General features: G+C 59.9%; 54 protein-coding genes and 2 pseudogenes (1 of these 56 only partly in view). 18 read left to right on the forward strand and 38 right to left on the reverse strand.

The annotated features are described in order from the left end of the window. A pseudogene (locus tag AC1DVE_RS04360) lies at nt 1-159 on the forward strand (group II intron reverse transcriptase/maturase); the annotation flags it as partial. A 142-nt stretch (nt 160-301) separates the two neighbouring features. Here the strand turns inward: AC1DVE_RS04360 and AC1DVE_RS04365 are convergent. Next, nucleotides 302-2,134 (reverse strand): sigma-54-dependent Fis family transcriptional regulator, encoded by a 1,833-nt coding sequence (locus AC1DVE_RS04365; protein WP_223453934.1) that lies wholly within the window; start codon nt 2,132-2,134, stop codon nt 302-304. Between the two features lie 383 nt (nt 2,135-2,517). Here AC1DVE_RS04365 and AC1DVE_RS04370 point away from each other — a divergent pair, with 383 nt between their 5' ends. The 8 genes from AC1DVE_RS04370 to AC1DVE_RS04405 all read left to right on the forward strand — a co-directional run bounded on the left by AC1DVE_RS04370 (nt 2,518) and on the right by AC1DVE_RS04405 (nt 9,443). Further along, nucleotides 2,518-3,612 (forward strand): ABC transporter ATP-binding protein, encoded by a 1,095-nt coding sequence (locus tag AC1DVE_RS04370; RefSeq protein ID WP_223453936.1) that lies wholly within the window; start codon nt 2,518-2,520, stop codon nt 3,610-3,612. Next, nucleotides 3,612-4,727, forward strand: a complete 1,116-nt coding sequence (locus AC1DVE_RS04375; RefSeq protein ID WP_223453938.1) for an ABC transporter ATP-binding protein — start codon at nt 3,612-3,614, stop codon at nt 4,725-4,727. The genes AC1DVE_RS04370 and AC1DVE_RS04375 overlap by 1 nt, the downstream gene beginning before the upstream one ends. Then, nucleotides 4,724-5,590 carry a carbohydrate ABC transporter permease gene (locus AC1DVE_RS04380; protein WP_008046507.1) on the forward strand — a complete coding sequence of 289 codons (867 nt, stop codon included), beginning with the start codon at nt 4,724-4,726 and terminating at the stop codon, nt 5,588-5,590. Before AC1DVE_RS04375 ends, AC1DVE_RS04380 begins: the two co-directional genes overlap by 4 nt. 8 nt (nt 5,591-5,598) lie before the next feature. Further along, the gene (locus tag AC1DVE_RS04385; protein WP_477783787.1) at nt 5,599-6,399 is read left to right on the forward strand and encodes a carbohydrate ABC transporter permease; all 801 of its coding nucleotides are present in this window, start codon (nt 5,599-5,601) and stop codon (nt 6,397-6,399) included. A 10-nt stretch (nt 6,400-6,409) separates the two neighbouring features. After that, entirely contained in the window at nt 6,410-6,682 is a 273-nt protein-coding gene (locus AC1DVE_RS04390) for a DUF2160 domain-containing protein (protein ID WP_095943787.1), read from the forward strand. 47 nt (nt 6,683-6,729) lie between these two features. Next, a complete protein-coding gene (locus tag AC1DVE_RS04395; protein ID WP_223453942.1) occupies nt 6,730-8,472 on the forward strand; it encodes an ABC transporter substrate-binding protein in 1,743 nt (580 codons plus the stop codon). Nucleotides 8,473-8,836: 364 nt separating this feature from the next. After that, nucleotides 8,837-9,037, forward strand: coding sequence for a co-regulatory protein PtrA N-terminal domain-containing protein (locus tag AC1DVE_RS04400; protein WP_477783788.1), 201 nt, complete (start codon nt 8,837-8,839; stop codon nt 9,035-9,037). Nucleotides 9,038-9,110: 73 nt separating this feature from the next. Continuing rightward, nucleotides 9,111-9,443 (forward strand): DUF2790 domain-containing protein, encoded by a 333-nt coding sequence (locus AC1DVE_RS04405; protein WP_223453946.1) that lies wholly within the window; start codon nt 9,111-9,113, stop codon nt 9,441-9,443. A gap of 118 nt (nt 9,444-9,561) precedes the next feature. Here AC1DVE_RS04405 and AC1DVE_RS04410 read toward each other — a convergent pair whose 3' ends face one another. The 25 genes from AC1DVE_RS04410 to AC1DVE_RS04530 form a co-directional block, all read right to left on the reverse strand. After that, a complete protein-coding gene (locus AC1DVE_RS04410; protein WP_223453948.1) occupies nt 9,562-9,939 on the reverse strand; it encodes a type II toxin-antitoxin system VapC family toxin in 378 nt (125 codons plus the stop codon). Then, nucleotides 9,936-10,319: a type II toxin-antitoxin system Phd/YefM family antitoxin gene (locus tag AC1DVE_RS04415; protein WP_223453950.1), complete on the reverse strand. Its 384-nt coding sequence runs from the start codon at nt 10,317-10,319 to the stop codon at nt 9,936-9,938. Before AC1DVE_RS04415 ends, AC1DVE_RS04410 begins: the two co-directional genes overlap by 4 nt. A gap of 266 nt (nt 10,320-10,585) precedes the next feature. Beyond that, nucleotides 10,586-12,049: an NADH-quinone oxidoreductase subunit NuoN gene (gene nuoN / locus AC1DVE_RS04420; RefSeq protein ID WP_046037832.1), complete on the reverse strand. Its 1,464-nt coding sequence runs from the start codon at nt 12,047-12,049 to the stop codon at nt 10,586-10,588. A gap of 7 nt (nt 12,050-12,056) precedes the next feature. Continuing rightward, a complete protein-coding gene (nuoM, locus tag AC1DVE_RS04425; protein ID WP_223453951.1) occupies nt 12,057-13,589 on the reverse strand; it encodes an NADH-quinone oxidoreductase subunit M in 1,533 nt (510 codons plus the stop codon). 39 nt (nt 13,590-13,628) lie between these two features. Next, nucleotides 13,629-15,482, reverse strand: coding sequence for an NADH-quinone oxidoreductase subunit L (nuoL, locus tag AC1DVE_RS04430; protein WP_223453953.1), 1,854 nt, complete (start codon nt 15,480-15,482; stop codon nt 13,629-13,631). Further along, nucleotides 15,479-15,787: an NADH-quinone oxidoreductase subunit NuoK gene (gene nuoK, locus AC1DVE_RS04435; protein ID WP_007946416.1), complete on the reverse strand. Its 309-nt coding sequence runs from the start codon at nt 15,785-15,787 to the stop codon at nt 15,479-15,481. Before nuoK ends, nuoL begins: the two co-directional genes overlap by 4 nt. Before the next feature lie 2 nt (nt 15,788-15,789). Continuing rightward, a complete protein-coding gene (gene nuoJ, locus AC1DVE_RS04440) occupies nt 15,790-16,293 on the reverse strand; it encodes an NADH-quinone oxidoreductase subunit J (RefSeq protein WP_223453955.1) in 504 nt (167 codons plus the stop codon). Between the two features lie 9 nt (nt 16,294-16,302). Then, nucleotides 16,303-16,848 carry an NADH-quinone oxidoreductase subunit NuoI gene (nuoI, locus tag AC1DVE_RS04445; RefSeq protein ID WP_223453956.1) on the reverse strand — a complete coding sequence of 182 codons (546 nt, stop codon included), beginning with the start codon at nt 16,846-16,848 and terminating at the stop codon, nt 16,303-16,305. A gap of 12 nt (nt 16,849-16,860) precedes the next feature. Continuing rightward, nucleotides 16,861-17,868: an NADH-quinone oxidoreductase subunit NuoH gene (gene nuoH, locus AC1DVE_RS04450; protein ID WP_046037838.1), complete on the reverse strand. Its 1,008-nt coding sequence runs from the start codon at nt 17,866-17,868 to the stop codon at nt 16,861-16,863. Then, the gene (gene nuoG / locus AC1DVE_RS04455) at nt 17,865-20,579 is read right to left on the reverse strand and encodes an NADH-quinone oxidoreductase subunit NuoG (protein ID WP_223453958.1); all 2,715 of its coding nucleotides are present in this window, start codon (nt 20,577-20,579) and stop codon (nt 17,865-17,867) included. The genes nuoH and nuoG overlap by 4 nt, the downstream gene beginning before the upstream one ends. 137 nt (nt 20,580-20,716) lie before the next feature. After that, nucleotides 20,717-22,072, reverse strand: a complete 1,356-nt coding sequence (gene nuoF, locus AC1DVE_RS04460; protein WP_223453960.1) for an NADH-quinone oxidoreductase subunit NuoF — start codon at nt 22,070-22,072, stop codon at nt 20,717-20,719. Beyond that, entirely contained in the window at nt 22,069-22,566 is a 498-nt protein-coding gene (gene nuoE / locus AC1DVE_RS04465; RefSeq protein ID WP_008020715.1) for an NADH-quinone oxidoreductase subunit NuoE, read from the reverse strand. Before nuoE ends, nuoF begins: the two co-directional genes overlap by 4 nt. Nucleotides 22,567-22,568: 2 nt before the next feature. After that, nucleotides 22,569-24,353, reverse strand: coding sequence for an NADH-quinone oxidoreductase subunit C/D (nuoC, locus tag AC1DVE_RS04470; RefSeq protein ID WP_223453962.1), 1,785 nt, complete (start codon nt 24,351-24,353; stop codon nt 22,569-22,571). 73 nt (nt 24,354-24,426) lie between these two features. After that, nucleotides 24,427-25,101, reverse strand: a complete 675-nt coding sequence (locus tag AC1DVE_RS04475) for a NuoB/complex I 20 kDa subunit family protein (protein ID WP_007970441.1) — start codon at nt 25,099-25,101, stop codon at nt 24,427-24,429. Between the two features lie 10 nt (nt 25,102-25,111). After that, the gene (locus AC1DVE_RS04480; protein ID WP_003223812.1) at nt 25,112-25,525 is read right to left on the reverse strand and encodes an NADH-quinone oxidoreductase subunit A; all 414 of its coding nucleotides are present in this window, start codon (nt 25,523-25,525) and stop codon (nt 25,112-25,114) included. Between the two features lie 555 nt (nt 25,526-26,080). Next, nucleotides 26,081-27,406: an isocitrate lyase gene (gene aceA / locus AC1DVE_RS04485; RefSeq protein ID WP_007970439.1), complete on the reverse strand. Its 1,326-nt coding sequence runs from the start codon at nt 27,404-27,406 to the stop codon at nt 26,081-26,083. Between the two features lie 473 nt (nt 27,407-27,879). After that, nucleotides 27,880-28,641, reverse strand: coding sequence for a secretin N-terminal domain-containing protein (locus tag AC1DVE_RS04490; protein ID WP_477783789.1), 762 nt, complete (start codon nt 28,639-28,641; stop codon nt 27,880-27,882). Nucleotides 28,642-28,813: 172 nt separating this feature from the next. Next, nucleotides 28,814-29,239 (reverse strand): GNAT family N-acetyltransferase, encoded by a 426-nt coding sequence (locus AC1DVE_RS04495; RefSeq protein WP_223453966.1) that lies wholly within the window; start codon nt 29,237-29,239, stop codon nt 28,814-28,816. Then, nucleotides 29,232-30,401: a ribosomal protein uL16 3-hydroxylase gene (locus tag AC1DVE_RS04500; protein WP_223453967.1), complete on the reverse strand. Its 1,170-nt coding sequence runs from the start codon at nt 30,399-30,401 to the stop codon at nt 29,232-29,234. The genes AC1DVE_RS04495 and AC1DVE_RS04500 overlap by 8 nt, the downstream gene beginning before the upstream one ends. A gap of 86 nt (nt 30,402-30,487) precedes the next feature. Beyond that, a complete protein-coding gene (gene purB, locus AC1DVE_RS04505) occupies nt 30,488-31,858 on the reverse strand; it encodes an adenylosuccinate lyase (protein WP_223444758.1) in 1,371 nt (456 codons plus the stop codon). Between the two features lie 124 nt (nt 31,859-31,982). Next, a complete protein-coding gene (gene hflD, locus AC1DVE_RS04510; RefSeq protein WP_223531879.1) occupies nt 31,983-32,606 on the reverse strand; it encodes a high frequency lysogenization protein HflD in 624 nt (207 codons plus the stop codon). After that, complete coding sequence (mnmA, locus tag AC1DVE_RS04515; RefSeq protein WP_223531877.1) at nt 32,603-33,736, reverse strand: tRNA 2-thiouridine(34) synthase MnmA; 1,134 nt, start codon at nt 33,734-33,736, stop codon at nt 32,603-32,605. Before mnmA ends, hflD begins: the two co-directional genes overlap by 4 nt. 59 nt (nt 33,737-33,795) lie before the next feature. After that, nucleotides 33,796-34,242, reverse strand: coding sequence for an NUDIX hydrolase (locus tag AC1DVE_RS04520; RefSeq protein ID WP_223453970.1), 447 nt, complete (start codon nt 34,240-34,242; stop codon nt 33,796-33,798). Between the two features lie 175 nt (nt 34,243-34,417). Next, nucleotides 34,418-36,643, reverse strand: coding sequence for an NADP-dependent isocitrate dehydrogenase (locus tag AC1DVE_RS04525; protein ID WP_223453972.1), 2,226 nt, complete (start codon nt 36,641-36,643; stop codon nt 34,418-34,420). 326 nt (nt 36,644-36,969) lie between these two features. After that, nucleotides 36,970-37,137 (reverse strand): hypothetical protein, encoded by a 168-nt coding sequence (locus tag AC1DVE_RS04530; RefSeq protein ID WP_185754733.1) that lies wholly within the window; start codon nt 37,135-37,137, stop codon nt 36,970-36,972. On the opposite strand from AC1DVE_RS04530, the gene icd reads away from it, so the two are divergent. Then, the gene (icd, locus tag AC1DVE_RS04535; RefSeq protein WP_007972065.1) at nt 37,136-38,392 is read left to right on the forward strand and encodes an NADP-dependent isocitrate dehydrogenase; all 1,257 of its coding nucleotides are present in this window, start codon (nt 37,136-37,138) and stop codon (nt 38,390-38,392) included. The genes AC1DVE_RS04530 and icd overlap by 2 nt on opposite strands. Before the next feature lie 80 nt (nt 38,393-38,472). Here the strand turns inward: icd and cspD are convergent, their stop codons facing one another. Next, on the reverse strand, nt 38,473-38,739 hold the full coding sequence (gene cspD, locus AC1DVE_RS04540) for a cold shock domain-containing protein CspD (protein ID WP_223453974.1): 267 nt from the start codon (nt 38,737-38,739) through the stop codon (nt 38,473-38,475). 224 nt (nt 38,740-38,963) lie between these two features. On the opposite strand from cspD, the gene clpS reads away from it, so the two are divergent. Continuing rightward, the gene (gene clpS / locus AC1DVE_RS04545) at nt 38,964-39,326 is read left to right on the forward strand and encodes an ATP-dependent Clp protease adapter ClpS (protein WP_015094394.1); all 363 of its coding nucleotides are present in this window, start codon (nt 38,964-38,966) and stop codon (nt 39,324-39,326) included. Nucleotides 39,327-39,356: 30 nt separating this feature from the next. Further along, a complete protein-coding gene (gene clpA, locus AC1DVE_RS04550; RefSeq protein ID WP_056723817.1) occupies nt 39,357-41,627 on the forward strand; it encodes an ATP-dependent Clp protease ATP-binding subunit ClpA in 2,271 nt (756 codons plus the stop codon). Between the two features lie 307 nt (nt 41,628-41,934). On the opposite strand, the gene AC1DVE_RS04555 is transcribed toward clpA, so the two are convergent. The 3 genes from AC1DVE_RS04555 to trxB form a co-directional block, all read right to left on the reverse strand. Further along, the gene (locus tag AC1DVE_RS04555; protein WP_223453976.1) at nt 41,935-42,642 is read right to left on the reverse strand and encodes an arginyltransferase; all 708 of its coding nucleotides are present in this window, start codon (nt 42,640-42,642) and stop codon (nt 41,935-41,937) included. A 57-nt stretch (nt 42,643-42,699) separates the two neighbouring features. Further along, nucleotides 42,700-43,380: a leucyl/phenylalanyl-tRNA--protein transferase gene (gene aat / locus AC1DVE_RS04560; RefSeq protein WP_223453977.1), complete on the reverse strand. Its 681-nt coding sequence runs from the start codon at nt 43,378-43,380 to the stop codon at nt 42,700-42,702. A 62-nt stretch (nt 43,381-43,442) separates the two neighbouring features. Then, complete coding sequence (gene trxB, locus AC1DVE_RS04565) at nt 43,443-44,402, reverse strand: thioredoxin-disulfide reductase (RefSeq protein ID WP_223453979.1); 960 nt, start codon at nt 44,400-44,402, stop codon at nt 43,443-43,445. A 306-nt stretch (nt 44,403-44,708) separates the two neighbouring features. Here trxB and AC1DVE_RS04570 point away from each other — a divergent pair, with 306 nt between their 5' ends. From AC1DVE_RS04570 to cysG, 6 genes and pseudogenes are all read left to right on the forward strand, one after another. Then, on the forward strand, nt 44,709-47,120 hold the full coding sequence (locus AC1DVE_RS04570; protein WP_223453981.1) for a DNA translocase FtsK: 2,412 nt from the start codon (nt 44,709-44,711) through the stop codon (nt 47,118-47,120). Nucleotides 47,121-47,186: 66 nt separating this feature from the next. Next, a complete protein-coding gene (lolA, locus tag AC1DVE_RS04575; RefSeq protein ID WP_223453983.1) occupies nt 47,187-47,810 on the forward strand; it encodes an outer membrane lipoprotein periplasmic chaperone LolA in 624 nt (207 codons plus the stop codon). A 95-nt stretch (nt 47,811-47,905) separates the two neighbouring features. Further along, nucleotides 47,906-49,171, forward strand: a pseudogene (locus AC1DVE_RS04580) (replication-associated recombination protein A); the annotation flags it as partial. Beyond that, nucleotides 49,171-49,545 carry a fluoride efflux transporter CrcB gene (crcB, locus tag AC1DVE_RS04585; protein ID WP_008049383.1) on the forward strand — a complete coding sequence of 125 codons (375 nt, stop codon included), beginning with the start codon at nt 49,171-49,173 and terminating at the stop codon, nt 49,543-49,545. The pseudogene AC1DVE_RS04580 and the gene crcB, both read left to right, overlap by 1 nt. Nucleotides 49,546-49,561: 16 nt before the next feature. Then, nucleotides 49,562-50,842, forward strand: coding sequence for a serine--tRNA ligase (serS, locus tag AC1DVE_RS04590; RefSeq protein ID WP_223453987.1), 1,281 nt, complete (start codon nt 49,562-49,564; stop codon nt 50,840-50,842). Further along, nucleotides 50,843-52,237, forward strand: a complete 1,395-nt coding sequence (gene cysG / locus AC1DVE_RS04595) for a siroheme synthase CysG (RefSeq protein ID WP_223453989.1) — start codon at nt 50,843-50,845, stop codon at nt 52,235-52,237. A gap of 128 nt (nt 52,238-52,365) precedes the next feature. Here the strand turns inward: cysG and AC1DVE_RS04600 are convergent, their stop codons facing one another. The 8 genes from AC1DVE_RS04600 to AC1DVE_RS04635 all read right to left on the reverse strand — a co-directional run. Further along, nucleotides 52,366-53,367, reverse strand: coding sequence for a glutathione S-transferase family protein (locus AC1DVE_RS04600; protein WP_477783790.1), 1,002 nt, complete (start codon nt 53,365-53,367; stop codon nt 52,366-52,368). 91 nt (nt 53,368-53,458) lie between these two features. After that, nucleotides 53,459-54,460 (reverse strand): glycosyl transferase family protein, encoded by a 1,002-nt coding sequence (locus AC1DVE_RS04605; protein ID WP_223453993.1) that lies wholly within the window; start codon nt 54,458-54,460, stop codon nt 53,459-53,461. After that, nucleotides 54,457-54,792, reverse strand: a complete 336-nt coding sequence (locus AC1DVE_RS04610) for a TusE/DsrC/DsvC family sulfur relay protein (protein ID WP_223447804.1) — start codon at nt 54,790-54,792, stop codon at nt 54,457-54,459. The genes AC1DVE_RS04605 and AC1DVE_RS04610 overlap by 4 nt, the downstream gene beginning before the upstream one ends. Next, nucleotides 54,789-55,082 carry a sulfurtransferase complex subunit TusB gene (gene tusB / locus AC1DVE_RS04615; protein ID WP_223453995.1) on the reverse strand — a complete coding sequence of 98 codons (294 nt, stop codon included), beginning with the start codon at nt 55,080-55,082 and terminating at the stop codon, nt 54,789-54,791. The genes AC1DVE_RS04610 and tusB overlap by 4 nt, the downstream gene beginning before the upstream one ends. Further along, nucleotides 55,082-55,444 (reverse strand): sulfurtransferase complex subunit TusC, encoded by a 363-nt coding sequence (gene tusC, locus AC1DVE_RS04620; protein ID WP_477783791.1) that lies wholly within the window; start codon nt 55,442-55,444, stop codon nt 55,082-55,084. The genes tusB and tusC overlap by 1 nt, the downstream gene beginning before the upstream one ends. Before the next feature lies 1 nt (nt 55,445). Then, complete coding sequence (tusD, locus tag AC1DVE_RS04625; protein ID WP_223454093.1) at nt 55,446-55,838, reverse strand: sulfurtransferase complex subunit TusD; 393 nt, start codon at nt 55,836-55,838, stop codon at nt 55,446-55,448. Between the two features lie 203 nt (nt 55,839-56,041). Next, nucleotides 56,042-56,677, reverse strand: a complete 636-nt coding sequence (locus AC1DVE_RS04630) for a YoaK family protein (protein WP_411741603.1) — start codon at nt 56,675-56,677, stop codon at nt 56,042-56,044. 94 nt (nt 56,678-56,771) lie between these two features. Further along, nucleotides 56,772-56,778: the end of a DUF6388 family protein gene (locus AC1DVE_RS04635; protein ID WP_223453998.1), read on the reverse strand. 323 nt of this gene lie beyond the right edge of the window; 7 of the gene's 330 nt are visible here — the last part of the coding sequence; its start codon lies beyond the right edge, outside the window — the gene reads right to left on this strand; it ends in the stop codon at nt 56,772-56,774.

Genomic DNA, 56,778 nt, shown 5'->3' on the forward strand with positions numbered 1-56,778 from the left:
ACGACTTATCGTGAATTACGGGCTTTGGGTGCGAGTAAAGAAGTCGCCCAGAAAGTGGCATGTAACACCCGTCGTTGGTGGGACAACAGTCGATGGGCCTTGAATTGGGTGCTTAATCTCGCGTGGTTTGATCGCTTGGGACTTCCACGTCTCTCCTGACCTCAATCCCTCGAACCGCCCGGTGCGGACCCGCATGCCGGGTGGTGTGGCAGGGGTACGGTCTATGAAGGCCGTCCCCTATGCCGATTGGGGGTTGGCAGTTCATTTTGAAGTGACAGGGCTGGCCCCTTCGGGCAACTTGTCATTCAGTCTGCCGCAACCGCTTGTAAAGCGTATTGCGACTAACCCCAAGGCGCCGCGCCAGATACGAAATATTCCCCCCCGCCGCCTGCAACTGCCGGTTCAAATCCTCTGCATCATTCAGATCCACGGCCAACGGCTCCGGCGTATCGACCGGCTCCATCTCCAGATCAACAAAAAAATCATCCGGCAAATGCTCCGGCCTTATCGGTTGTTCCTCGGCCATCGCCAACGCCACCTGCATCACACTGCTGACCTGACGCAAATTCCCCGGCCACGGATGGCGGTCGAACAACTCCAATACCTCGCGGCTCAGTCCAGCCCATTGGCTTGGTTCGCGATGCTGTTCCCACAGGCGTTTGAACAGCGCTTCTTTATCGCTGCGCTCTCTCAGCGGAGGCAGTTCCAGGGTCAGGCCGCCAATGCGGTAATACAGGTCTTCACGAAACCGCCCCAGTTGTACCTGTTCGCGCAACGAGCGATTGGTCGCTGAAATGATGCGCAAGTCCACGGGGAACAACTCGCTGCTGCCCACCGGTTGCACGCAACGCTCCTGCAACACCCGCAACAGGCGCGCCTGGGTCGGCAGCGGCATGTCGCCGATTTCATCGAGGAACAGCGTGCCTTTGTCAGCCTTGCGGATCAGCCCGATGCTGCCTTTCTGGTTGGCCCCGGTGAACGCGCCTTTTTCGTAGCCGAACAACTCGGACTCCACCAGTTCGGCGGGAATCGCTGCACAGTTGACGGCGATGAACGCTTGTTTGCTGCGCGAGCCGGCCTGATGCAGGGCTTTGACGAACACTTCCTTGCCGACCCCGGTTTCACCATGGATCAGCAGTGGAATGTCTTTTTCCAGCAAGCGCTCGGCCTGGCGCACGGCTTTTTCCACGCGACTGTCGCCGAAATGCAGGGTGTTGAGGCTGATGGCCGCGGGTGCAGTTACAACCGGCTCGGTGAATACTCGGGGTTGAATTGATGCCTGTTTCGGCCGCTTCAACAGGCACTGGAAGCGGTTTCGCCCCGAGGTTTGCAGGGCGAAGGGCAGGCCTTCTGGCTGGTTCAGCAACTCCAGCAGCGAGACCTTGAACAGGCTTTCGACACTGACCCGCGACAGGCTGATGCCCAGCAGATTGTCGGCCCGGCGGTTGGCCGACAGCACCTGGCCGGTTTCATCGAAGATCAGCAAGCCGGCCCATTGGCTGTCGAGGTTGTTCAGCCCGGTATTGAATATCAGCTGGAAATGCTGGCCATGGAACAGGTTGAGGATCAGCCGGTTTTCCACGGTCTGGCTCATCATCTTGACCATGCCCAGGGTGTGGGAGGGCGGCAGGTAGCTGTCACTGGATACGTCCAGTACGGCGATCACCTTGCGCTCGGCATCGAAAATCGGCGCGGCGGAACCGGTCATGAAGCGGTTGGCCTTGAGGAAATGTTCGTCGTGCTCGATGTGCACGGCTTGTTCGCAGGCCAGGGCGGTGCCAATGGCGTTGGTGCCGGTGCAGCGCTCCATCCAGCTGGCGCCGGCGCTGAAACCCCGGGCCAGTTTCGGTTCGATAAAGCGCTGAGTGCCCCAGGACGTGAGTACCTGGCCCTGATGGTCGGCGAGCATGATCAGGCAATTGGAATTGCTCAGGATGTTCTCGTAGTAGGGCAGCACTTCCTGATGGGTGGTTTGCACCAGTGAATGCTGACTCTCCAGCAGTTGCGCGATGCCCGCGGCCGGCAATTGGTCGAATGCCGGCGTGCTCTGATGACTGAGGCCGAACGCGCGGCAACGGGACCAAGAGTCCTGGATGATGGCGTCGTGGGACAACGGCGATGCGGGTGCGGCCATGGCAGTCGATCTCTGAGCAAGCTTTTATTGTTTTTATGGTGGCTTCAACTACACACGGTCACTGTAGGAGCGAGCTTGCTCGCGATGGACGTTAACGGTGATGAGGGCTGCCTGAATAAACGAGGCGCTCTCAAGTGCATCGCGAGCAAGCTCGCTCCTACAGGGGGGCGTGAGCAGTCCGTAGAGTGTTGTTCACTATTGTTCACTGTCAATGGGTGAACTGTTCAATTGTTCATTTCCGATTGTTCATTTGTGTTCAGCAACGAACGCGTTTTTGCCGTCTTGTTCTGGAATTTCAAGCTGAATCAAAGGCTTGGGTTTTTTGGCATGGATGTCGCTATGTAGCTCCGGTCGCTTGACTCCAATAATAAAAAGGCCGAGCCATGTCACTCACCCTGGAGCACGTCAGCCGCACCGTCGAGGGCCAGACCTGGATCGACGATGCCAACCTGAGTTTTGAACCCGGTTCCTTCAACGTTTTGCTGGGGCGCACCTTGTCCGGCAAAACCAGCCTGATGCGCCTGATGGCCGGTCTGGACAAGCCCGACAGCGGCCGCGTCCTGATGAACGGCGTCGACGTCACCCAACGTCCCGTGCGCTTGCGCAATGTGTCGATGGTCTATCAGCAGTTCATCAACTACCCGACCATGACGGTGTTCGACAACATCGCCTCGCCGCTGCGTCAGGCAGGTGTATCCAGCGAAGTGATCCAGAGCAAGGTGCTGGAAACCGCGAAGATGCTGCGCATCGAGAAGTTTCTCAAGCGCTATCCGCTGGAGCTTTCCGGTGGTCAGCAACAACGCACGGCCATGGCCCGGGCGCTGGTCAAGGACGCCGAACTGATCCTGTTCGATGAGCCGCTGGTCAACCTCGACTACAAGTTGCGCGAAGAGCTGCGCCAGGAAATGCGCGAGCTGTTCAAGGCGCGCCACACCATCGCGATCTACGCCACCACCGAACCCAACGAGGCCCTGGCCCTGGGCGGCACCACGACCATTCTTCACGAAGGCCGGGTGATCCAGAGCGGCCAGTCGGCTTCGGTCTATCACCAGCCGCAAACGGTGCTGGCGGCGGAGCTGTTCTCCGAGCCACCGATCAACCTGATGCCGGGGCGCATTGCCGGCAACGAGGTGAGTTTCGCCAACTTCGTGCACTTCCCGTTGAACGTCGATTTGCGCCCGGTGGGCGAGGGCGAGTTCCGCTTCGGCGTGCGGCCCAGCCATATCTCGCTGGTGCCGAGCAACGACGATGACCTCGAATTGGCGGTGACCGTCGAAGTCGCGGAAATCAGCGGCTCGGAAACCTTCCTGCACGTGCGCAACGAGCATTTCCTGCTGGTGCTGCACTTGCCGGGTGTCCACGAATACGACGTCGATGCGCCGATCCGCATCTACATCCCGACCCATAAACTGTTTGTGTTCGATACGCAGGGGCGGCTGATCCAGGCGCCGGGCCGGCGTGTCACGAGGGTTGCCTGATGGCCGAAATCCGTTTGCAGAACCTCGCCCACAGTTACACCAAAACCCCGGCCGGACCGGAAGACTACGCGATCCGCGAGATGGACCACATCTGGGAGCAGGGCGGCGCCTATGCCTTGCTCGGTCCCTCGGGCTGCGGCAAATCAACCTTGCTCAACATCATTTCCGGGCTGCTCAGCCCGTCCCAGGGCCATGTGCTGTTCGACGGCAAAGCGGTCAACAATCTGACCCCGGAGAAGCGCAACATCGCCCAGGTTTTCCAGTTTCCGGTGGTCTACGACACCATGACGGTGTTCGAAAACCTGGCCTTTCCGCTGCGTAATCAGGGCTTGGCCGAGGCCAGGGTTCATAGCAAGGTGCAGGAAATCGCCGAAGTCCTCGACCTGCAGAACCTGCTGAGCAAAAAGGCCCGCAACCTCACCGCCGACGAAAAACAGAAAGTCTCCATGGGCCGCGGGCTGGTGCGCGATGACGTATCGGCGATCCTGTTCGACGAGCCGCTGACGGTGATCGACCCGCACCTGAAGTGGAAACTGCGGCGCAAGCTCAAGCAGATCCACGAGCAGTTCAACATCACCATGGTCTACGTCACCCACGACCAACTGGAGGCTTCGACCTTCGCCGACAAGATCGCGGTGATGTACGGCGGGCAGATCGTGCAGTTCGGCACGCCAAGGGAGTTGTTCGAGCGCCCGAGCCACACCTTTGTCGGCTACTTCATTGGCAGCCCCGGGATGAACCTGATCGACGTGCAGCCGCAAGCGGGTGGCGTCGGGTTCGCCTCGACTCACCTGCCGCTGTCCGAGGCCATGCAGCAGCGTATTGCTGAATCCGAGTGGAAAACCCTGAAGGTCGGCATTCGTCCGGAGTTCGTCCATGTGTGGGACGAAGCCTTTGATGACGCGCTGCGGGCACAGGTCGTACACGTCGAAGACCTGGGCACCTACAAGATCATGAGCCTTGACCTCAATGGCGCGCCCCTGAAAGTGCGCCTGGCCGAAGACAAACCGGTGCCGCAAGGCACGGCGTACATCAGTTTTCCGGCGCAGTGGCTGATGGTCTACGCCGATGAATTCCTGCTCGAAGCCAATGCCAACCAAGAGGCGCGGCCATGAACAAGGTGCAGAACAACAAGGCCTGGTGGCTGGTGCTGCCGGTGTTCCTACTGGTGGCGTTCAGTGCGGTGATCCCGATGATGACCGTGGTCAACTATTCGGTGCAGGACATCTTCGACCAGTCCAGCCGCTATTTCGTCGGCGCCGACTGGTACAAGCAGGTGCTGCTCGACCCGAGGCTGCACGACTCGCTGCTGCGTCAGTTCATTTACTCGGCATGTGTGCTGCTGATCGAAATTCCCCTGGGCATCGCCATCGCCCTGACCATGCCGACCAAGGGCCGCTGGTCGTCGGTGGTGCTGATCATCCTGGCGATTCCGTTGCTGATTCCGTGGAACGTGGTCGGCACCATCTGGCAGATCTTCGGCCGGGCCGACATCGGTCTGCTGGGGGCGAGCCTCAAGGCCATGGGTATCAGCTACAACTATGCGGCGAACACCATGGACGCCTGGGTCACCGTGCTGGTGATGGACGTCTGGCACTGGACCTCGCTGGTGGCGCTGTTGTGCTTCTCCGGATTGCGGGCGATTCCGGATGTGTATTACCAGGCGGCGCGGATCGACCGGGCCTCGGCCTGGGCGGTGTTCCGGCATATCCAGTTGCCCAAGCTCAAGAGTGTGCTGCTGATCGCCGTGATGCTGCGCTTCATGGACAGTTTCATGATCTACACCGAGCCGTTCGTGCTCACGGGCGGCGGTCCGGGCAATTCCACGACCTTCTTGAGCCAGACCCTGACGCAAATGGCGATCGGGCAGTTCGACCTGGGGCCGGCCGCCGCATTCTCGCTGGTGTACTTCCTGATCATCCTGTTGGTGTCCTGGCTGTTCTACACCGCCATGACTCACTCCGACGCCAACCGCTGAGGCCCGCCATGAGCAAGAGAAAGCTGATTCCACTGCTGCTCTACATCCTGTTTCTGCTGGTGCCGATCTACTGGCTGCTGAACATGTCCTTCAAGAGCAACAGCGAAATACTTGGCGGCCTGACGTTGTTTCCCCAGGACTTCACCTTCCACAACTACAAGGTGATCTTCACCGACCCGAGCTGGTACACCGGTTACCTCAACTCGGCGTACTACGTGAGCCTGAACACGATCATTTCCCTGACCGTGGCCTTGCCGGCGGCCTATGCGTTTTCGCGCTACCGATTCCTCGGCGACAAGCACCTGTTCTTCTGGCTGCTGACCAACCGCATGGCGCCACCGGCGGTGTTCCTGCTGCCGTTCTTCCAGCTGTATTCCTCGATCGGCTTGTTCGATACCCACATCGCCGTGGCCCTGGCCCACTGCCTGTTCAACGTGCCGCTGGCGGTGTGGATTCTCGAAGGCTTCATGTCCGGCGTGCCCAAGGAAATCGACGAAACCGCCTACATCGATGGCTACAGCTTTCCCAAGTTCTTCGTGAAGATTTTCATCCCGCTGATCGGCTCCGGCATCGGCGTGACGGCGTTCTTCTGCTTCATGTTTTCCTGGGTCGAGCTGCTGCTGGCGCGAACCCTCACCTCGGTGAACRCCAAACCGATCGCAGCGGTGATGACCCGCACTGTCTCGGCATCCGGTATCGACTGGGGGGTACTGGCGGCGGCGGGGGTGTTGACCATCCTGCCGGGCATGCTGGTGATCTGGTTTGTTCGCAATCACGTGGCCAAGGGCTTTGCCCTGGGCCGGGTATGAGGAACTGATGATGGAATGGATGAGTTGGACCGTCCCCACGGCGGCATTCTTCAGCGTGATTGCCCTGATCCTGGTGGTCATGACCACCTGGGAATTGCGTTCGCCGAGCATCCTTCGGCGTGGTTTTTTACCGATTGCCACCACCCGTGGCGATCGCTTGTTCATCGGTCTTCTCGGCAGCGCCTACCTGCATTTGCTGGTAATCGGCGTCACCGACTGGAGCATCTGGGTCGCCTTCGCGATGTCCCTGGTGTGGCTGTTGGCTGTGATGCGTTGGGGCTAGTCGAATCGCTCGGCAATGTTGCTCCGAAACTTAAACAGGAGGTCTCTATGTTCGACAAAAACAATAAGCTGCGACATAGCATTTCATTGGCAGCCATGCTGGCACTCAGCGGTTTGAGCGTGTCTGCCTGGGCCGATGCCTATGAAGACGCCGCGAAGAAATGGATCGGCGCTGAATTCAAACCGTCCACCCTGACGGCCGATCAGCAACTCGAAGAGCTGAAGTGGTTCATCAAGGCGGCTGAGCCGTTTCGCGGGATGAGCATCAAAGTGGTGTCCGAAACCATCGCCACCCACGAGTATGAGTCCAAGGTGCTGGCCAAGGCCTTCACCGAGATCACCGGGATCAAGCTGACTCACGACTTGCTGCAGGAAGGCGACGTGGTGGAAAAACTGCAGACCCAGATGCAGTCGGACAAGAACATCTATGACGGCTGGGTCAACGACTCGGACCTGATCGGTACGCACTTCCGCTACGGCAAGACCGAATCGATCACCGACCTGATGGCCAACGAGGGCAAGAACTTCACCTCGCCGACTCTCGATATCAAGGACTTCATCGGCATCTCCTTCACCACCGCACCGGACGGAAAGATCTATCAATTGCCTGACCAGCAGTTCGCCAACCTGTACTGGTTCCGCGCCGACTGGTTCGAGCGTGCGGACCTGAAGGCCAAGTTCAAGGAAAAGTACGGCTACGAGTTGGGTGTACCGGTGAACTGGTCGGCCTATGAAGACATCGCCAAATTCTTCACCGAAGACGTCAAGGAGATCGACGGCAAACGCGTCTACGGGCACATGGACTACGGCAAGAAAGACCCGTCCCTGGGCTGGCGCTTCACCGATGCCTGGTTCTCCATGGCCGGTGGCGGCGACAAGGGGATTCCCAACGGCTTGCCGGTGGACGAGTGGGGGATCCGCGTCGAGGACTGCCATCCGGTGGGTTCCAGCGTGACCCGCGGCGGCGACACCAACGGCCCGGCGGCGGTGTTCGCCACCACCAAGTATGTGGACTGGATGAAGAAGTACGCGCCGCCGGAAGCGGCGGGCATGACCTTCTCCGAGTCTGGGCCGGTGCCATCCCAGGGCAACATCGCCCAGCAGATCTTCTGGTACACCGCGTTCACTGCCGACATGACCAAACCGGGCCTGCCGGTGATGAATGCCGATGGCACGCCGAAATGGCGCATGGCGCCTTCGCCAAAAGGTCCGTATTGGGAGGAGGGCATGAAACTCGGTTATCAGGACGCCGGCTCCTGGACGTTCATGAAGTCCACGCCTGAGAAGCAGAAACTGGCGGCCTGGCTGTACGCGCAGTTCGTGACCTCGAAAACCGTGTCGCTGAAGAAAACCATCGTCGGCCTGACGCCAATCCGCGAGTCGGACATCAATTCGCAAGCCATGACCGACCTGGCGCCGAAACTCGGTGGCCTGGTGGAGTTCTACCGCAGCCCGGCCCGCGTGCAATGGACCCCGACCGGGACCAACGTGCCTGATTATCCTCGCCTGGCGCAGTTGTGGTGGAGCCACATCGCCGAAGCCGCCAGCGGCGAGAAAACCCCGCAAGAGGCGTTGGACGGCCTGGCCAAGGATCAGGACGCAATCATGAGCCGTCTGGAACGCTCGAAGGCACAAGCCACCTGCGCCCCGAAAATGAACCCTGAGCGCGACGCGCAATACTGGTTCGACCAGCCGGGCGCACCGAAACCGAAACTGGCGAACGAGAAGCCTAAGGGCGAGACCGTGAGCTATGCCGAACTGCTGAAATCGTGGGAGGCGGCGCGTAAATAATCGTCTGTAATGTGAAACGCTAACGGCACCGAAAGGTGCCGTTTTTTGTTTGTGTCTGTTCCACCGCCTTCGCGAGCAAGTCGAATCGTCGCACCGCTGCTCCCACAGGTTTTGTGTCATACACAAAATCTGCGGGCACCCTCGGACACTGTGGGAGCGAGCTTGCTCGCGAAGAGGCCGTGTCAGTCAACAAATGCTTTGAATGACACACCGCCTTCGCGAGCAAGCCCGCTCCCACATTAGTTATTTACCCTGATTCAACAGAGTGGCAGCTACATAACGGATATGTAATCTCCACGCCACCGTCATGAAAGGTTCGGATTGTTACTTTGGCCTCGTTAGTTAATTAAACGAGGAATCAAACATGAAACTTGCACTACTGAGTGCGTTTGCAGCGGCGTTGGTGATGTCTACTGTTGTTTTGGCTGAAGGTGGCGGCGACAGAGCCTTTGAAAAAATGATGGCGGCCAATGACCGTTCGGTGGAGAAGTTTGTCGCGAAGCAACAGGCGCGTGACCCCGTTGTCGTGAATGAAAAGAAGGACGACAAGACCAAAGACTTGTAAGCGTGTCGCACTTGAACTAGCCCGTCATCGAATGCCGATGATGGGCTTTTTTTATGAGCTGAAGGTACAGAATATGACGTTGATTAAGTTGCTTGCGTTCGCCGGGGTGATGGCGATGTCCATGAATGTGCTCGCTGAAGGTGGCGGTGACAGGACGTTCGAAAAGATGCTGAGCGCCAACACCCAAGCCATGGAAGAGTACGCCGCCAGCCAGGGCAAACCCGCACCGGTGGTGAAAGACTACCAATACGGAATGAAGCTAGATGTGGTGAAAGTAGTGAGTGTCGTGCGGCCACAAGTTACCTGCGCCGTAGTACCCACCGCAATGACCTATGAAGATTCTCAGGGCCGACTCAACACCATCAAATACACAGTGGCAGGCGATTGCCGCAACCGCGGCGGATAACACGGCTCCTGCACAGTGCCTGTTCCATTGCTATCGCGAGCAGGCCATCTCATTCATCCGGTTTCTCCAACCGAATAAACATTTCCTGAACAAATGATCACTTGTGGTGGTGGGCCGATCAGACCAAAACAGCCAGATCCGTGTACCTGGCAACCAATGGATCGGCGGTGAGAAGTTTCATGGGTTCTGTCATGGCCGTTGCAACAATGAGGCGGTCAAACGGGTCCCGATGGTGATGTTCGAGGTCCTTCACGGCAATGGCGTGTTCTGAGGTCACAGGCAGCTCGATGAACCCGCTGTCGAGGCAGTACTGGCGGATTTCTTCCAGGTCAACGTTCAGCTTTCCCAGCCCGACCTTGATCGCCATCTCCCAGAATGTCGCTGCGCTGATGTAAATGTCGGCAGCACTCTCAATGAGCTTTCTGGCTTTGCCGGATAGCCTGGGGTCATCGCTGAGCGTCCAGAGCAAAATATGCGTGTCGAGCAGAAGCCTCATTCTTGAGTGCCTTCAAAAGCATCGAGCATGTCGTCCGGCAGTGAGGCGTCAAAGTCTTCGGGAAGCACCAGTTTGCCTTTCATCGCTCCGATACGCTGTCCGCGGGGTTTTCCCACCGGAACCAGACGCGCAAGGGCCCGACCATGTTTGGCAATCGTGATGATCTGTCCGGCGGCCGCGTCATCGACGAGTTTGGACAGATTGTTTTTTGCTTCGGCCAGCGGAACGACGATCATGGTTTTTCTCCCATATTCTGGACAAATATAGCCAGAATTCAGAGCGCCGACAAAGGCAAGCTGACGATAGGTCAAATCGTCATGTGTCAAATTGGGTGAGTAATCAAAACTGCTGTCCCGCAACGTATAGGTTTCCCGTTTCATGGAGTGCTCCGAATGGTTTTTCACGCACCATAGCGCTCGGTAGCGATGATCGGATGTCAGCTATTGCATACCGTCGTGCAAGCATCTTCCTGAAAGGGGTAGGGTAAGAAGCTCAAAAGATCGCAGCCTGCGGCAGCTCCTACAGGGTGTAGGCCATCCTGTTGTAGGAGCTGCCGCAGGCTGCGATCTTTGCTTTTGAATTCCTAAACGCAAAAACGGCACCCGAAGGTGCCGTTTCCGTTTTCTACCAAGTGTCGCTCAAGCGATCAACCCGCTAGCCCCGACTGTTGAACCAGGTTCAGCAGCGGTTGTGGGTACAGGCCGAGGAAGAAGGCCAGTACCGCGATGGCCAGCAGCATCACGCCGCCCGCACGTTGTTCCCAGTGCAGCTGGGCGTCGACGCGACGCAGGTTCGGTTCGATCAGGAACAGGGTGACCATCACACGCAGGTAGTAGAACACGCCGATGGCGCTGCCCAGTACCAGGGAGCCGACCAGCCACCATTGGTGCGACTCGACACCGGTGGCGATGATGTAGAACTTGCCGATGAAGCCCGCGGTCAGCGGGATACCGGCCAGGGACAGCATCATCACGGTCAGTACGGCGGTCAGGTACGGACGGCGCCAGAACAGGCCGCGGTATTCGTACAGGGCGTCTGCGTCACGGCCTTTGTACGGCGAGGACATCAGGGTAATCACGCCGAAAGCACCGAGGCTGGTGATCACGTAGGTGACCAGGTACACGCCGATCGCTTCCACGGCCAGACCCTTGCTCGCCACCAGGGCGATCAGCAGGTAGCCGAAGTGGGCGATGGACGAGTAACCCAGCAGACGCTTGAGGTTGCTCTGGGTCAGGGCCAGCAGGTTACCGAACAGGATCGACGCGATGGCGATGATGGTCAGCACGTTGCTCAGCACGCCGCTGCTCGCCGCTGGCGAGATCTGGAACAGACGCACCATCACCGCAAACACAGCCACTTTGGAAGCGGTAGCCAGGAACGCTGCAACCGGTGCCGGAGCACCTTCGTAGACGTCCGGAGTCCAGAGGTGGAAGGGTACCAGCGACAGCTTGAACGCCAGGCCGATGAGCATCATGCCCAGGCCCAATTGAGCCAGCGAGCTTGGCAGACCAGTAGCCGCCAGCGCTTGGCCGATGCCGACGAAGCTCAGGGAACCGGCGTCAGCGTAGAGCAGGGCCATACCGAACAACAGGAACGCGGAACCGGCCGCCGACAGCACCATGTACTTGATGCCGGCTTCCAGCGAACGCTTGTTGAAGAAGGCATAGGCCACCAGACCGTAGACCGGTACCGAGAGCAGTTCCAGACCGACGAACAACCCGGCCAGGTGCTGCGCGCTGACCAGCACCAGGCCACCGGCAGCGGCCATCAGGATCAGCAGGTACAGTTCTTCACGGTTGCCCGGGTAACCCGTGCCGCCATCGCCGAGGTAGGCGTGGGCGAGGGTCACACAGGCGAGGGTGGCGACCAGGATCAGCGCCATGTACAGGCAGGCGAAGCTGTCAATCTGCAACAATGGAGTCACGGCCAGGGGCGCGACTTTCAAGGCAGGCAGGATCGACAGCAGTGCCAGGTTCAGACCCGCCACCGACAGCAGGAAGGTCTGGGAGTGGTTGCGGCGCCAGGCGATCGCCAGCATCACCACGATGATCGTGGCGCTGGTGATCAACAACGGCGCAAGCGCGATAAAGTGTTGAGTCGTGAATTCCATAGCGCTCTTACCGGGCCGAAGCGAGTTGAGTGAAGGCGGTGCCGATCCACTGCTGCACGCCATGCATCGTAGCGGCAGAGGTATCGAGGAACGGCTGCGGGTACACGCCGATGTAAATCAGCAGTGCAGCCAGACCGACCACCATGATCATTTCGCGACCATCCATGCCATGCAGCACCGCGTCCGATTTCGACGGGCCGAAGAAGGCACGGTGGACCATGATCAGCGAGTACACCGAACCGAACACCAGGCCGGATGTCGCGATCACGGTGACCCATGGAGCGCTGGCGAAGGTGCCGATCAGGATCAGGAACTCACCGACAAAGTTACCGGTCGCCGGCAAGCCCAGGGACGCTGCTGCGAAGAACAGGCTTAAGGCTGGCAGGTAAGCGATCTTCGACCACAGGCCACCCATCTCGCGCATGTCGCGGGTGTGGGTGCGCTCGTACAACTGACCGGAGAGGATAAAGAGTGCTGCCGCCGACAGACCGTGGGCCAGCATCTGCATCACCGCACCCTGCAGCGCCAGTTGGCTGCCGGAGTAGATGCCGATCAGTACGAAGCCCATGTGGGAAACGGACGAGAAGGCAATCAGACGCTTGATGTCGGTTTGCGCGAACGCCAGGAACGCACCGTAGAAAATCCCGATCAGACCCAGGGTCATGGCGAACGGCGCGAACTCGGCCGAGGCATTCGGGAACAGCGGCAGGGCGAAACGCAGCAGGCCGTAAGCCGCGGTTTTCAGCAAGATACCGGCGAGGTCGACGGAACCTGCGGTCGGCGCCTGGGCGTGAGCGTCAGGCAACCAGGAGTGGAACGGCACGACCGGCAGCTTGACCGCGAAGGCGATGAAGAAGCCGAGCATCAGGATGTACTCGGTGGTCATCGACATCTTGGTTTTCAACAGGTCGGCGTAGTTGAAGGTAATCACGCCGGTGTCGTTGAAGTTGACCAGTACCAGGCCCAGGATCGCCACCAGCATGATCAGGCCGGAAGCCTGAGTGAAGATGAAGAACTTGGTCGCCGCGTAGATCCGGGTTTTCTTGCCGTCCGAAGAACTGTGACCCCAGAGCGCGATGAGGAAGTACATCGGCACCAGCATCATTTCCCAGAAGAAGAAGAACATGAACAGGTCGAGGGCGAGGAACACGCCGACGACACCGCCCAGGATCCACATCAGGTTCAGGTGGAAGAAGCCAACGTGACGCTGGATCTCTTTCCACGAGCAGAGTACCGAGAGGACACCCAGCAAGCCGGTCAGCAGGATCATCAACAGCGACAGGCCGTCGAGGGCCAGGTGCACGTTGATGCCGAAGCGCTGGATCCAGACGTGCTTGAACTCAAGCGCCCAGGTCGGATCGGCGCCAGGCGCCGGGGCAAATGAATAGTCACCGTTGGCCCACAGCCAGAGGCCGAGGGAGAGCAGCAGGGACATGGTGATCAGCGCAATCCAGCGCGGGAGGGTGGCGCCGAAGCGCTCACCCATCCAGCACAGCAGGCCGCCGATGAAGGGGATCAGGATTAGCCAAGGCAGAATCATGACGGGTTCGTTTCCTTTCGCAAATTCGCAAGGTTCATATCAGACCGCTACCAGCACGACGGCGCCAATGACCAGCACGGCACCAGCAGCCATCGAGGCGGCGTACCAACGCAGTTGACCGGTCTCGGTACGGCTCAGGGCGGTGTGACCGCCTTTGGCCATGCGCGGGATCAGACCGATGGTCTGGTCGAGCGGGTCTTTGCGCAGGATATGGTTGATCGCCAGGTAAGGCTTGACGAACAGTTTGTCGTAGATCCAGTCGAAGCCCCAGGCAGCGAACCACCAGGCCGAAAGGATACGGCCGATGCCGCTGTTGGCGATGGCGGTGACGAAGCGGCGCTTGCCGAGGAACAGCAGCGCGGCCAGCAGGATACCGGCCAGGGCGATGGCGCCCGAGGCGATTTCCAGACTGTGCTTGGCTTCGCCGCCAGCATGGCCGACGCTTTCCGGCAGCACGCCGTGCAGCGGTGGAACGATCATCGCGCCGATGGCGGTGGACAATACGATCAGCACCGACAGTGGCAGCCAGTGAGCAATGCCGTGACCGGCGTGGGCTTCGGTCTTCGCTTCACCGTGGAACGCGATGAAGATCAGGCGGAAGGTGTACAGCGAGGTCATGAACGCGCCGACCAGACCTGCGTAGAGCAGACCGTGGTTGCCGCTGGCGAACGCTTCCCAGAGGATTTCGTCCTTGGAGTAGAAGCCTGCGGTTACCAGTGGCAGGGCCGCCAGGGCCGCACCGCCGACAATGAAGCTGGCGTAGGCCAGTGGCAGCTTCTTCCACAGGCCACCCATCTTGAAGATGTTCTGCTCGTGGTGGCAGGCAACGATCACCGAACCGGACGCAAGGAACAGCAGGGCCTTGAAGAAGGCGTGGGTCATCAGGTGGAAGATCGCGCCGTCCCAGGCACCAACGCCCAGGGCCAGGAACATGTAGCCGATCTGGCTCATGGTCGAGTAGGCGAGGATACGCTTGATATCAGTCTGAACCAGAGCCGCGAAGCCAGCCAGAACCAGGGTCACACCACCGACGATTCCTACTAGATGCAGGATTTCCGGCGCCAGGGTGAACAGGCCGTGGGTACGGGCAATCAGGTAGACGCCAGCGGTCACCATGGTTGCGGCGTGGATCAGTGCCGAAACTGGAGTAGGACCGGCCATCGCATCCGCCAGCCAGGTTTGCAGTGGCAGTTGCGCGGATTTACCGACAGCGCCGCCCAGCAGCATCAGGGTAGCCATGACCATCCAGAAGTCGCCGGATTGGAATTTCTGTGGAGCCAGCACCAGCAGCTCCTGAATGTTCAGCGTGCCCAGTTGGGCAAACAGAATGAACAGGCCGATGGCCATGAACACGTCACCGATACGGGTCACGATGAAGGCCTTGAGTGCGGCGTTACCGTTGTTGCGGTTGCTGTAGTAGAAACCGATCAACAGGTACGAGCACAGGCCCACGCCTTCCCAGCCGAAGTACACGAACAGCAGGTTATCGGCCAGGACCAGGAACAGCATGCTGGCGATAAACAGGTTGGTGTAGGCGAAAAAGCGCGAGTAGCCGTCTTCACCGCGCATGTACCAGGACGCGAACAGGTGGATCAGGAAGCCCACGCCAACGACCACACCGAGCATGGTCACGGACAGGCCATCCAGGTGCAGGGCGAAGTTCGGCGTGAAGCCTTCCACCGCCATCCATTGCCACAGCACCTGGGTGTAGTGACCACCTTCCGGCGGGGCGACGTTGAATTGCCAGATCACATAGGACGCGACGATCGCCGACAGGCCAATGGAGCCGACGCCGATCAGCGCCGAGAGGTTTTCCGAGAGGCGTCCCCGGGAAAACGCCAGCAGAACAAAACCGATCAGGGGGAACAGGAAAGTCAGATAGAGAAGGTTCATCCGCGCATCTCACTGGCAGCGTCGATATCGAGCGTGTGGAAGCGGCGATACAGTTGCAGCAGGATCGCCAGGCCAATACTGGCCTCGGCGGCTGCCAGGCTGATCACCAGGATGAACATGATCTGTCCATCCGGCTGCGCCCAGCGGCTACCGGCAACGATGAACGCCAAGGCGGAGGCATTCATCATGACCTCCAGGCTCATCAGCACGAAGAGGATGTTGCGGCGGACCATCAGGCCGACCAGACCGAGGCAGAACAGGATGCCGGCGACCGCCAGACCATGCTCCATAGGGATAGCAGGCATCGTCATTGCTCCTTGGCTTCGTTACGGCCCAAATGGAACGCCGTGACGGCTGCGGCGAGCAGCAGCATCGAGGCGAGTTCGACCACCAGCAGGTAAGGACCGAACAGGCTGATGCCCACGGCCTTGGCGTCTACGGTGGTGTGGCCGACGGCCTGGCCGCTCTCGTGGGAGAGCAGCACATACAGCAGTTCCACCAGCAGCAAGGCTGCGAGGGCGACCGGGCCGCCCCAGATACCGGGCTTGAGCCAGGCGCGCTCTTGCTGAGCCGAGGCAGGCCCCAGGTTCAGCATCATCACCACGAACACGAACAGCACCATGATGGCGCCAGCGTAGGCGATCACTTCCAGTACACCGGCAAACGGCGCGCCGAGGGCGAAGAACGTCATGGCCACGGCGATCAGCGAAATGATCAGGTAGAGCAGGGCGTGCACAGGGTTGGTGTTGGTGATCACGCGAAGCGTGGACACCACAGCGATACCCGATGCGAAATAGAAAGCGAATTCCATCTTTCTTCCTTAAGGCAGCAAGCTCTTCACGTTGATCGGTTCGGCTTCATTCTGCGCGGAGCCTTTGGGCTTACCGGCAATCGCCATACCTGCAACACGATAGAAGTTGTAATCAGGGTTTTTGCCGGGGCCGGAGATCAGCAGATCTTCTTTCTCGTAAACCAGGTCCTGACGTTTGAACTCGGCCATTTCGAAATCCGGCGTCAGCTGGATCGCGGTGGTCGGGCAGGCTTCCTCGCAGAGGCCGCAAAAGATGCAGCGCGAGAAGTTGATGCGGAAGAACTCCGGGTACCAGCGACCGTCTTCGGTTTCAGCTTTCTGCAGCGAGATGCAACCGACCGGGCACGCCACGGCGCACAGGTTGCACGCTACACAACGCTCTTCGCCGTCGGGGTCGCGGGTCAGGACGATACGTCCACGGTAGCGCGGCGGCAGGTAGACCGGTTCTTCCGGGTACTGCAGCGTGTCGCGCTTGCGGAAGGCGTGGCTGAAGATCATCACCAGGCTGCGAAGCTGGGTGTAGAAGCCATGCACGATGTCAAAAATGTACTTCATGATTCTCTATCCTCACTGAGCCGCGACGGCGGGCGTGTTGAGCAACACGATCGCAGCGGTCACCAGCATGTTGACGAGGGTCAGCGGCAGGCAGAACTTCCAGCTGAAATCCATCACTTGGTCATACCGTGGGCGCGGAATCGAGGCGCGCAGCAGGATGAAGAACATGATGAAGAACGCGGTTTTCAACGCGAACCAGATGAACGGGATCTGCGGCAGAATGCCGAACGGACCGTGCCAGCCACCGAAGAACAAGGTCACCAGCAGCGCCGAAATCAACACGATGCCGATGTACTCGCCGACGAAGAACATGCCCCATTTCATGCCGGCGTATTCAATGTGGTAACCGTCGGCCAGTTCCTGCTCCGCTTCCGGCTGGTCGAACGGGTGACGGTGAGTCACGGCCACGCCAGCGATGAAGAAGGTCAGGAAACCGAAGATCTGCGGAATGACGAACCACAGGTTCTGCGCCTGGTATTCGACGATGTCGCGCATGTTGAACGAGCCGACCTGGATCACGATGCCCATCAGCGACAGGCCCATGAACACTTCGTACGACACAGTCTGCGCCGAAGCACGCAAGCTGCCCAGCAGGGCGAACTTGTTGTTGCTCGACCAGCCGGCGAACAGCACCGCGTAGACCGACAGGCCAGCCATGGCGAAGAAGAACAGGATGCCGATGTTGATGTCCGCGACACCCCAGGTCGGGGTGATCGGGATGATTGCGAAGGCAATCAGCAAGGCGCTCATGGCCACGACCGGCGCCAAAGTGAAGATCACTTTGTCGGCGAACGGCGGCGTCCAGTCTTCCTTGAAGAACATCTTGATCATGTCGGCCGCGATCTGGAACGCGCCGAACGGACCGACTCGGTTCGGACCGTAACGGTCCTGCCAGAGGGCGAGCAGACGACGCTCGACCCAGCTGAGCAGGGCGCCACAGACCACCACGGCGAGCAGAATCACCACGGCCTTGAGGACCGCGATGATGATGTCGATCACTTCAGGAGTGAACAAGGTCATTGAGCTGCCTCCTGCAGACCGTCAACGGATTTGCCAAAGATCGCTGGCGGAATGCCGGCGATGCCCGCAGGCAGTGCCACCAGACCAGCGCCCAGCTCTTCGTTGATGCGCAGCGGCAGACGCAGGGTCTGGCCAGCGACGTTCAAGCTCAGCATGGCGCCGTCATTGACACCCAGACGGTCGGCTTCGGACTTGGCCAGTGCAACATAAGCAGCCGGGATGCGTTCCTGAACCGGAGCGGCTTTCGAAGAGTTCTCTTCGCTGCCGAACAGGTGGAAGAACGGCACAACCTGCCAGGTGCCCTGGGCCGGGTTGAACGCGCGCGGAACACTGGCGAACCAGTTCAGCGAATCACCGGCGCTTTCGATCAGGCGGGTGCCCGGGTCGCCAGCGCGGATGTGACCACCGACTTCGTCCTGGAACTTGTTCCAGGCTTGCGGCGAGTTCCAGCCCGGAGACCAGGCGAATGGTACTTGCTGACGCGGTTCGACCGAGCCCGAGTAACCTTCCATGGAGAAGGCGAACGCGGTGTCCTTGTCCTGCGGGGTACGCGGTTCGTGCACGCTGATGTCGGCACGCATGGCGGTACGGCCGGAGTAACGCAGCGGTTCGCGGGCCAGTTTCATGCCCTTGATGCGGAACGCGGCGGACGGTGCGGCATCGACGATGCGATTTAGAATCGAAGTGCTGGAAGCGACAGCGGCGGTGGCGTGGTCCAGTTGGGTCCAGTCAATCGGCTGGTTCAACAGGGTTGCGCGCAGGGCATGCAGCCAGCGCCAGCCTTCGTGAACCAGGATGCTCGCGTCCATGTATTTCGGATCGAAGACCTGGAAGAAGCGCTGGGCGCGGCCTTCCTGGCTGACCAGGGTACCGTCGCCTTCAGCGAAGCTGGCGGCTGGCAGAACCAGGTGCGCGCGATCGCTGGTGGCGGTTTTCTGATGGTCGGCAACGATCACCACTTTCGCGGCGGTCAGGGCAGCATCAACCTTGGCTTTGTCGGTGCGGGTGTACAGATCGTTTTCCAGCACGACGATGGCGTCGGCACGGCCGTCGATCACGGCTTGCAGCGCGGCGTCGACCGAGTCACCACCGAGCATGGCCAGGCCGAGGCTGTTGGCCTCAGGCACGATCAGGCTGATGGAACCGTTCTTCTCGCGCAGCTTCAGGGCTTTGGCGATGTTTGCAGCCGCTTCGATCAGCGCCTTGGAACCCAACGAGGTACCGGCAATGATCAATGGACGCTTGGCCGCGAGCAGGGCGTCAGCGATGCGCTTGGCCAGTTCGAGGGCTTCAGCATCGAGGCCTTCAACTGCTGGGGCGCTGGCGTCGAGTGTGTGAGCAACGGCGAAACCGATGCGGGCGAGGTCGTCGGGAGCGGCATGAACGCATTCTTCAGCGATGTCGTCGAGCTTGGTTTCAGCCAGGCTGGCGATAAACAGCGGGTTCAGAGCGTTCTGACCGATGTTCTTCACCGCAGCGTCGAGCCAAGGCTGAACGCGCATGGCGTCGGCCATGTCTTCGGCTTTGCCTTTGACCGATTGGCGCAGGGACAGGGCCATGCGCGCAGCGGTCTGGGTCAGGTCTTCACCGAGGACGAAGATTGCATCGTGGTCTTCGATGTCGCGCATGTTCGGGATTGGCAGCGGGCTGTCTTTCAACACCTGCATGACCAGACGAATGCGTTCCAGCTCAGCGGCTTCGATACCCGAGTAGAAGTGCTCGGCGCCCACCAGTTCGCGCAACGCGTAGTTGCTTTCGAGGCTGGCGCGGGGCGAACCGATACCGACGATGTTGCGACCGCGCAGCAGGTCGGCGGCTTTATCCAGCGCTTCGTCGAGGCCCAGCTTGGTGCCGTTGGCCAGCAATGGCTGACGTGGACGGTCTTCGCGGTTGACGTAGCCATAGCCGAAACGGCCACGGTCGCACAGGAAATACTGGTTCACCGAACCGTTGAAACGGTTTTCGATGCGACGCAGTTCGCCGTAACGCTCGCCCGGGGAGATGTTGCAACCGCTGGAGCAGCCATGGCAGATGCTCGGCGAGAACTGCATGTCCCACTTGCGGTTGTAGCGCTCGGAGTGAGTCTTGTCGGTGAACACACCGGTCGGGCAGACCTCGGTGAGGTTGCCGGAGAACTCGCTTTCCAGGGTGCCGTCTTCAACGCGACCGAAGTACACGTTGTCGTGGGCGCCATACACACCGAGGTCGGTGCCGCCAGCGTAGTCTTTATAGAAGCGCACGCAGCGGTAGCAAGCGATGCAGCGGTTCATCTCGTGGGAAATGAACGGGCCCAGTTGCTGGTTCTGGTGGGTACGCTTGGTGAAGCGGTAACGGCGCTCGTTGTGGCCGGTCATTACCGTCATGTCTTGCAGGTGGCAGTGACCGCCTTCTTCACAGACCGGGCAGTCGTGAGGGTGGTTGGTCATCAGCCATTCGACAACACTGGCGCGGAAGGCCTTGGATTCTTCATCTTCGATGGAGATCCAGGTGCCGTCGGTGGCAGGCGTCATGCAGGACATCACGATACGACCACGGGTGTCGTTCTCGTCGGTGTACTGCTTGACCGCGCACTGGCGGCAAGCGCCAACGCTGCCTAGGGCAGGGTGCCAGCAGAAATAAGGGATATCGAGGCCTAGCGACAGACATGCCTGTAACAGGTTGTCTGCCCCATCGACTTCGAGCTCTTTGCCGTCTACGTGGATAGTGGCCATGGTTCAAAGTTCTTCGTTGGCCCGGTGTCAGCGGGCGTGGCTAATGGAATCTTGTTATCCGCGTGAATCAACACAGCCGTTAAAGGCGTCATCACACGAAAAGCGAAGGGCACGGACCCTTCGCCTTTTTTAAGCGTTTACGCGCCGACCAGGATCGGCCTTGCCAGAGGCGGGACGGCGGCGCTGACAGGCGCGATACCGGCTTCGAACTCTGGACGGAAGTATTTGATTGCGCTGCCCAACGGCTCCACGGCGCCCGGTGCGTGAGCACAGAAGGTCTTGCCAGGGCCGAGGAAACCGACCAGACCCAGCAGGGTCTCGATGTCGCCTGGCTGGCCTTCACCGTTCTCGATGGCCATCAGGAGCTTGACGCTCCATGGCAAGCCATCACGGCACGGGGTGCAGAAGCCACAGGATTCGCGGGCGAAGAACTGCTCCATGTTGCGCAGCAGGGACACCATGTTGACGCTGTCGTCCACCGCCATGGCCAGGCCGGTACCCATACGGGTGCCCACTTTGGCGATGCCGCCGGCGTACATTTGTGCGTCCAGGTGTTCCGGCAACAGGAAGCCGGTACCGGCGCCGCCAGGCTGCCAGGCTTTGAGCTTGTAACCGTCGCGCATGCCACCGGCGTAGTCTTCGAACAGCTCGCGAGCGGTAACGCCGAACGGCAGTTCCCACAGGCCAGGGTTCTTCACCTTGCCGGAGAAGCCCATGAGCTTGGTGCCCATGTCTTCGCTGCCTTCGCGGGCCAACGATTTGTACCAGTCCACGCCGTCGGCGATGATTGCCGGCACGTTGCACAGGGTTTCAACGTTGTTCACGCAAGTCGGCTTGCCCCACACGCCAACGGCGGCAGGGAAGGGCGGCTTGGAGCGCGGGTTGGCGCGACGGCCTTCCAGGGAGTTGATCAGTGCGGTTTCTTCACCGCAGATGTAACGCCCGGCGCCGGTGTGGACGAACAGCTCGAAATCAAAACCCGAACCCAGGATATTCTTGCCCAAGAGGCCGGCTGCCTTGGCTTCTTCCACGGCACGGTTCAAGTGCTTGGCGGCGGTGGTGTACTCGCCACGCAGGAAGATATAGCCACGGTAGGTTTTCAGCGCGCGGGCACTGATCAGCATGCCTTCGATCAGCAGATGGGGCAGTTGCTCCATCAGCATGCGGTCTTTCCAGGTGTTGGGCTCCATTTCATCCGCGTTGCACAGCAGGTAGCGGATGTCGATGGACTCGTCCTTTGGCATCAGGCCCCACTTCACACCAGTGGGGAAGCCTGCACCGCCGCGACCCTTGAGGCCGGAATCTTTCACGGTCTGGACGATGTCGTCCTGAGCCATGTCGGCGAAGGCCTTGCGCGCAGCGGCGTAACCGTTCTTGGCCTGGTACTCGTCGAGCCATACGGCTTCGCCGTCGTCACGCAGGCGCCAGGTCAGCGGGTGAGTCTCGGCCGAACGCTTGATGAGGTTGGCCGGACCGAAGGAAGTCAGGGTCATACGTAGCCCTCGAGCAATTTGGCAACGCCTGCTGGCTGCACATCACCGAAAGTGTCGTCGTCGATCATCAACGCCGGCGCCTTGTCGCAATTGCCGAGGCAGCAGACCGGCAGCAGGGTAAAACGACCGTCGGCGGTAGTCTGGCCCAGGCCGATGCCGAGCTTGCTCTGGATTTCACTGACCACGGACTCGTGGCCGCCGATGTAGCAGACCATGCTGTCGCAGACGCGAATGATGTGACGGCCCACTGGCTGACGGAAGATCTGGCTATAGAACGTCGCCACGCCTTCAACGTCGCTGGCCGGGATGCCGAGGATCTCGCCGATGGCGTACAGAGCGCCGTCCGGCACCCAGCCACGTTCCTTCTGGACGATCTTCAGGGCTTCGATCGACGCCGCGCGCGGGTCTTCGTAGTGATGCAACTCGTGCTCGATGGCCGAGCGCTCGGTTTCACTCAAGGTGAAACGGTCTGTCTGGATAAGCGTGCTGTTCATGCTTAGCGGTCCACGTCGGCCATAACGAAATCGATACTACCCAGGTACGCAATCAAGTCCGCGACCATGCTGCCTTTGATCACCGAAGGGATCTGCTGCAGGTGCGGGAAGCTTGGGGTACGAATCCGGGTGCGGTAGCTCATGGTGCCGCCATCGCTCGTCAGGTAATAACTGTTGATGCCCTTGGTCGCTTCGATCATCTGGAAGGATTCGTTGGCCGGCATGACCGGGCCCCACGAAACCTGCAGGAAGTGCGTGATCAAGGTTTCGATGTGCTGCAGGGTGCGCTCTTTCGGCGGCGGCGTGGTCAGCGGGTGATCCGCCTTGTACGGGCCTTCCGGCATGTTGCGCAGGCACTGGTCGATGATCTTGATGCTCTGGCGCATCTCCTCGACACGCACGATGCAACGGTCGTAGGCATCGCCGTTGGCGGCCAGCGGCACTTCGAATTCGAAGTTCTCGTAGCCCGAGTACGGACGCGCTTTACGCAGGTCGAAATCGCAACCGGTCGAACGCAGGCCGGCACCGGTGACGCCCCATTCCAGGGCCTCTTTGGTGTTGTAGTCGGCGACGCCGATGGTCCGGCCACGCAGGATGCTGTTGTCCAGTGCGGCTTTCTGGTATTCGTCCAGACGCTTGGGCATCCACTCGACGAAGTCTTTAACCAGCTTTTCCCAGCCCCGCGGCAGGTCGTGGGCGACACCACCGATGCGGTACCAGGCCGGGTGCAGACGGAAACCGGTAATGGCTTCGATCACCGTGTAGGCGCGCTGGCGGTCGGTGAAGGTGAAGAACACCGGGGTCATGGCGCCGACGTCCTGGATGTAGGTACCCAGGAACAGCAGGTGGCTGGTGATCCGGAAGAACTCGGCCATCATGATGCGGATGACGTCGACCTTCTCCGGCACCTTGATGCCGGCCAGCTTCTCGACCGAGAGCACGTACGGCAGGTTGTTCATCACGCCGCCGAGGTAGTCGATACGGTCGGTGTACGGGATGAAGCTGTGCCAGGACTGACGCTCGGCCATCTTCTCGGCACCACGGTGGTGGTAACCGACGTCCGGTACGCAGTCGACGATTTCTTCGCCGTCCAGCTGCAGGATGATGCGGAACGCACCGTGCGCGGACGGGTGGTTCGGGCCGAGGTTGAGGAACATGTAGTCCTCGTTCGGGCCGGAACGCTTCATGCCCCAGTCTTCCGGCTTGAAGCGCGCGGACTCTTCCTCGAGCTGTTGCTTGGCCAGGTTCAGGGTGAACGGGTCGAACTCGGTGGCGCGGGCCGGGAAGTCCTTGCGCAGCGGGTGACCTTCCCAGGTCGGCGGCATCATGATGCGCGACAGGTGAGGGTGGCCTTTGAAGTCGATGCCGAACATGTCCCAGACTTCACGCTCGTACCAGTTGGCGTTCGGCCAGATGCTGGTGACGGTCGGCAGGCTGAGGTCGCTCTCGGACAAGGCGACCTTGATCATTACGTCACTATTACGTTCGATCGACATCAAGTGATAGAACACGGAGAAGTCGACGCCGTTCGGCAGCCCTTGACGCTTGGTGCGCAGGCGCTCGTCAACGCCGTGCAGGTCATAGAGCATGACGTACGGCTTGGGCAGGTTACGCAGGAAAGTCAGGACTTCGACGAGTTTGGCGCGGGCAACCCAAAGCACCGGCATGCCGGTGCGGGTTGGCTGGGCGGTGAATGCCTCCGGGCCAAAACGGTTGTTCAGTTCGACGACCACATCCTGGTCGTCTGCCTTGTAAGGCGGGATGTACAGAGCACTGCCTGTAGTCATGGTTATTTTATCGCTTTCGGTCAACGTAAAGAATGAAGCCAGGTTCTCGTTCTTTTTAAGAAGCAGATCTGGATCAGACTTCGTCGGGGCTGCGCAGGTTGGTTACCTGAATACGCTGTTCGCGGCGCTTTTCCTTTTCGGAAGGCATCTCGGCGCGATAGACGCCTTGATCACCAACGACCCAGGAAAGTGGGCGACGCTCCTGGCCAATCGACTCCTGCAACAGCATCAAGCCTTGCAGGAAAGCCTCAGGGCGGGGCGGGCAGCCAGGCACGTAGACGTCCACGGGCAGGAACTTGTCCACCCCTTGAACGACGGAGTAGATGTCGTACATGCCACCGGAGTTGGCGCACGAACCCATGGAAATGACCCATTTAGGCTCGAGCATTTGCTCGTAGAGACGCTGAATGATCGGCGCCATCTTGATGAAGCAGGTACCGGCGATAACCATGAAATCCGCCTGACGCGGCGATGCCCGGATAACCTCGGCGCCAAAGCGCGCGATGTCGTGGGGCGCCGTGAAGGCGGTGGTCATTTCCACGTAGCAGCACGAAAGACCGAAGTTATACGGCCACAGGGAGTTCTTGCGCCCCCAGTTGATCGTGCCGTTAAGCACGTCTTCGAGCTTGCCCATGAAAATGTTTTTGTGGACTTGATCTTCTAACGGATCGGAAACGGTTTCCCGCTGGCCAATCGGATACTGCTCGTTAGGAGCATCGGGGTCGATCCTGGTGAGATTGTATTGCATTGCCAAAGCCTCATTGTTTCAGCTTCGCTTGCCGCTTGCGCCGAGCTTCCGGAGCCCAGTCAAGGGCGCCCACTCGGAATAGGTAGACAAGGCCTGCCAACAGAATTGCTATGAAAACGAGAGCTTCGACGAATCCGGTCCAGCCGCTTTCGCGGACGGACACAGACCATGCAAAGAGAAAGAGGGCTTCGATATCGAAGATCACGAAGAGCATCGCGACCAGATAGAATTTGGCTGAGAGCCGCAAGCGGGCGCCACCTGTAGGTAGCATGCCGGACTCGAACGGTTCGTTTTTGCTGCGGCCCCAGGCTTTTGACCCGAGGAGGCTGGAAACACCGAGCATGAAGGCGCAGAGGCCGACAACGCCTAGAAGGAAAATGGCAAAGCCCCAGTTGTGGGCCATGAGTCCTGTCGCTTCGGGCATGCTGGTAATCCTTAACAGAGAGCAAGGGTCTCTGAGCTTGAAAAGAAACAAAAGCAGTGACGATATGTCGCAGCAATCAATCCCGCTGATTTTATGGCTAAACACCCGGCAAGTAAAATTCCTATAGCGAAATTTATTATAGGAATAAGGACATAGCGCGCCTCAAAACCCCCACAGGCCTTGCGGCTCGGGCATTAGCCGGCATTTCGTCAATTATGTTTTGTAGGGAATGTAACGAACATTGTTAACTATAAATGATAATCAGTATTGTTTGGCGTGGTTTTTAAACTGCTTGTCCTTCGGATACTCGGGAAGTTGTCTTATATGGGCGTTACTGCAAGTAGTGGCGGTGTGCGTTTTAGCGGATTTTTCTGACAGTCGTACCGCTCTGGATCAATGATTTTCTACAAGCACCACCGTCCCACAGGTTTTTTTTGCAGTGTTTGTTGAATCGCAGGCAAAAAAACGCCCCGAACCAGTCGGGGCGTCAGATGTGCAGCGCTGCGGTTAGCTTTCTATTCGGCCCGCAGCGGCTGATGTCTCAGTCGAAGCAGATCAGTGGAACTGTTCTTCTTCAGTCGAGCCGGTCAGCGCGGTCACCGAAGACGAGCCACCCTGGATCACGGTGGTCATGTCGTCGAAGTAGCCGGTGCCCACTTCCTGCTGGTGAGCCACGAAGGTGTAACCCTTGGCGGCGTCAGCGAATTCCTGCTCTTGCAGCTTCACGTAGGCAGTCATGTCGTTGCGGGCGTAGTCGTGCGCCAGGTTGAACATGCTGTGCCACATGTTGTGAATGCCGGCCAGGGTGATGAACTGGTGCTTGTAGCCCATGGCGGACAGTTCGCGCTGGAACTTGGCGATGGTCGCGTCGTCCAGGTTTTTCTTCCAGTTGAAGGAAGGCGAGCAGTTGTACGACAGCAGTTGGTCCGGGTATTCCTTCTTGATCGCTTCAGCGAAGCGACGGGCTTCGTCCAGATCCGGCTTGGCGGTTTCACACCAGATCAGGTCGGCGTACGGAGCGTAGGCCAGGCCGCGAGCGATGGCCTGGTCCAGACCGGCGCGTACTTTGTAGAAGCCTTCCTGGGTGCGCTCGCCAGTCACGAATGGCTGGTCGTACGGGTCGCAGTCGGACGTCAGCAGGTCAGCGGCGTTAGCGTCGGTACGGGCCAGGATGATGGTCGGAGTACCGGCAACGTCAGCAGCCAGGCGAGCAGCGGTCAGCTTCTGTACGGCTTCCTGGGTAGGAACCAGTACCTTGCCGCCCATGTGGCCGCATTTCTTCACGGAAGCCAGCTGGTCTTCGAAGTGAACGCCGGCGGCGCCTGCTTCGATCATGCTCTTCATCAGCTCGTAGGCGTTCAGTACGCCGCCGAAGCCGGCTTCGGCGTCAGCCACGATTGGCGCGAAGTAGTCGATGTAGCCAGCGTCGCCCGGGTTCTTGCCGGCTTTCCACTGGATCTGGTCGGCACGACGGAACGAGTTGTTGATGCGCTTGACCACGGTTGGAACCGAGTCCACCGGGTACAGCGACTGGTCCGGGTACATCGATTCGGCGGAGTTGTTGTCCGCAGCCACTTGCCAGCCCGACAGGTAGATCGCCTGGATACCGGCCTTGACTTGTTGTACAGCCTGGCCGCCGGTCAGGGCGCCCATGCAGTTGACGAAATCTTTCTCAGGACGGAAGGCTGGCTTGGCACCCTGGGTGACCAGGTTCCACAGCTTCTCGGCGCCCATTTTTGCAAAGGTGTGCTCAGGTTGAACCGAGCCACGCAGGCGGACGACGTCAGCAGCGGAGTAAGTGCGTGTCACGCCTTTCCAGCGCGGGTTTTCAGCCCAGTCTTTTTCGAGGGCTGCAATTTGCTGTTCGCGTGTCAGTGCCATGGGAGATAAACCTCGTCGCGTCTTTATGAAAAGTTGTTCTGCGGTGGAAAATTCCTGCGCTCGCTGACCAGAAGCTTAAGCGGTCAAGTCGGATTCGGCGGGGAGGGCGACGGGATGAACGATCGGCTCGAGGGGAAGTGAGCAGGTAAAGGCGAACTGCGGGCGCATTCGGGCGTCGTGGGCCTTGGTGCGAACAACAGTGTGGTGCCGGGTTACCTATTACGCTTCCGTCCCTCGGGACAACTTCGTTCCAGTCGACAACCTCGTCAAACACACCTTGTGGGCGGTACAGACACGAAGCGGTTCGCGGGGTAGGTGCGAACATCGCCTCGAAGGCCCTTGCCAGGGCCTCTGATTAGCGGGAGCGAGGCCATCATGCCTTTGCTTTTTTGGCTCGTCAAACGTTTTGTAGTGCTTTTTTTCAGGCACTACATCTTTGGTCTAATACGACTCGTCAGTCAGTTTTTGGTGCTTTAGTCCAAGGTGTCGACTTTCACCTGCAATGTCATGTCGTTGCGGCTCTGGGTCGAGTAGCTGCGGGTCAGGCCCTGTTTGTCGGCCTGGGTTTGGCCGTTGACCCCGGCCAGCAGGATCCACTCACCGAGGTGGCCGGTGACGGTTGTGTCGGTGCTTTGTACGTTCACTACATCGGGACGTTCCTGGCTCATGCGGTCATGGTTGGTACTGATCGACAGGTGGACGATGTCGCCGGTGACGTTTGCGGTGACGTAGAAGCCCTGGGTGACGTTGCGGTATTCGGTCTGGCTACGCAGGTCGCCGTAGGAGTCGGTCTGCGAGCTGGTCAGCGGCACGCTCTGGCCCACCTGGATCAGCGCCGGTGCGCCTTCGCTGGCCTGCACTTGCTGAATGCCGCCGTCGCGGCTATCGGTGCTGTAGTTGATGATGCGGGTCTGGCTTGGCTTGGCGCCGTTCACCGAATAACCCTGGTCACCCTGGAAGTTGTTGTCGCTGGTGTCGACGGTGATCAGCAGGCGCTTGGGTGCGGTGTCGAGTTGCGAAAGAAGGGCTTTAAGTTCGTCGATCTTGCGCTGATCGGCGTTGACGATGAGTTGATTGCCATAGGCGCTGACCTGGCCATCCTTGCCGATGAAATCCTGCGCCACGGGCAGCAGGTCGGCGCTGGTACGGTAGTTCAGGGGCACGATTTCGGTGGCTGCCATGGCCGAAAGGCTGCAGGCCACCAGCAAGGTGCTGAGCAGGGTGCGTAGGGACATATCCGTTATCTCCGCCAACTTGAATTGATGATAGTGCCACTTTGTCGGCCCGGGGCGAGGCAAGTTGAATGGCAGACAGCAAAACGCCCCGGTATCCGGAGATGGCGGGGCGTTTTGTGGTGTTTGCATGCAGCTTTTGTGGCGAGGGGGCAAGCTCCCTCGCCACAGGGTCTCAAGCCGAGTGCCGAACCATGTCCACATGCGGAATCCCGGCTTCCAGGAATTCCTCACTGACCATGTGAAAGCCCAAGCGCTCATAGAACGCCGTGGCTTGTACCTGGGCGCTGAGCATCTGCTGCTTGAGTCCGCGCTCTTCGGCTTCACCGATGACCGCTTGCATCAGTGCATCGCCGACTTTCAGGCCGCGCCAGTCTCTGAGTACCGATACCCTGCCGACGTGGCCGTCGGGCAACAGGCGGGCGGTGCCAATCGGAAAGTCGCCTTCGTAAGCGAGGAAATGCACTGCATCAATGTCATCGGCGTCCCATTCCAATTCTGGCGGAACGGATTGCTCGGCGACGAACACCGTTTCACGAATGCGCCGGATCTCGGCGTTGTCCTTCTGCCAGTCTGCGACACGTACGTGAATCTTATTCATCGGCAAACCCCAGGCTTCCTTGCTTGACCAGTTCGCACAGCAGGCCGCGACCGTCTTCGTCGCTCAGCCAGTCGCCAAGGTTATCGGCGTGGAGCGAGTCGGCAGCGCAGATCATCTTCAGCAGCTCACGCAGTTTGCCTGGCAGGTAACGGCTCTGGCCGCTGGCGAACAGCAGCAGGTCGTCATCGACTTCAGACCACGCCAGGCGTGCGCTAGGGTTGCGAATCAGGATCGCGCCTTGCTCCAGGGCAGACATGAAGTCCTCTTCTTCGACGTCTTCCGGGCCCACCACCAGTTCCGGGTAGCGTGGCTCGGTCATGAACTGGCCGAACCAGGTCAGCAGCAGGCGCTCGTCGCTCATGTGCTCGGCCAGCAGGCCTTTCAGGCGGTCGAGTGCGTCGCGCTGGATCTGGTGAGGATCGGCAGTCGGCAAGGCGTCGGCGTCGGTGTAGCGTTCTTCGTCCGACAGGAACTGGCTGAGGAAGTCGGTGAAGTGGGTCAGCACTTCAGCAGCGCTCGGTGCACGGAAGCCGACCGAGTAGGTCATGCATTCATCAACGGCGACGCCGCAATGGGCCAGGCGCGGTGGCAGGTAGAGCATGTCGCCCGGTTCCAGCACCCATTCATCGGTGGCTTCGAATTCGGAGAGGATGCGCAGGTCGGCGTGGGCCAGCATCGGGCTCTCGGTATTGCACATCTGGCCGATCTTCCAGTTGCGCTTGCCGTGGCCTTGCAGCAGGAACACGTCGTAGTTGTCGAAGTGCGGACCAACGCTGCCACCCGGTGCGGCGTAGCTGATCATCACGTCGTCAATGCGCCAACTCGGCAGAAAGCGGAAATTTTCCAGCAGTTCGCTGACTTCCGGGACGAACTGATCCACGGCTTGAACCAGCAGGGTCCAGTCACGTTCAGGCAGTTTGCTGAATTCATCTTCGGCGAACGGGCCGCGACGCAGTTCCCACGGACGCTCGCCTTTCTCGATGATCAGGCGCGATTCGACTTCTTCTTCCAGCGCCAGGCCGGCCAGTTCGTCGGCGTCGATCGGGCTTTCGAAATCAGGAATCGCCTGACGGATCAACAGCGGCTTTTTCTGCCAGTAGTCGCGCAGGAATTCCCGTGCCGTGATGCCGCCCAGAAGTTGAAGAGGAATATCAGGATTCATGTGTAACCTATTGAAAAAATGCACTTTTCAGACGGGAATAAAAACGCCCGGCGCGGCCGGGCGTCTTAAAAGGGTCTAGCGGTCGATCAGATGCGCTTGGCTTGTTCTACAGCGTTGCCGATGTAGTTGGCCGGGGTGAGCAATTTCAGCTCGGCCTTGGCGGCAGCTGGCATGTCCAGGCCGTCGATGAAAGTCTGCAGCGCTTCTGGGCTGATGCCCTTGCCGCGGGTCAGTTCTTTCAGCTTTTCGTACGGGTTTTCGATGTTGTAGCGACGCATCACGGTCTGGATCGGCTCGGCCAATACTTCCCAGCACGCGTTCAGGTCAGCGGCAATCTTCTGCTCGTTGAGCTCAAGCTTGCTGATGCCCTTGAGGCTGGCTTCGTACGCGATCACGCTGTGGGCGAAGCCGACACCGAGGTTGCGCAGTACGGTGGAGTCGGTCAGGTCGCGCTGCCAGCGGGAGATTGGCAGTTTGCTCGCCAGGTGCTGGAACAGTGCGTTGGCGATACCCAGGTTGCCTTCGGAGTTTTCGAAGTCGATCGGGTTGACCTTGTGCGGCATGGTCGACGAACCGATTTCGCCAGCAATGGTGCGCTGTTTGAAATAACCCAGGGAGATATAGCCCCAGATGTCGCGGTCGAAGTCGATCAGGATGGTGTTGAAGCGGGCGATCGCGTCGAACAGCTCGGCGATGTAGTCGTGCGGTTCAATCTGCGTGGTGTAAGGGTTGAAGCCCAGGCCCAGCTCGTCTTCGATGAAGGCGCGGGCGTTGGCTTCCCAGTCGATCTCAGGGTAGGCCGACAGGTGAGCGTTGTAGTTGCCGACAGCGCCGTTGATCTTGCCCAGCAGCGGAACGGCAGCGACTTGGGCGATCTGGCGCTCCAGACGGTAAACCACGTTCGCCAGTTCTTTGCCCAGGGTGGTCGGCGAGGCCGGCTGACCGTGGGTGCGCGACAGCATCGGCACGTCGGCGAAACGGATCGCCAGTTCACGGATGGCGTTGGCGGTCTGGCGCATCAGCGGCAGCATCACGTCATCACGGCCTTCGCGCAGCATCAGGGCGTGGGACAGGTTGTTGATGTCCTCGCTGGTGCAGGCAAAGTGGATGAACTCGCTGACCTTGGCCAGTTCCGGCAGCTTGGCCGCTTGCTCTTTGAGCAGGTATTCGATGGCTTTGACGTCGTGGTTGGTGGTGCGCTCGATCTCTTTGACGCGCTCGGCGTGCTCCAGAGAAAAGTTTTCCGCCAGGGTGTTGAGCACAGCGTTGGCTTCGGCGGAGAACGCCGGCACTTCACTGATGGCAGGGTGAGCGGCCAGGCGCTGGAGCCAGCGCACTTCAACCAGAACGCGGGCACGGATCAGGCCGTACTCGCTGAAAATTGGGCGCAGGGCCTGGGTTTTGCCGGCGTAGCGGCCGTCAACAGGGGAAACCGCAGTGAGCGAAGAAAGCTGCATGGGGTGTTCTCGGACAGTCGGGCAACGAAATGGGGCGCGTATCATACATGAAAAAATCCGCCGGTCCGTCGCCAACTGACCGGCGTATTACGCGTATTGCTGAGTTCTGTTCTGTTGATGCGGGTTATTCGTTACGCATCAAGGGGTAAAGCTCTTTGAGCAATTTGCGGCGGCTGATCACCAGCTGCCAGCGATGACCGCCCAATTGCCGCCAAAGGCGCGCCGAACGAATGCCGGCCAGCAGCAGGGCGCGGATTTTCGAAGCGTTGCTCGGTTGTTGCAGGTTGCGCATGTCACCGTGTACCTGGATGCGTTGGCGCAGGGTGCTCAGGGTGTCCTGATACAGCGCGCCGCAGGCGGCGATCACGTTTTCGTGGGCCGGGCCGAAGTGTTCGACCTGGGACTGAATCTGCGGCAGGCGCTTGCCGATCACGTCGAGCATGTCGTTGCGCTTGGCTAGCTGACGCTCAAGGCCGAGCATGGCCAGGGCATAGCGCAGCGGTTCGCGCTGCAGGGCGTTTGGGTCGCGCTCGAGGGCGCCGATCAACGCGCGATAGCCTTCACGCAGGTTGATGTCGTCGCCGCCATAGACTTCAAGGGTGTCCTTGGGGTCGCGGATCAGCAGGCTGCCGAGCATGCAGGTCAGGCCGGCTTCGTTGGTCTGGCCGGTCTTGGCGATCCTGTCCACCAGCACCGCGGCGAGAAACACGCCGCCCAGTGCCGTCAGTTGCTCCTGAATCGGGTTCATAGCGCATGGCCCTTGCTCGTCCACGGCTCGGCTACTTCAATCACGCCGCCGCCGAGGCAGATTTCACCGTCGTAGAACACCACGGACTGGCCCGGAGTGACCGCGCGTTGCGGATCATCGAAGGTCGCGCGATAACCGGTGGCGGTTTTTTCCAGGGTGCACGGCTGGTCGCTCTGGCGATAACGAACCTTGGCGGTCAGCTTGCGTGGCTGGCTCAGGTCGATCGGGTTGACCCAGTAGATATCGGAAGCGAGCAGGGCGCGGGAGAACAGCCACGGGTGATCATTGCCCTGGCCGACGATCAGCTCGTTGTGTTCCAGGTCCTTGATCAGCACGTACCACGGCTCGTCACTGGCATCTTTCAGCCCGCCAATGCCCAGGCCCTGACGCTGGCCGATGGTGTGGTACATCAGGCCGTGGTGGCGGCCGATGATTTCACCTTCGGTGGTCTTGATCTCGCCCGGTTGCGCTGGCAGGTATTGCTTGAGGAAGTCGCTGAAGCGGCGCTCGCCGATAAAGCAGATCCCGGTGGAATCCTTCTTCTTCGCGGTCGCCAGTTCGTATTTCTCGGCAATGGCGCGCACTTGCGGTTTTTCCAGCTCGCCGACCGGGAACAGGGTCTTGGCGATCTGTTCGCCGCCGACGGCGTGCAGGAAGTAACTCTGGTCCTTGTTCGGGTCCAGGCCCTTGAGCAGTTCGGTGCGGCCATCGATGTCGCGGCGACGCACGTAGTGGCCGGTGGCGATCAGGTCGGCGCCAAGCATCATGGCGTAGTCGAGGAACGCCTTGAACTTGATTTCGCGGTTGCACAGGATGTCCGGGTTCGGCGTGCGTCCGGCCTTGTATTCGGCGAGGAAATGCTCGAATACGTTGTCCCAGTACTCGGCGGCGAAGTTGGCTGTGTGCAGCTTGATGCCAATCTTGTCGCACACGGCTTGAGCATCCGCCAGGTCATCCATGGCGGTGCAGTATTCCGTTCCATCGTCTTCTTCCCAGTTCTTCATGAACAGGCCTTCCACCTCATAGCCCTGCTCAATCAGCAGGAGGGCGGAAACGGAAGAGTCCACGCCGCCGGACATGCCGACAATGACGCGCTTCTTTTGTGTGTCAGAAGGGGCTGGATCACGCATAGGGATTCAATGAGTGTCTTGAAAAAGGACGCGATTCTAGCAGGCTCGGGCCCGCAAGGCTAAAGAGAAGGACGGATCAATTCGAGGCCGAAGTGAATGCCTTCCAGATAATCATCGATACAGCGGATGATCAGCTCGCTGCGCCAGTTGTCGCGCTGCTCGATTAATTCGTCGCGGGTCAACCACTTGGCGCCGACGATGCCTTCGTCAAGTTGATAATCCGCGTGGTGTTTCAGTGGTTTGGCGATGAAGCAGACCCTCTGGTAGGTCACGCCGTTGCTCGGGGCGGTGTAGAGGTAAATGCCCAGTACGCCGGTCGGTTCGACGTCCCAGCCGGTTTCCTCGAGGGTTTCGCGCACGGCGGCTTCGGTCAGGGTTTCATTCGGGTCCAGATGACCGGCGGGTTGGTTGAGTACCGTGCGTCCGCTCTTGAGTTCTTCGACCATCAGGAAGCGGCCGTTGTCTTCGACGATGGTGGCGACGGTGATGTGGGGTAGCCAGGTCATGAAATATCCTCCGGTCGTCCTGTAGGAGCGAGACTTGCCCGCGAAGGCATCACCGCGATGTCTATCAAAGACCGCGCTGTCTCCTTCGCGGGCAAGCCTCGCTCCTACAGGGTTTTGTATGTTGGAAACACAAACCCCGGCACAGGGCCGGGGTTTGTGATGTTCCCTTACAACCTTAAACCAGCGCAGCGACAGCCGCGTTGAAGGTTGCGCTCGGGCGCATGGCCTTGCTGATCAGCTCGGCGTCGGCGTGGTAGTAACCGCCGATGTCCACTGGCTTGCCCTGAACGGCATTGAGCTCGGCAACGATGGTCGCCTCGTTCTCGGTCAGGGTCTTGGCCAGGGTCGCGAACTGCGCTTGCAGTGCAGTGTCTTCGGTCTGGGCAGCCAGGGCTTGAGCCCAGTACAGCGCCAGGTAGAAGTGGCTGCCGCGGTTGTCGATGTTGCCGACTTTGCGCGATGGCGACTTGTTGTTGTCCAGGAACTGGCCGGTGGCCTGGTCCAGGGTCTTGGCCAGAACAAGTGCCTTAGGGTTGTCGTAGGTCACGCCCAGGTGTTCCAGGGACGCGGCCAGGGCCAGGAATTCACCCAGCGAATCCCAGCGCAGGAAGTTTTCTTCCAGCAGCTGCTGAACGTGCTTCGGAGCCGAACCGCCGGCGCCGGTTTCGAACAGGCCACCGCCGTTCATCAGCGGCACGATCGACAGCATCTTGGCGCTGGTGCCCAGTTCCATGATCGGGAACAGGTCGGTCAGGTAGTCGCGCAGTACGTTGCCGGTCACCGAAATGGTGTCGAGGCCAGAGCGGGTGCGCTGCAGGGTGTACTTCATCGCGTCGACCGGTGCCATGATCTGGATGTCCAGGCCGGCAGTGTCGTGATCCTTCAGGTAAGCCTGAACTTTCTCGATCACTACGCCGTCGTGGGCGCGCATCGGGTCCAGCCAGAAAATCGCTGGAGTAGCGCTTGCGCGAGCACGGTTGACGGCCAGTTTGACCCAGTCCTGGATCGGCGCGTCTTTGGCCTGGCACATGCGGAAGATGTCGCCGGCTTCAACAGCCTGTTCCATCAGCAGGTTGCCCTTGCTGTCGGTGACGCGAACAACGCCGTCAGCCTTGATCTGGAAGGTCTTGTCGTGGGAGCCGTACTCTTCGGCTTTCTTCGCCATCAGGCCAACGTTTGGCACGCTGCCCATGGTGGTCGGATCGAACGCACCGTTGGCTTTGCAATCTTCGATCACAGCCTGGTAGATGGTGGCGTAGCAGCGATCCGGGATCACGGCCTTGGTGTCGTGCAGCTGGCCGTCGGTGCCCCACATCTTGCCGGAGTCACGGATCATCGCCGGCATCGAGGCGTCGACGATGACGTCGCTCGGCACGTGCAGGTTGGTGATGCCTTTGTCGGAGTTGACCATCGCCAGGGAAGGGCGAACGGCGTAGACCGCCTGGATGTCAGCTTCGATGGCCGCTTGCTGCTCGGCAGGCAATGCCTTGATGCGAGCGTACAGGTCGCCGATGCCGTTGTTCAGGTTGAAGCCGATCTGTGCCAGCACGTCAGCGTGCTTGGCCAGCGCGTCTTTATAGAACTCGGCAACGATCTGGCCGAACATGATCGGGTCGGAGACCTTCATCATGGTGGCTTTCAAGTGAACCGACAGCAGCACGCCTTGTGCCTTGGCGTCTTCGATTTCGGCCGCGATGAAGCTGCGCAGGGCGTTTTTGCTCAATACCGCGCAATCGAGGATCTCACCGGCTTGTACGCTGGTTTTTTCTTTCAGGACGGTGGCGGTGCCGTCTTGAGCGATCAGTTCGATTTTCACGGCGTCAGCGGCGTCGATCAGGGCGGCTTTTTCGCTGCCGTAGAAATCGCCGGTGCTCATGTGCGCGATGTGGGACTTGGAGTCCTTGGCCCAGGCGCCCATTTTGTGCGGGTGCTTGCGTGCGTAGTTCTTGACCGACAACGGCGCGCGGCGGTCGGAGTTGCCTTCACGCAGAACCGGGTTCACGGCGCTGCCCTTGATCTTGTCGTAGCGGGCCTTGGCTTCTTTGTCGGCGTCGCTGGTGACGGTCTCAGGGTAGTCCGGCAGTGCGAAGCCTTGAGCTTGCAGCTCTTTGATCGCGGCTTGCAGTTGCGGAACCGAGGCGCTGATGTTCGGCAATTTGATGATGTTGGCTTCAGGCGTAACGGCCAGGGCGCCCAGTTCGGCGAGGTGGTCGGCTACGGCTTTGTCACCCAGTTGCTCGGGGAAGCTGGCCAGGATGCGCCCTGCAAGAGAGATATCGCGGGTTTCAACGGCGATATCAGCCGAGGCGGTGAACGCCTCTACGATAGGCAACAGTGAATAGGTGGCGAGGGCAGGAGCTTCGTCGGTGAAGGTATAGATGATCTTCGAGCGGGTGGGCATATTCGGATTAACTCTCTCTTCTTTGCTAAAGCGTGCGCAGAAACTCGAGGGCGCCGGGTAAGCGCGTTCGTTCAAAGTCATCCATGAGCCGAATATCGAGGTTTCGTTGCTGTGATGTTGGGTGCATCAGTAGGGCGTCAAGTGGCCGGACTGCGATAACAGGCCGGCCTGCCAGGCGGAAAGTCTCGTCGTAGAGCGCTTCAACCGTCGTGACCCTGTGGTCAGCGGCGGCATTATACATAGGTAGCTGGCAATCTGCCGATGGTTCATACACAACGAATGTCGTCCATTGGTCTAAAGGTCGCAGGGGCAAGTCGAGCGTAGAGTCATTCGTCGTGCTTGGTTTTGGCGCTTTTCCCTTTGCTTTCAGGCTTGTAGCGCACGAGTTGCAAGGCTTTGCGGCAGATGGATGGAACATAGGGTTTGCGCGCCGATTCAACTGGGTTACGCTCGAACCAAGCCAGATGTTCAATCCAATCAATGGAGTTCAGCATGGGTTACAAGAAGATTCAGGTTCCAGCCGTCGGCGACAAAATCACCGTCAATGCAGACCATTCTCTCAATGTTCCTAATAACCCGATCATCCCCTTCATCGAAGGCGACGGCATTGGTGTCGACATCAGCCCGGTCATGATCAAGGTTGTCGATGCTGCTGTTAAGAAGGCTTACGGTGGCGAGCGCAAGATTTCCTGGATGGAAGTGTACGCCGGGGAGAAAGCGACTCAGGTTTACGATCAGGACACCTGGCTGCCTCAGGAAACCCTGGACGCGGTCAAGGACTACGTGGTTTCCATCAAGGGCCCGCTGACCACCCCGGTCGGTGGCGGCATCCGTTCCCTGAACGTGGCCCTGCGTCAGCAACTCGACCTGTACGTCTGCCTGCGCCCGGTGCGCTGGTTCGAAGGCGTGCCTAGCCCGGTCAAGAAGCCAGGCGATGTCGACATGACCATCTTCCGCGAGAACTCCGAAGACATCTACGCTGGCATCGAGTGGAAGGCCGGCACGCCGGAAGCCACCAAGGTCATCAAGTTCCTTAAAGAAGAAATGGGCGTTACCAAGATCCGTTTCGACGAAAACTGCGGTATCGGCGTCAAGCCGGTGTCCCTGCAAGGCACCAAGCGTCTGGCACGCAAGGCCCTGCAATACGTGGTCGACAACGATCGCGATTCGCTGACCATCGTGCACAAAGGCAACATCATGAAGTTCACCGAAGGTGCCTTTAAGGAATGGGCCTACGAAGTGGCGGCTGAAGAGTTCGGCGCGACCCTGCTCGACGGCGGTCCGTGGATGCAGTTCAAGAACCCGAAAACCGGCAAAAATGTCATCGTCAAGGATGCCATCGCCGACGCCATGCTCCAGCAGATCCTGCTGCGCCCGGCCGAGTACGATGTAATCGCAACCCTGAACCTGAACGGCGACTACCTCTCCGACGCCCTGGCGGCGGAAGTGGGCGGTATCGGTATCGCGCCGGGTGCCAACCTGTCCGACACCGTGGCTATGTTCGAAGCCACCCACGGTACTGCACCGAAGTACGCCGGCAAGGATCAGGTCAACCCCGGTTCGCTGATCCTGTCCGCTGAAATGATGCTGCGCCACATGGGCTGGACCGAAGCAGCCGACCTGATCATCAAGGGCACCAACGGCGCGATTTCCGCCAAGACCGTAACCTATGACTTCGAGCGTCTGATGGAAGGGGCCAAGCTGGTTTCGTCTTCCGGCTTCGGTGATGCGCTGATCTCGCACATGTAAGAAAACGCAGGCACACAAAAACCGCCTGATTCAAGAATTTGAGTCAGGCGGTTTTTTTATGGCGGGATGACGGTGTGGTCTTACACCGTAACGGTCTGTTGCGGGGCGGATGTCGTCGCTTTCGAAGCATCCACCGGATTGCCGATGTTGATCGCGTGCAGGCCTTTGGGGCCCTGGATGATGTCGAATACGACAGCTTGCCCGGCTTTCAGGGTTTTATAACCTTCCATCTGGATGGCGGAGTAGTGGGCAAACAGATCTTCTGTCTTGCCGTCCTCGATGATGAAACCGTAACCCTTGGCGTTGTTGAACCATTTGACCTTGCCGCTGACCTTGCCGCCTGACATACCCAACTCCCTCTGCAACAGACTCCATCACTGGAGTATCATTCCGTACATCCGCAGTCGAATCTGTAAATAAGATTGACTCCGCGGACCTTTTTTACCCACTGTGGGCTCTATTGGTTGTAACACCGTTTTGCCGATAGTCAAGCTGACCCGGCAGTCGGAGTTGAAATCGCTGATAGCCGCCCCCACCACTGTATTTGAACAACTGACGAACCTTTCTTTCCATGCATGCAATCAGCCAGATTCGACTAACATTCAATCAGGATCGCCCTGATTTACACGACGACGATTCCGCGGGCATTGCTGTTCAGGAGGCAAAGCCTGCACTACAGGCGCCGCCGATGTACAAGGTGGTTTTGTTCAATGATGACTACACACCGATGGATTTCGTCGTCGAAGTGCTCGAGGTGTTTTTTAACCTGAATCGCGAGCTGGCGACCAAGGTCATGCTGGCCGTCCACACAGAAGGGCGGGCAGTATGTGGAGTGTTTACCCGTGACATCGCCGAGACCAAGGCCATGCAGGTCAACCAGTACGCCAGGGAAAGCCAGCATCCGCTACTCTGTGAAATCGAGAAGGACGGTTAATCGCCGACCACTTGGGTATGAGGTGAAGCTATGTTAAACCGCGAGCTCGAAGTCACCCTCAATCTTGCCTTCAAGGAAGCCCGTTCGAAGCGTCATGAGTTCATGACCGTCGAACACCTCTTGCTGGCCCTATTGGACAATGAGGCTGCCGCCACCGTTTTGCGTGCGTGCGGCGCAAACCTCGACAAACTCAAGCATGACCTGCAGGAGTTCATTGACTCCACCACGCCATTGATCCCCGTGCATGACGAGGATCGCGAAACCCAGCCAACCCTGGGCTTCCAGCGTGTACTGCAACGTGCTGTGTTTCACGTACAGAGCTCGGGCAAACGCGAAGTGACTGGTGCTAACGTGCTGGTCGCGATCTTCAGTGAGCAAGAGAGTCAGGCGGTGTTCCTGCTGAAACAGCAGAGCGTTGCCCGCATAGATGTCGTCAACTACATCGCCCATGGCATTTCCAAGGTGCCGGGGCATGGCGATCACTCTGAAGGTGAACAAGATATGCAGGACGATGAGGGCGGTGAGTCTTCTTCCTCTGGCAATCCCCTGGATGCTTATGCCAGCAACCTCAACGAGCTGGCGCGCCAGGGTCGTATCGATCCGTTGGTGGGTCGTGAGCTGGAAGTCGAGCGCGTCGCGCAGATCCTGGCGCGTCGTCGCAAAAACAATCCGCTGCTGGTGGGCGAGGCGGGCGTGGGTAAAACCGCGATTGCCGAAGGTCTGGCCAAGCGCATTGTCGACAACCAGGTGCCGGACCTGCTGGCCAACAGCGTGGTTTACTCCCTCGATCTGGGGGCCTTGCTGGCCGGTACCAAATACCGTGGCGATTTCGAGAAACGCTTCAAGGCGTTGCTCAATGAACTGAAAAAACGTCCGCAGGCGATCCTGTTCATCGACGAGATCCACACCATCATTGGTGCGGGTGCCGCGTCCGGTGGCGTCATGGATGCATCGAACCTGCTCAAGCCGCTGCTGTCCTCGGGTGATATCCGTTGCATCGGTTCGACCACGTTCCAGGAATTCCGTGGCATCTTCGAGAAGGACCGTGCTTTGGCCCGGCGCTTCCAGAAGGTCGATGTGTCGGAGCCTTCGGTGGAAGACACCATTGGCATTCTGCGCGGCCTGAAGGGGCGTTTCGAAAGCCATCACAATATCGAATACAGTGATGAAGCCCTGCGCGCGGCTGCCGAACTGGCCTCGCGTTACATCAATGACCGTCATATGCCGGACAAGGCCATCGACGTCATCGACGAAGCGGGTGCCTACCAGCGCCTGCAACCGGTCGAGAAGCGTGTGAAGCGCATCGAAGTGCCGCAAGTCGAGGACATCGTCGCGAAAATCGCGCGGATTCCACCAAAACACGTCACCAGTTCCGACAAGGAGCTGCTGCGTAACCTCGAGCGTGACCTGAAGTTGACCGTGTTCGGTCAGGATGCCGCGATCGACTCGCTGGCAACCGCGATCAAGCTGTCCCGTGCCGGCCTCAAGTCCCCTGACAAGCCTGTCGGTTCGTTCCTGTTCGCAGGGCCTACCGGTGTCGGTAAAACCGAAGCGGCGCGTCAGTTGGCCAAGGCCTTGGGTGTCGAGCTGATTCGTTTCGACATGTCCGAGTACATGGAGCGCCACACCGTATCGCGTCTGATCGGTGCGCCTCCGGGTTATGTCGGGTTCGATCAGGGCGGTTTGCTTACCGAAGCCATCACCAAGCAGCCACACTGCGTGCTGTTGCTCGATGAGATCGAAAAGGCGCATCCGGAAGTCTTCAACCTGCTGCTGCAGGTGATGGACCACGGTACGTTGACCGATAACAACGGGCGCAAGGCGGATTTCCGTAACGTGATCGTCATCATGACGACCAATGCCGGTGCCGAGACCGCGGCCCGTGCTTCGATCGGTTTCACCTATCAGGATCACTCGTCCGATGCGATGGAAGTGATCAAGAAGAGCTTCACGCCGGAATTCCGCAACCGTCTGGACACCATCATCCAGTTTGGTCGCCTCAGCCATGAGGTCATCAAGAGCGTGGTGGACAAGTTCCTTACCGAGCTTCAGGCGCAGCTGGAAGACAAGCGTGTGTTGCTGGAAGTCACCGATGCAGCCCGCAACTGGCTGGCTGAAGGTGGCTACGACGCGGCGATGGGTGCTCGCCCAATGGCTCGCCTGATCCAGGACAAGATCAAGCGTCCGCTGGCGGAGGAGATTCTCTTTGGCGAACTGGCCGAGCATGGCGGTGTGGTACACATCGACATCAAGGACGGCGAGCTGACCTTCGAGTTCGAGACCACGGCCGAGATGGCCTGACGTTCAGAAGCAAAACAAAAAGGCGCCGGTTGGCGCCTTTTTGTTGTCTGCAGGTCATACACAAATCCAGTGTGGGAGCGGGCTTGCTCGCGAAAGCGTCGGCATATCCAGCATCCCTGTGTCAGACAGATCGCATTCGCGAGCAAGCCCGCTCCCACATAGTGCCTTCCATTTCGAAGCTGTCTTCTTTCGACATGCAGTAAAGCCCTCGGTGTCCAATGAATGGCCCGGTGCAACTGCGCCAGGCAAAAGCGGCGTGCATTGTGCCCGAAAAGTGGGGTTTAAGCCAAGGGGTTTAGGGCCGGCTCTAGTTTAGAACCACCCAGCGCTGATTAATCAGCAACTCAATAGGGCGATATTGAGTCTTGTAGTTCATTTTTTTGCAGTTTTTGATCCAGTAGCCGAGGTAGACCGCATCCAGCCCCAGCCGTCTTGCCTCGGCGATTTGCCAGAGGATTGCATAGCGCCCAAGGCTGCGGCGCTCTTCGGCCGGTTCGTAGAAGGTGTAGACCGCCGAAAGACCGTTCGGCAGTAAATCGGTGACGGCGACGGCCAGCAGCCGGCCGTTCAGGCGGAACTCGTAAAATCGGGAAAACGGCAGGTCTCGTACCAGAAATGTCGAAAACTGGTCGCGACTCGGCGGGTACATATCGCCATCGGCGTGACGCTGTTCGATATAGCGCTGGTAAAGGTCGAAGTACTCTTCGTTGAAGCCGGGCTTGGCCGGACGCACCTGCAAATCCACATTGCGCTTGAAGATGCGTTTCTGTTGCCGGTTGGGCGTGAACTGCCCCACGGGAATGCGTGCCGGAACGCACGCATTGCAATTCTGGCAATGCGGCCGGTAGAGATGATCGCCACTGCGACGAAACCCCATCTCCGACAGGTCTGCATAGACATGCACATCCATGGGCTGGCTAGGGTCGAGGAACAGGGTTGTGGCCTGCTCATCGGGCAGATAACTGCAAGAGTGCGGCTGAGTGGCATAGAACTTCAAACGCGCCAACTCGGTCATGATCAACCCTCGGGATAATGCTTTTGAATAAGTGTAAGCCACGCGCGCAAATGTCGCTCAGCAAACCCAGGTGGCGGTGTTGGGTTGGTCCAGGTGCCTGGCCAGATAGCCGGCAAATTCACGGCGGGGAATGGCTCGGGCGCCCAGGCTGTGCAAGTGATCGGTGGGCATCTGGCAATCGATCAATACAAAACCCGAGTCTTTCAGATGCCGAACCAGTGTGGCAAAACCGAATTTCGAGGCGTTGTCAGCGAGGCTGAACATGGACTCGCCGAAAAACAACTGGCCCATTGCCAGGCCATACAGCCCGCCAACCAGTTCATCCCCGTCCCACACTTCCACCGAGTGCGCGTGTCCGCGCCTGTGCAGTTCGATGTAGGCGTCCTGCATGGCCTCGGTGATCCAGGTGCCGTCAGCATAATCCCGGGGTGCGGCACAGGCACGGATGACGGCGGCGAAGTCCTGATCGAAGGTCACTTGGTAGCGTTGCTGGCGCAGCAGCTTGTTCAGGCTGCGCGAGACGTGCAATTCGTCGGGAAACAGAACCGTGCGCGGGTCCGGTGACCACCAGAGGATCGGCTGGCCTTCGGAAAACCATGGGAAGCAGCCGTGGCGATAAGCCGAGATCAGCCGATCGGCGGACAGATCGCCACCGGCAGCCAGCAGCCCGTTGGGGTCGCGCATGGCCTTTTCCAGCGGTGGGAAATGCAAGGTGTTGCGTTGTAACCAGGTCAGCATGGCATCCGGACTTACAGAAGGGGAGGGCAGTGGTGGGTTTTGGCCCGCCATAAAGTTTGCCTTCAAACGGTTGGAATGTCGTCGAGGTATTTTTCGGCGTCCAGTGCCGCCATGCAACCGGCCCCGGCAGACGTAACGGCCTGGCGGTAAACGTGGTCGGCCACGTCACCGGCGGCAAACACACCGGCAATCGCCGTAGCGGTGGCATCGCCTTCGCTGCCACCCTTGACCAGCAGATACCCGTCGCGCATTTCCAGTTGGCCCGTAAACAGGTCGGTATTGGGTTTATGGCCGATGGCGATAAACACCCCGGCCAGCGGCAGTTCCTTGGTTTCACCCGTTTGGCTGTCCCGCAGGCGGGCGCCGGTCACGCCGCGGGCATCGCCGAGCACTTCGTCCAGGTTCTGGTTCCAGTGCAGGCGGATATTGCCATTGGCGGCTTTTTCGAAGAGTTTGTCCTGGAGGATCTTCTCCGAGCGCAGCTTGTCGCGCCGATGCACCAGGTGCACTTCCTTGGCGATGTTCGACAGGTACAAGGCTTCCTCGACCGCCGTGTTGCCGCCGCCTACCACCGCAACCACTTGATTTCGATAGAAAAATCCATCACAGGTCGCGCACGCTGACACCCCTTTGCCGGCAAACGCTTCTTCCGACGGCAGGCCCAGGTATTGCGCGGAGGCGCCGGTGGCAATGATCAAGGCGTCGCAGGTGTAGGTGCCGCCATCGCCGATCAATTCGAACGGCCGTTGTTGCAACTTGGCAGTGTGGATGTGGTCGTAAACGATCTCGGTGGCAAAGCGTTCGGCGTGTTTTTGCATGCGATCCATCAGCACTGGTCCGGTCAGGCCTTCAACGTCCCCTGGCCAGTTATCCACTTCGACGGTGGTGGTGAGCTGGCCACCTGCCTGTATGCCGGTAATGACAACGGGCTCGAGGTTGGCGCGGGCGGCATACACGGCCGCGCTGTAACCGGCGGGGCCGGAGCCCAGGATGATCAGGCGTGAATGCTTCGCATCGCTCATAAAAACACCTCATAAGCCTTTGTCACAAAAGAGAATGCATGCTCAAATTGAACAGCATGTCATATGCTTTTGACTATGCTACACCCAAGGGTCTCAAGCATGGCGTCGTGCGTACAAACCCGTACAATGCCCTGCGTGTTACATATATTCAGTGCGCGCCATGTTTATAAAAACCGGGGCGCAGTGTTAAAAGTAGTCCCGGTAACGCGTGTTAACTTTTTTACCTGCCTGGATTGGGCGGTTTTTTCGCAGTTTTTATAGACATTCATCAGATGGACGCGCCATAGGCGCAGGAAAAGAAGCGTTTTGAAGAAATCCACCGCAGCACCTAAACCAGCCGTCGTACCGCTCTGGCGCCAGCACTTGCACTACCGACTCAAGGAAGGTGCGCTGATCGCCATCGGTGCCTTGTGCCTGTTCCTGATGATGGCCTTGTTGACCTATGGCAAGGATGATCCGGGCTGGAGTCATAACAGCAAGATCGACGACGTGCAGAACTTCGGCGGGCCAGCGGGCTCCTACAGCGCCGATATCCTGTTCATGGTGCTGGGTTACTTCGCCTACATCTTCCCGTTGCTGCTGGCCGTCAAGGCATACCAGATCTTCCGCCAGCGTCACGAACCGTGGCAGTGGAGCGGTTGGCTGTTCTCCTGGCGCCTGATCGGCCTGGTGTTCCTGGTGCTGTCGGGCGCCGCTCTGGCCCATATCCATTTCCATGCCGCGACCGGTCTGCCGGCCGGTGCGGGCGGTGCGCTGGGCGAAAGCCTTGGCGACCTGGCCAGGAATGCCTTGAATATCCAGGGCAGCACGCTATTGTTCATTGCGTTGTTCCTGTTCGGCCTGACTGTGTTTACCGACCTGTCGTGGTTCAAGGTGATGGATATCACCGGCAAGATCACCCTCGACCTGTTCGAACTGTTCCAGAGCGCCGCCAATCGCTGGTGGGCGGCCCGTACCGAGCGCAAACAGCTGGTTGCCCAGTTGCGTGAAGTCGATGACCGTATGGATGAAGTGGTCGCGCCGAGCGTCACCGACAAGCGCGAGCAGGCCAAGGTCAAGGAACGTCTGATCGAACGTGAGCAAGCCCTGAGCAAGCACATGTCCGAGCGTGAGAAGCAGGTGCCGCCGGTGATTGCACCCGCGCCGCCAAAGCCCGTCGCACCGAGCAAGCGTGTGGAGAAAGAGAAACAGGCGCCGCTGTTCGTCGACAGCGCCGTGGAAGGCACTTTGCCGCCGATCTCGATTCTCGATCCGGCGGAAAAGAAACAGCTCAATTACTCGCCTGAATCCCTGGCTGCGGTTGGCCACTTGCTGGAAATCAAGCTCAAGGAATTCGGCGTTGAAGTCACGGTGGATTCGATTCACCCGGGCCCGGTGATTACCCGTTACGAGATCCAGCCGGCCGCCGGGGTCAAGGTCAGCCGTATTTCCAACCTGGCCAAAGACCTCGCGCGTTCCCTGGCCGTGACCAGCGTGCGCGTGGTGGAAGTGATTCCGGGCAAGACCACGGTCGGTATCGAGATTCCCAACGAGGATCGGCAGATCGTGCGTTTCTCCGAGGTGTTGTCGACCCCCGAGTACGACAACTTCAAGTCGCCGGTCACCCTGGCCCTGGGTCACGACATCGGCGGCAAGCCGGTCATCACCGACCTGGCGAAAATGCCGCACTTGCTGGTGGCCGGTACCACCGGTTCCGGTAAGTCGGTGGGTGTGAACGCGATGATCCTGTCGATCCTGTTCAAGTCTGGCCCGGAAGACGCCAAGCTGATCATGATCGACCCGAAAATGCTCGAACTGTCGATCTACGAAGGCATTCCGCACCTGCTGTGCCCGGTGGTCACCGACATGAAGGACGCCGCCAACGCCCTGCGCTGGAGCGTTGCCGAGATGGAGCGGCGCTACAAGCTGATGGCCAAGATGGGTGTGCGAAACCTGTCGGGCTTCAACGCCAAGGTCAAGGAAGCCCAGGACGCCGGTGAGCCGTTGAGCGATCCGCTGTACAAGCGCGAAAGCATCCACGACGAAGCGCCGCTGCTACAAAAGCTGCCGACCATCGTAGTAGTGGTCGACGAATTCGCCGACATGATGATGATCGTCGGCAAGAAGGTTGAAGAACTGATTGCCCGTATCGCACAAAAGGCGCGTGCGGCCGGTATTCACTTGATCCTTGCGACCCAGCGTCCGTCGGTGGATGTGATCACCGGCCTGATCAAGGCCAACATCCCGACCCGCATGGCGTTCCAGGTATCGAGCAAAATCGACTCCCGGACCATCATCGACCAGGGCGGTGCCGAACAACTGCTCGGCCACGGTGACATGCTCTACATGCCGCCGGGTACCAGCCTGCCGATTCGTGTTCACGGTGCTTTCGTGTCCGACGAAGAGGTTCACCGCGTGGTGGAAGCCTGGAAACTGCGGGGCGCGCCGGAATACAACGACGACATCCTCAATGGCGTCGAAGAGGCGGGCAGCGGCTTTGAAGGCAGCAGCGGTGGCGGCGACGGTGACGATCCCGAGGCCGATGCGCTGTACGACGAAGCGGTGCAGTTCGTGTTGGAAAGCCGTCGCGCCTCCATTTCCGCGGTTCAGCGCAAGCTGAAGATCGGCTACAACCGCGCCGCGCGCATGATCGAAGCCATGGAGATGGCCGGGGTCGTGACGTCCATGAACACCAACGGTTCGCGTGAAGTCCTGGCCCCGGGCCCGGTGCGCGACTGACCCGAGTATGAAAGGGGAGCGCCCATTGGCGCCGCCCGCACTCCCACGAATGTTATGAGGACTCCCATGCGTCTGATCCGCATGCTGTTGCTGCCGGTACTGGCCTTGACCACGCTCCAGGCTAACGCCGATGACAAGGACGTGGCACGCCTGACCCAACTGCTGGAAAAATCCCAGACCCTGACTGCACGTTTCTCGCAACTGACCCTTGATGGTACCGGCACCCAGTTGCAGGAAACCGCCGGTGAGATGTCGCTGCAGCGTCCGGGCCTGTTCTACTGGCACACCGATGCGCCGGCCGAACAGACCATGATCTCCGATGGCAAGAAAGTCACCCTGTGGGACCCGGACCTGGAACAGGCCACCATCAAGAAACTCGACCAGCGCCTGACCCAGACCCCGGCGTTGCTGTTGTCCGGTGACGTGTCCAAGATCAGCCAGAGCTTCGACATCAGCGCCAAGGAAGCCGGCGGCGTGATCGACTTCACCCTCAAGCCGAAAACCAAGGACACCCTGTTCGACAGCCTGCGCCTGTCGTTCCGCAATGGTCTGGTCAATGACATGCAACTGATCGACAGCGTCGGCCAGCGCACCAATATCCTGTTCACCGGGGTGAAGGCCAACGAGCCGATCCCGGCGTCCAAGTTCAAGTTCGACATCCCCAAGGGTGCCGATGTGATTCAAGAGTAATACGCCGAACCTGTGGGAGCGGGCTTGCTCGCGAAGGCGGTGTGTCATTCAATCAAAATGTCGACTGACACGGCCTCTTCGCGAGCAAGCCTGCGGCCAATCTGGACGAGTACGTCGGTCAGGAGCACGTGCTCGCTCGCGGCAAGCCCTTGCGCGAAGCCCTGGAGCAGGGTGCCCTGCATTCGATGATTTTCTGGGGGCCGCCGGGCGTGGGCAAAACCACCCTGGCGCGATTGCTCGCGGAAGTCTCGGATGCGCACTTCGAAACGGTCTCGGCGGTGCTGGCCGGGGTCAAGGAGATCCGTCAGGCGGTGGAAATCGCCAAGCAGCAGGCCGCGCAGTACGGCCGCCGCACCATCCTGTTCGTCGACGAAGTGCATCGCTTCAACAAGTCCCAACAGGATGCGTTCCTGCCCTATGTCGAAGACGGCACGCTGATTTTCATCGGCGCGACCACGGAAAACCCCTCGTTCGAACTCAATAACGCCTTGCTCTCCCGGGCGCGGGTTTATGTGCTCAAAAGCCTCGACGAAGCGGCCCTGCGCAAACTGGTGCACCGCGCGCTGACCGAAGAGCGTGGCCTGGGCAAGCGCAACCTGACCCTCAGCGACGAGGGCTTCCAGATGCTGCTGTCGGCCGCCGATGGCGATGGTCGGCGCCTGCTCAACCTGCTGGAAAACGCCTCGGACCTGGCGGAGGACAACAGCGAGATCGGCACCGAGCTCCTGCAAAGCCTGCTTGGTGACACCCGTCGGCGGTTCGACAAGGGCGGCGAAGCGTTCTACGACCAGATTTCCGCGCTGCATAAATCGGTGCGCGGCTCCAACCCCGATGGCGCCTTGTATTGGTTCGCACGGATGATCGACGGCGGTTGTGATCCGCTGTACCTGGCCCGGCGCGTGGTGCGCATGGCCAGCGAAGACATCGGCAATGCCGACCCCCGTGCCCTGAGCCTGTGCCTGGCGGCCTGGGAAGTGCAGGAGCGCCTCGGCAGCCCCGAAGGCGAGCTGGCGGTGGCCCAGGCCATCACCTATCTGGCCTGCGCGCCGAAAAGCAACGCGGTGTACATGGGCTTCAAGACTGCATTGCGCGCCGCCGCCGAGCACGGCTCGCTGGAAGTGCCGCTGCACCTGCGCAACGCGCCGACCAAGCTTATGAAGCAGCTGGGCTACGGCGATGAATACCGTTATGCCCACGATGAGCCGGACGCCTATGCCGCTGGCGAAGACTATTTCCCGGAAGAACTCGACCCGATCCCGTTCTATCAGCCCGTGCCCCGTGGCCTGGAGTTGAAGATCGGCGAAAAACTCAATCACCTGGCAAAACTCGACCGTTTAAGCCCAAGGCAGCGGAGAAAATAGTGCTTCCCTTGATCGTTGCGGTTTCCGTCGGCGGGATGGCCGGCACTCTGTTGCGCTTCGCCACCGGCAACTGGATCAACGCGAATTGGCCGCGGCACTTCTATACCGCGACGCTGGCCGTTAATATCGTGGGCTGTTTGCTGATCGGCGTTCTATACGGTCTGTTTTTGATACGCCCGGAGGTGCCCATCGAGGTGCGTGCCGGGTTGATGGTTGGCTTCCTCGGGGGGCTGACGACTTTTTCATCCTTTTCACTGGATACGGTGCGCCTGCTGGAAAGCGGGCAAGTGCCGCTGGCCCTGGGCTATGCGGCGCTCAGCGTATTCGGCGGGCTGCTTGCCACCTGGGCCGGCCTGTCCTTGACCAAACTTTGATAAACGAGAAACCGACATGCTCGATTCCAAACTGTTACGTAGCAACCTTCAGGACGTAGCGGACCGCCTGGCATCCCGTGGCTATACCCTGGATGTTGCGCGCATCGAAGCGCTGGAAGAACAGCGCAAGACCGTCCAGACCCGCACCGAAGCACTGCAGGCTGAACGTAACGCGCGCTCCAAATCCATCGGTCAGGCCAAGCAGCGCGGCGAAGACATCGCGCCGCTGATGGCGGACGTCGAGCGCATGGCGGGCGAATTGAGCACCGGTAAAGTCGAACTGGACGCGATCCAGAGCGAACTCGACTCGATCCTGCTGGGTATCCCCAACCTGCCGCACGAATCGGTACCGGTCGGCGAAGACGAAGACGGCAACGTCGAAGTGCGCCGTTGGGGCACCCCGACTGCCTTCGATTTCCCGGTTCAGGACCACGTGGCCCTGGGCGAGAAGTTCGGCTGGCTGGATTTTGAAACCGCCGCCAAGCTGTCCGGCGCCCGTTTCGCCCTGCTGCGCGGCCCGATCGCCCGTCTGCACCGCGCCCTGGCGCAGTTCATGATCAACCTGCATGTCACCGAGCATGGCTATGAAGAGGCTTACACGCCTTATCTGGTCCAGGCCCCGGCGCTGCAAGGCACCGGTCAGTTGCCGAAGTTCGAAGAAGACCTGTTCAAGATCGCGCGCGAAGGCGAGGCTGATCTGTACCTGATCCCGACCGCCGAAGTGTCGCTGACCAACATCGTCGCCGGTGAAATCGTCGACTCGAAACTGCTGCCGATCAAGTTCGTCGCCCACACACCGTGCTTCCGCAGTGAAGCCGGCGCATCGGGCCGCGATACCCGCGGCATGATCCGCCAGCACCAGTTCGACAAGGTTGAAATGGTGCAGATCGTCGAGCCGTCGCAGTCGATGGAAGCGCTGGAAGGCCTGACCGCCAACGCCGAGAAAGTCCTGCAACTGCTGGAACTGCCTTACCGCACCCTGGCGCTGTGCACCGGCGACATGGGCTTCAGCGCGGTCAAGACCTACGACCTGGAAGTGTGGATCCCGAGCCAGGACAAGTACCGCGAAATTTCGTCGTGCTCCAACTGTGGCGACTTCCAGGCCCGCCGTATGCAAGCGCGTTTCCGCAACCCGGAAACCGGCAAGCCGGAACTGGTACACACCCTGAACGGCTCCGGTCTTGCAGTCGGTCGTACCCTGGTGGCGGTGCTCGAGAACTATCAGCAGGCCGACGGTTCGATCCGTGTGCCTGAGGTGCTCAAGCCGTACATGGGTGGCCTTGAGGTCATCGGCTAAATGAACTATCTGCCGCTGTTCCATAACCTTCGCGGCAGTCGTGTGTTGGTCGTCGGCGGGGGGGAGATTGCCTTGCGCAAATCTCGCCTGCTGGCCGATGCCGGTGCGCTGCTGCGGGTGGTTGCACCTGAAATCGAAGCGCAACTGCGCGAACTGGTTGCCGGCAGCGGTGGCGAGTGCCTGCTACGTGGCTACGCCGAGGCGGATCTGGACGGTTGCGGGCTGATCATTGCCGCCACCGACGACGAAGCGCTGAACGCACAAGTTTCCGCCGATGCCCATCGGCGTTGCGTGCCGGTCAACGTGGTGGACGCGCCAGCCCTGTGCAGCGTGATCTTCCCGGCCATCGTTGATCGTTCCCCACTGATTATCGCAGTGTCCAGCGGCGGCGATGCGCCGGTGCTGGCACGTTTGATCCGCGCCAAGATCGAAACCTGGATTCCTTCCACCTACGGTCACCTGGCCGGTTTGGCGGCGCGATTCCGTCATCAGGTCAAAGGTCTGTTTCCGGATGTGCAGCAGCGTCGGGCGTTCTGGGAAGATGTTTTCCAGGGACCGATTGCCGACCGGCAACTGGCCGGGCAGGGCGGTGAAGCCGAGCGTCTGCTCCAGGCGAAAATCGATGGCGAAGCGCCAGTGGCGACCGGTGAGGTCTATCTGGTGGGCGCAGGGCCAGGTGACCCCGACCTGCTGACGTTCAAGGCGTTGCGTCTGATGCAGCAAGCCGACGTGGTGTTGTACGACCGCTTGGTGGCGCCAGCGATTCTCGAACTGTGCCGTCGCGATGCCGAGCGGGTTTACGTCGGCAAGCGCCGTGCCGATCACGCGGTGCCGCAGGACCAGATCAACCAGCAATTGGTGGACCTGGCCAAGCAGGGCAAGCGCGTGGTGCGATTGAAGGGCGGCGATCCGTTCATCTTCGGTCGTGGTGGTGAGGAGATCGAAGAACTGGCAGCCCATGGCATCCCGTTCCAGGTCGTGCCGGGGATCACGGCGGCCAGCGGTTGCGCGGCCTATGCCGGGATTCCGCTGACCCACCGCGATTATGCGCAGTCGGTGCGTTTCATCACCGGCCACCTCAAGGACGGCTCCAGCGATTTGCCATGGGCCGATCTGGTGGCCCCGGCGCAAACCCTGGTGTTCTACATGGGGCTGGTGGGCTTGCCGGTCATCTGCGAACAGCTGATCAAGCATGGACGCGCCGCCGATACCCCGGCGGCACTGATCCAGCAGGGCACTACGGTCAACCAGCGGGTGTTTACCGGCACCCTGGCGGACCTGCCACGACTGGTGGCGGAGCATGAAGTGCATGCGCCGACATTGGTGATCGTCGGCGAAGTGGTGCAACTGCGCGAGAAACTGGCGTGGTTCGAAGGGGCTCAGGGGCAGGTCTAGAGGCCGAGTCGACCCCATTCGCGAGCAAGCCCGCTCCCACATTGGATTAGTGAACGACACAAATCCCCTGTGGGAGCGGGCTTGCTCGCGAAGAGGCCCTCAAATTCACCGCAAAATTCAGATCAAGCTCAGGCCGTGCGCCAAACCCCTTTCCCACTCAACCGCTCCCGATCATGGGCCGCGGTAAAGTCCTGCGCCGGACCTTTGGGCACCACACCCGTCGGGTTGATGGTGCGGTGGCTGGCGTAGTAGTGGTTCTTGATGTGGGTGAAGTCCACCGTCTCGGCGATCCCCGGCCACTGATAGATTTCCCGCCGCCAGTTCGACAGGTTCGGATAATCGGCGATCCGCCGCAGGTTGCACTTGAAGTGCCCGTAGTACACCGCATCGAAGCGAATCAGCGTGGTGAACAGGCGGATGTCCGCTTCGGTCAGGTACTCGCCAGCCAGATAGCGGTTGGCGCCCAGCAGCAGTTCCAGCCGGTCCAGTTCGGCAAACACATCATCGAACGCTTCTTCATAAGCCTGTTGAGAGGTGGCAAACCCGGCGCGGTACACGCCATTGTTCACTGCCGGATAAATCCGCTCGTTCAGCGCATCGATCTCTCCGCGCAGCGGCGCCGGGTAGAAGTCCAGGTCGTTACCGGTCAGATCGTCGAAGGCGCCATTGAACATGCGGATGATTTCCGATGATTCATTGTTGACGATGCGATTCTGTTGTTTGTCCCAAAGCACCGGTACGGTGACGCGGCCGGTGTAGTCGGCGGTGTCGGCGGTGTAGCGCTGGTGCATGAAGTCGAAGTGATCGAGCCTGTCGCCGGTCGAACCGAGGCTCTGGTCGAAGGTCCAGCCATTTTCCAGCATCAACCAACTGACCACCGAGACGTCGATCAGCTTTTCGAGGCCTTTGAGTTTGCGCAGGATCAGCGTGCGATGAGCCCACGGACAGGCCAGGGACACATACAGGTGATAGCGCCCGGGCTCGGCCGCAAAACCGCCGACGCCGGTCGGTCCCGGCTTGCCGTCAGCGGTCAACCAGTTGCGACGCTGCGCCTGTTCACGCTGGAACGCGCCGTCCTTGCTGCTTTCGTACCACTTGTCCTGCCAGCGGCCATCAACTAACAAACCCATGTTCAAGACTCCTGAAACCCATAATCGATGGAGTCGAGTCTATTCCGATGAGTTCGAACAAAAAGCGCAAAGATCGGGCGTGAATGATCGATTAAATCGATTTGTCCCGCGCAGCCCAGTATTTTTCAGCGGTTTCGAGGGCCTGTTCGCGGCTCTGTCCGAGGCCACGCAGTGCCAGGGCCATGGTCGAGATCAGGGCCATTTGCGGGTAGCTGTCGACGACATCGCCACGCCATACCGCTTTCAAATGTTCAGGTTCAAGCGAGGCAGGTTTGACGTGACGCTGCGCCGACAACTGCGGCCATTCCTCATCCCAACTAACACCGCCGGTGGTGCCGTACAGGTGACTGTCGGCGTCCGGGTTGATCTCGATCTCGCCGCCATCGCCCTTGATCACGATGGCGGTGTCACCCAGCAGGCCGCTGGCATCGCGATGCACCGCCTGATAACCCGGGTGGAAAATGCTCTGCAGACCGCAACGGGCGCCCAGCGGATTGAGAATCCGCGCCAGCGAGTGGATGGGCGAACGCAGGCCCAGGGTGTTGCGCAGGTCGATCATGCGTTGCAGCTGTGGCGCCCAGTCCATCAATGGCATGAAGGCCAGGCCGCCGTTATCCAGTGCCGAACCCACCTGTTGCCAGTTGCGGCACAGCGGGATGTTCAGTTCGCCCAGCAGTTGCTCGCTGTACAGCCGACCGGCCGTGTGGGCGCCGCCGCCGTGCATGAAAATCCGCACGCCGTTTTGCGCCAGGCACTTGGCTGCCAGCAGATACCACGGTAGATGGCGTTTCTTGCCTGCATAGGTCGGCCAATCCAGATCCACCGCCAGAGCCGGAGGATTCAGACGTTCACGCAAGGCTTCGGTGAAGCCCGCCATCTCTTCCGCGCTTTCTTCCTTGTGCCGCAACAACATCAGGAATGCGCCGAGTTGGGTTTCCTCGACCTTTTCATCGAACACCATGCCCATGGCTTCGCGGGCTTCGACCCGGGTCAAATCGCGGGCGCCGCGCTTGCCTTTGCCAAGGATCCGCACGAACTGGGCGAACGGATGCTCGGCGGGGGTTTCGAGGGTCAGTGCTGGATAATCAGTCATAAGCAATTCGTCGGTTTGGGCAGGCCCGCCAGTTTCGCGGCGAGTTTGGCGGGAGTGCCTTTGAACAGTCGGTTCAGGTGCAGGCTGTTGCCTTTTTCCGGGCCGAGTTTCAGGGCGGTGTATTTGATCAACGGGCGGGTGGCCGGTGACAGCTGGAATTCGGCGTAGAAACTGCGCAGCAGTTCGAGGACTTCCCAGTGTTCGGGCGTCAACTCGATGTCTTCGGTAGCCGCCAGGGCACTGGCCACATCGGCGGACCAGTCACTCAGTTCGACCAGGAAACCATCCTTGTCCAGCTCGATGGCGCGGGCGCCGACCGTCAATGCATTCATAGCCAACTGTTGACCTTGTCGTAGTGAATCGACAGCTCGACGAAGGCCGGGTAATCGATGGCCCGGGCCCAGTCTGGAACCGCAAGCGCGCGGGCCTGGGCATCTTCAGCCAGGACGAACAGCTTCAGGCCACGTGCGCTGAGTGTCGTGAACGGTGCGGTGCCTGGCTGCAACGCATAGGCCGCATCACCGGACAACAGCAACCCGTCGTTGGCGCCGATCACGCGCAGGCAACTGGTCAGGCGTTCGTCGCCGAACGGGGAATGAGACAACACATGCAAAGTCGACATCAGAGGGTGATCACCTGGTCGTAACGGTCAATGAGGGCGGTGATTTCGTGGGCGGTCAACACCTGGGCTTCTTCCAGCGACAGGCCGCTGGGGTCCAGGCCACGTTGGGCGATACTGTCGCTGCAGGCAAACAGTTCCTCGACACCGAACATCGGCAGGGCCTGCAGGTTGGCGCTCAGGTCTTTCTGTTGCAGGGCCTTGGCATTCTGACTGGCGGCCAGCTGGAACACGCCGTCATCGAGAAACAACAGGCCAATCGGCAGGTCGAAGGCGCCGCCGGCCAGCACGATATCCAGCGCTTCACGCGCGCCTGGGCCGGACCATGGCGACTGGCGGCTGATGATCAACAAGGATTTGGCCATGTCATGCGCCTCCGAAACAGATCAGACGGTCGGCATCCTGCGCGGCGTCATGCAATTGGCCGAGGCCGGACAATTCCCACGGCGCACCGACGGCTACCGCCTCGCGCTGATAGCGCTTGGCTTCTTCCTCGTTCAACACGCCACGACGCAGGGCGGCGGCGATGCACACCACGCCATCGAGTTGATGGTCGCTGACGAATGCCCGCCATTGCTTGGGCAAGTCCAGTTCATCCTGGGGCGTGACCACGCTGCCGGATGCGTTGTAGACGCCATCCTGGTAGAAAAACAACCGGACAATCTCGTGCCCGCCGGCCAGCGCCGCTTGGGCGAACAGCAGGGCGCGGCGCGAGGAGGGCGCATGGGCGGCGGAAAACACGGCGATGGCGAACTTCATGACGGACTCGATCAGCGAAACTGCGGCCATGATAATGCTTTATCGGCGGGGCGGCGAAGAGCGTTTACTCGTAGACCGTGTCGCCCCCTTCGCGAGCAAGCCCGCTCCCACATTTGATCTCCAGTGTTCACACGATCAATGTGGGAGCGGCGGTGCGGCGATCCGACTTGCTCGCGAAGGCGGCCGAACAGGCGATGTAAGTCTCAGCGCGGCATATACCCCAACTGCCAACGCCGCGGGATCCTCAACGACAACACCCCGAGCCCGGCAGCCAGCAGGCCACTGGCAAACAACGCCTTGAGCCCCAGGTGATGTTCCAGCACGGCACCGAGTACCGCGCCGGCGAACATGCCGGTCCAGGGGATCAGTTGCACACGCCAGCCGTTACGGCGCTCGCCGAGCATCCAGCGTCCCAGTCCGCGGCCGAAACGCGACAGGGCACCGGTGATGTAAGTCAGGCCGACCGGCAGGCCGTTCACTTCTTCCACCGCGGCATTGAGCATGCCCATTGCAATGATCGCCGCCAGCAGGGCTGGCAGTTGCGCATCATAAGGCCAGGCCGCGGCGGCGCACAGCAGGGTGGTGATGCACAACAACAAGGGCAGGGCCCGGCGTCTGCCTAGCCGGCTGACGATAATGCCCAGCGCGTTGCCGACGATGAAAGTGGCGACGAGGATCACCAGGCGCAGGGTCAACCCAAGGTTGCCAGTACTGATGGCGACCGCCATCCGGGTGGTATTGCCGCTCATGAACGAGACGAAGTCGCCGCTGGCCATGAAGCCGATGGCGTCGGTCATGCCGGCGAGTACCGAGAGCATGGCCACCAGGCTCAGGCCTATGCGCCCGCGCTATTTCTGCGTGTGCAAGTGCCCGGGGCTGGCGTGGGTCCTGGCGGTGTTGGGCAGCATCGGCGAAGGTATCCCTGAACAGTGCTTAGGGT

Source organism: Pseudomonas sp. P4_B4, from assembly GCF_056402255.1.

Coding starts and splice junctions, on each gene's coding strand:
- AC1DVE_RS04415 (WP_223453950.1), bottom strand. CDS start 10,319: ATGAAACGGGAAACCTATACGTTGCGGGACAGCAGTTTTGATTACTCA.
- cysG (WP_223453989.1), top strand. CDS start 50,843: ATGAACTATCTGCCGCTGTTCCATAACCTTCGCGGCAGTCGTGTGTTG.
- AC1DVE_RS04605 (WP_223453993.1), bottom strand. CDS start 54,460: ATGACTGATTATCCAGCACTGACCCTCGAAACCCCCGCCGAGCATCCG.
- AC1DVE_RS04405 (WP_223453946.1), top strand. CDS start 9,111: ATGACGTTGATTAAGTTGCTTGCGTTCGCCGGGGTGATGGCGATGTCC.
- AC1DVE_RS04520 (WP_223453970.1), bottom strand. CDS start 34,242: ATGACCTGGCTACCCCACATCACCGTCGCCACCATCGTCGAAGACAAC.
- nuoJ (WP_223453955.1), bottom strand. CDS start 16,293: ATGGAATTCGCTTTCTATTTCGCATCGGGTATCGCTGTGGTGTCCACG.
- AC1DVE_RS04400 (WP_477783788.1), top strand. CDS start 8,837: ATGAAACTTGCACTACTGAGTGCGTTTGCAGCGGCGTTGGTGATGTCT.
- AC1DVE_RS04500 (WP_223453967.1), bottom strand. CDS start 30,401: ATGAATCCTGATATTCCTCTTCAACTTCTGGGCGGCATCACGGCACGG.
- purB (WP_223444758.1), bottom strand. CDS start 31,858: ATGCAGCTTTCTTCGCTCACTGCGGTTTCCCCTGTTGACGGCCGCTAC.
- serS (WP_223453987.1), top strand. CDS start 49,562: ATGCTCGATTCCAAACTGTTACGTAGCAACCTTCAGGACGTAGCGGAC.
- icd (WP_007972065.1), top strand. CDS start 37,136: ATGGGTTACAAGAAGATTCAGGTTCCAGCCGTCGGCGACAAAATCACC.
- clpA (WP_056723817.1), top strand. CDS start 39,357: ATGTTAAACCGCGAGCTCGAAGTCACCCTCAATCTTGCCTTCAAGGAA.
- AC1DVE_RS04490 (WP_477783789.1), bottom strand. CDS start 28,641: ATGTCCCTACGCACCCTGCTCAGCACCTTGCTGGTGGCCTGCAGCCTT.
- AC1DVE_RS04370 (WP_223453936.1), top strand. CDS start 2,518: ATGTCACTCACCCTGGAGCACGTCAGCCGCACCGTCGAGGGCCAGACC.
- AC1DVE_RS04380 (WP_008046507.1), top strand. CDS start 4,724: ATGAACAAGGTGCAGAACAACAAGGCCTGGTGGCTGGTGCTGCCGGTG.
- nuoC (WP_223453962.1), bottom strand. CDS start 24,353: ATGACTACAGGCAGTGCTCTGTACATCCCGCCTTACAAGGCAGACGAC.
- nuoL (WP_223453953.1), bottom strand. CDS start 15,482: ATGAACCTTCTCTATCTGACTTTCCTGTTCCCCCTGATCGGTTTTGTT.
- nuoG (WP_223453958.1), bottom strand. CDS start 20,579: ATGGCCACTATCCACGTAGACGGCAAAGAGCTCGAAGTCGATGGGGCA.
- AC1DVE_RS04390 (WP_095943787.1), top strand. CDS start 6,410: ATGGAATGGATGAGTTGGACCGTCCCCACGGCGGCATTCTTCAGCGTG.
- aceA (WP_007970439.1), bottom strand. CDS start 27,406: ATGGCACTGACACGCGAACAGCAAATTGCAGCCCTCGAAAAAGACTGG.
- tusB (WP_223453995.1), bottom strand. CDS start 55,082: ATGTCGACTTTGCATGTGTTGTCTCATTCCCCGTTCGGCGACGAACGC.
- AC1DVE_RS04365 (WP_223453934.1), bottom strand. CDS start 2,134: ATGGCCGCACCCGCATCGCCGTTGTCCCACGACGCCATCATCCAGGAC.
- hflD (WP_223531879.1), bottom strand. CDS start 32,606: ATGAACCCGATTCAGGAGCAACTGACGGCACTGGGCGGCGTGTTTCTC.
- nuoK (WP_007946416.1), bottom strand. CDS start 15,787: ATGCCTGCTATCCCTATGGAGCATGGTCTGGCGGTCGCCGGCATCCTG.
- AC1DVE_RS04495 (WP_223453966.1), bottom strand. CDS start 29,239: ATGAATAAGATTCACGTACGTGTCGCAGACTGGCAGAAGGACAACGCC.
- nuoM (WP_223453951.1), bottom strand. CDS start 13,589: ATGATTCTGCCTTGGCTAATCCTGATCCCCTTCATCGGCGGCCTGCTG.
- nuoN (WP_046037832.1), bottom strand. CDS start 12,049: ATGGAATTCACGACTCAACACTTTATCGCGCTTGCGCCGTTGTTGATC.
- nuoI (WP_223453956.1), bottom strand. CDS start 16,848: ATGAAGTACATTTTTGACATCGTGCATGGCTTCTACACCCAGCTTCGC.
- clpS (WP_015094394.1), top strand. CDS start 38,964: ATGCATGCAATCAGCCAGATTCGACTAACATTCAATCAGGATCGCCCT.
- cspD (WP_223453974.1), bottom strand. CDS start 38,739: ATGTCAGGCGGCAAGGTCAGCGGCAAGGTCAAATGGTTCAACAACGCC.
- AC1DVE_RS04525 (WP_223453972.1), bottom strand. CDS start 36,643: ATGCCCACCCGCTCGAAGATCATCTATACCTTCACCGACGAAGCTCCT.
- nuoF (WP_223453960.1), bottom strand. CDS start 22,072: ATGACCCTGACTTCCTTCGGTCCGGCCAACCTCATCAAGCGTTCGGCC.
- nuoE (WP_008020715.1), bottom strand. CDS start 22,566: ATGAACAGCACGCTTATCCAGACAGACCGTTTCACCTTGAGTGAAACC.
- AC1DVE_RS04375 (WP_223453938.1), top strand. CDS start 3,612: ATGGCCGAAATCCGTTTGCAGAACCTCGCCCACAGTTACACCAAAACC.
- AC1DVE_RS04610 (WP_223447804.1), bottom strand. CDS start 54,792: ATGAATGCATTGACGGTCGGCGCCCGCGCCATCGAGCTGGACAAGGAT.
- lolA (WP_223453983.1), top strand. CDS start 47,187: ATGCGTCTGATCCGCATGCTGTTGCTGCCGGTACTGGCCTTGACCACG.
- AC1DVE_RS04555 (WP_223453976.1), bottom strand. CDS start 42,642: ATGACCGAGTTGGCGCGTTTGAAGTTCTATGCCACTCAGCCGCACTCT.
- trxB (WP_223453979.1), bottom strand. CDS start 44,402: ATGAGCGATGCGAAGCATTCACGCCTGATCATCCTGGGCTCCGGCCCC.
- tusC (WP_477783791.1), bottom strand. CDS start 55,444: ATGGCCAAATCCTTGTTGATCATCAGCCGCCAGTCGCCATGGTCCGGC.
- AC1DVE_RS04480 (WP_003223812.1), bottom strand. CDS start 25,525: ATGCCCGAAGCGACAGGACTCATGGCCCACAACTGGGGCTTTGCCATT.
- AC1DVE_RS04600 (WP_477783790.1), bottom strand. CDS start 53,367: ATGGGTTTGTTAGTTGATGGCCGCTGGCAGGACAAGTGGTACGAAAGC.
- AC1DVE_RS04410 (WP_223453948.1), bottom strand. CDS start 9,939: ATGAGGCTTCTGCTCGACACGCATATTTTGCTCTGGACGCTCAGCGAT.
- mnmA (WP_223531877.1), bottom strand. CDS start 33,736: ATGCGTGATCCAGCCCCTTCTGACACACAAAAGAAGCGCGTCATTGTC.
- aat (WP_223453977.1), bottom strand. CDS start 43,380: ATGCTGACCTGGTTACAACGCAACACCTTGCATTTCCCACCGCTGGAA.
- tusD (WP_223454093.1), bottom strand. CDS start 55,838: ATGAAGTTCGCCATCGCCGTGTTTTCCGCCGCCCATGCGCCCTCCTCG.
- AC1DVE_RS04475 (WP_007970441.1), bottom strand. CDS start 25,101: ATGCAATACAATCTCACCAGGATCGACCCCGATGCTCCTAACGAGCAG.
- nuoH (WP_046037838.1), bottom strand. CDS start 17,868: ATGACCTTGTTCACTCCTGAAGTGATCGACATCATCATCGCGGTCCTC.
- AC1DVE_RS04395 (WP_223453942.1), top strand. CDS start 6,730: ATGTTCGACAAAAACAATAAGCTGCGACATAGCATTTCATTGGCAGCC.
- AC1DVE_RS04530 (WP_185754733.1), bottom strand. CDS start 37,137: ATGCTGAACTCCATTGATTGGATTGAACATCTGGCTTGGTTCGAGCGT.